Here is a 57,671-nt window from a genome sequence, read left to right on the forward strand (position 1 = left end):
CCGGCGCATGCGAGACCGTGGTCTACAGCGTCGGCACGCTGTACGGCGAATGGATCGACGGCACGCCGTTCGAAGGCAATCGCTATGTCGATCGCTTTGTCGTGAAGGGTGGGCAGATCGTCAAGATGGACGTCTGGAACGACAGCGCCGAACGGATTCTGGTGCAGCGGGGGATTGAGGCTTAGGGAGCGCGTCGCTCCTTCCCCGTCATCCTGAGGAGCGGCTCTTGGCCGCGTCTCGAAGGATGCGCGGCCACCGGCCGGGCCGTCGATCCTTCGAGACGGCCGCGTTGCGGCCTCCTCAGGATGACGGGGATAGAGTTGCAGCAATTGCTAACGCCGCACAGCCTTCGGCAGCTTCACTACCTTGTCGCCGCTTGCCTCATCGGCATAGGGCGCCAGGATATCCAGCAGATCCCGGCCGCGCTGCGGGCTCGGCGCGACCAGCGCGCGGGTCGCTACCGAATCCAGGTGGCTGTGCATCAGGCCCATCACCTTGTCGACGTCGCCCTTCACCAGGGCTGCGATGATCGCGCGGTGCTCGTTGATCGCGCATTCCGATGAATGCGGCCGGCTGTACAGCGACAGCGTCAGGCAGCAGCGGTAGGCGACCTCGCTGACGTAGCGCACCAGGATCGGGCTGTTCGTCATGTGGGCGAGCAGGATGTGGAATTCGGTGGCGAGCCGGATCGACACCGCGTCGGTGCCGTCGCGGGCACGATCCTCGGCGTCGACATGGGCGGTCAGCTCGGCGACCTGTGCCTTGGTCAGCTTGCCGGCGAGCTGCCGCACCACCAGCCGCTCGAGCTCGATGCGGATGTCGAACGCATCGCGCGCCTCCTGCCAGCTCGGCGTCGCCACCACGGCGATACGGTTGCGGCGCAGCTCGACCAGGCCTTCGGCGGCCAATTGCCCGAGCGCATGCCGCGCGATGGTGCGGCTGACGCCGAATCGCTCGCCGAGTGAATCCTCCGGCAGCTTGGCGCCGGGCTCCAGCGCCTGCTCGATGATCGCGCGCCGCAGCGCGCGGCAGATCACGCTGACCTTGTCGGACGATTCAGCCGTCTTGCTGGTGTCGGCGCGTCCCGCCATTGCAGCGAATCCCTCTCCAAAGGTGCTTCGAACGCCTCTCTATCATACCGCAAAAGCAATCGAGCGCCCGAATTGCATGCAGTTTGCGCCGTGAATTGCCCAGATAAAACCCGGCTCCGCGCCGGCCGGTTTCGCGATCCCCTTGATTTTGAACGGGGCAGCGGCTGGCATCCAGCTTGCATGCACTTTGCTCGTGATGCGCATGCAGCCAAACTCCGAATTTGCCGGCGAGCCTGTGGCCGCCGGATCCGCGCCGACCGCGATCGAGCTGTCGGAGGCCTCCGTCACGTTCGGCCGCGGTGCCCGCGCCGTGCCGGCGCTGTCGACCACCACGCTGCGGATCGCCGACGGCGAGTTCGTGGCGCTGGTCGGGCCGTCCGGCTGCGGCAAGTCGACCATCCTGCGGCTGGTCTCCGGCCTGGCCCGGCCCACCACCGGTGTCGTCATCGTCGGCGGCCGCGAGGTCGCGGCGCGCGCGCTGCGGGTCGGCATGGCGTTCCAGAACCCGACCATGCTGCCGTGGATGACGATCGAAAAGAACATCATGCTGCCGCTCAAGATCGTCGAGCCGTTCCGCTCGCAATTCCGCAAGCTGCGCAAGACCGCGTTCCGCGACAAGGCCAACGCGCTGCTCGAGCAGGTCGGGCTGAAGGGCTTTGGCGGCCGCTATCCCTGGCAGCTCTCCGGCGGCATGCTCCAGCGCGCCAATCTGTGCCGCGCGCTGATCCACGAGCCGCGCATGCTGCTGCTCGACGAGCCGTTCGGCGCGCTCGATCAGTTCACCCGCGAGGAGCTGTGGGGAATTCTTCAGCAGCTCTGGATGACCCACAGGCCGACCGTGCTCTTGGTGACCCACGATCTGCGCGAAGCCGGCTTCCTCGCCAGCCGCATCTGCGTGATGAGCGCGCGGCCTGGCCGCATCCTCGACGACGCCAGCGTCGATTTCGCCCGCCCGCGCACCGTGGCGATGACCTTCGAGCCTGAGTTCGTGGCGCTGAACCAGAAGCTCCGCGCCTTCATCGTCGATGCGCGCACCGCGGCGCGCGAGGGAGCCTGACCATGTCCGTGTCGGATATCAGGCAGAAGGCCTGGTCGGTGGCGCTGATCGTACTGTTCTTCGTGGCCTGGGAGCTGTTCTGCCTGATGACGGGGATGTCCGACCTCGTGCTGCCGCGGCCGTCGCAGATCTTCGTCACGCTGTTCGAGAAATTCCCGATCCTGTGGCCGCACATCGTGCAGACGCTGGTCACCACCATGATCGGCTTCGTGCTCGGCGTGGCGCTGGGCGTGGCGCTCGGCGCGGTGATCGGCGTGTCGAAGACCGCCTACGACACCTGCTATCCGCTGCTGGTCGGTTTCTCGTCGATCCCGAAGGTCGCGGTGGTTCCGATCTTCGTCTTGTGGTTCGGCTCCGGCACCGTGCCGGCGGTGCTGACCTCGCTCTCGATCTGCTTCTTCCCGATCGTCGTCAACATCGCGACCGGCCTCGCCACCACCGAGCCCGAGCTCGAGGATGTGCTGAAGGCGCTCGGCGCCAGCAAGTTCGACATTCTCTGGAATGTCGGCCTGCCGCGGACGATGCCGTTCTTCTTCGCCTCGCTGAAGGTCGCGGTGTCCTACGCCTTCGTCGGCGCGGTGCTGTCGGAGACGGTCGCCTCGAACCGCGGCATCGGCAACGTGATGATGACCGCGTCCTCCAATTTCAACGTGCCGCTGGTGTTCGCCGGACTGTTCGTGCTCGCCGGTCTCGGCGTCGCGCTCTACGTGCTGTTCTCGCTGATCGAGGGCCAGGTCACGGGCTGGGCGACGCGCAAGGACAATGTCATCGCCACCTGAAGGTTACGTCCATCGCCGTTCACTGGAATTGAGGAGGTCGTCATGCTGAAGACACTAAGCGCTGCACTGCTGGGATTGGCCCTGGTCGCGGGATCCGCCCGCGCCGAGGACACCACCATCAAGTTCACGCTGGGCTGGAAGACGCAGGGCTCCGATGCCGCGTTCTTCTACGCCAAGGACAACGGCTATTTCAAAGAAGAAGGCCTCAATGTCGTGATCGACCAGGGCGAGGGCTCCGGCGCGACGGTGACGCGCATCATGTCGGGCGCCTATGACGCGGGGTTCGGTGACGTCAATGCGATCATCCAGAACGCGGCGACCAAGCCGCAGGATGCGCCTGTGATGGTCTACATGATGTGGAACCAGCCGCCATTCGCGATCGTCGCCAAGAATTCGAGCGACATCAAGACCATCAAGGATTTCGAAGGCCATACGCTCGGCGGCGCGCAGGGCACACCGACCACGCGGCTGCTGCCGGTGTTCGTGCACAAGAACGGGCTCGACGGCGAGAAGATCAAGATCTCCAACATGGCGCCGAACCTGCAGGAGCCGATGCTGATCAAGGGCGACATCGATGCCGCGCTGGTGTTCAACATCACGAGCTATTTCAATCTGGTGCTGAACCGCCAGGATCCCGACAAGGATTTCAGATGGTTCTCGTTCGGTGACTACGGGCTCGACCTCTATTCCAACGGCGTGATGGTGTCGCGCAAGCTGATCGCTGCGAATCCGAAGGCGGTGGCCGGCCTGGTGCGTGCCATCAACAAGGGCGCGATCGCGGTCGCCAAGGACCAGAACGCCGCGATGAAGGCGGCGCTGAACTACGACAATCTGATCAATGTCGAGGTCGAAAAGCGCCGGCTGCAATATTCCTTCGAGAAGCTGATCGTCTCGCCGGAGATGAAGGACATCGGCATCGGCGACATCAAGGACGACCGCATGGCCCGCGCCATCGGCTTCATCGTCGAAGGCTACCAGCTCCCCCGCACGCCGATCCCGGCCGAAGTGTTTTCGCGGGACTTCCTGCCGCCGCGCACGGAGCGGGAGCTGGTGTATACGGCGAACTAAGTTCGTTCGTGATTGTGAGCGAAGGCGGAGGCTTTTTGCCGTCATTGCGAGCGAAGCGAAGCAATCCATGCCTCCGCTTGCGGCAACATGGATTGCTTCGTCGCTTCGCTCCTCGCAATGACGAAGGAGGAACGTGATGCTAGTCACGGCAACCCGTCTTTTCTCAGGCCCTGACCACGACATCCGCAACGACGTCGTGCTCCGCCACGACGCCGGCATCATCACCGGTATCTCCGAAGCCACAGCCCCGGCGCGAGGCCCGCGCTCCCTGATCCTGCCCGCCTTCATCAACGCCCACGATCACGCCCGCCCGCGGGCGTCGAGCTTCGGCGCTGTCGGCATGCCGCTCGAGAGCTGGCTCTTGCGCACGGTGCTCGGCACGCCGGTCGATCCGTATCTGACCGCGGCCTCCGCGCTTGCCCGCGCGGCGCAGGCCGGCTGTGCGGCGATGATGGTGCACTACGCGCGGCCGAGCGGCACCATGCCGCTGGTCGAGGAGGCCAGGGCGATCGGCCGCGCCGCCGCCGATGTCGGCCTCCGCATCGCCTTTGCCATCGCGGTGCGCGACCAGAACCCGATCGTCTATGGCGACGGCGAGCCGGTGCTGTCAGGCCTTGCCTCCGACGACCGCAGGACCATCGAGCAGTTGTTCGTGCGCGCGCCGATGTCGCCGAAGGCCTATATCGAGCTGACGGACGCGATTGCCGCGGCGATCGGCGGGCCGAAGGTCGACGTGCAGCTTGGGCCGGCCGGCGTGCAATGGTGCTCGAAGCCGCTGCTGGAGGCGGTCGCGGAGAATTCCGCGCAGGCCGGCCGCCGCATCCACATGCATCTGCTCGAGACGGTCTATCAGCGCGCCTGGGCCGACCGGCATTTTCCGGACGGCATCGTCCGCTATCTCCGCGACATCGGCTTCCTGTCGGAGCGGCTGACGCTCGCGCACTGCATCCACGCCCGGCCCGACGAGCTCGAGATGATCGCGGCGTCAGGCGCGCGCATCGTCACCAATTTCTCCTCCAATCTGCATCTGCGCTCGGGGCTGGCGCCGATCGCGGCGGCGCAGGCTTGCGGCTGCGCGATCGCGGTCGGCGTCGACGGCCTGGCGCTCGACGAAGACGACGACGTGCTGCGTGAGATGCGGCTGGTGCAGATGATACACGGCGGCCTCGGCTTCAAACGGACCTGGACCCCGCCGGAGTTCTTCGCGCTCGCGATCCGCAATGGCCGCTGCGCCACCGGCGCACCGGGCACGGGCGAGCTTGCCGCCGGTGCGCCGGCTGATTTCGTCCGCATCGACCTCGACCGCCTGGAGCGCGACCAGATCATCGACGCCGATCCGCTCGATCTGCTGTTCGCACGTGGCAATGCCTCGCTGGTTTCCGAGCTCGTGGTCGATGGCCGCACCGTCGCCCGCGCCGGCCGCTGCCTCGGTGTCGATCTTCCCGCCATCGAGCAGGAATTGCGCGGCATCACCCGCGCCAGCACTGCCACATACGCGCATGTCTTGCGCGCATGGCCGCGGCTGGCGAACTCATTGCAGCATTGGTTCGAAGCGCAGCTCACCTGCGATTAGCTGCACATTCGTTGCGCGCTGAGCAGAAACGCGCGTCGTACTCGCTAATTCCGTCAAGCGGAAGAAAATTCCACTTGCATCACGCTCGCCACGCGGCTTCAAGTTCACCCAACAAGAAGACTGACTCAGCCGCTGTCACCGGCTGGTTGCTTGCGGGGAAGCCATGGGCGCGTTGTCGCATCTGCGGATTGTCGAGATCGGAAGTGCGGCGGCGACGAGCTATTGCGCGCGATTGTTCGCCGATTTCGGTGCCGACGTGCAGAAGGTCGAGCCGCCGGCGGGCGATCCGCTTCGCCGCGCCGCGCCGCTGACGCCGCAAGGACACAGCGCATGGTTTGCGTTTCTCAACTTCAACAAATCGAGCGTCGTTCTCGACGGGAGCGATGCCTCGCGGTTGCGCGAGCTGATCGCTGACTGCGACATCCTGCTCGATGGGCGCGGCATCGATGCGGCTGACTGTCCCGACATCGATCTCGCTGCGATCAGGCAGAGCAATCCGGGCCTGATCCATCTCGACCTGGCCTGGTTCGGCGATCGCGGTCCCTATGCCGATTTCGCCGCGACGGATTCCACGATCCGCGCGCTCACCGGGCTCGTGAAGCTGGTCGGACCGGAGCAGGGACCGCCAATGCATGCGCCGGATTTCCAGACCGGGATCCTGGGCGGGCTGTGGGGCTTTATCGCCGCCGCCGCGTCGTTGCTCGGGCGCATGCAGGACGGGCGCGGGCGCGAAAGCCATCTCAGCCTGTTCGAGGCCTCTATCGCCGTCACCGAATACATCATGTTCGAGGCGTTCAAGCGCGGCGACATCATGCGGCGGATCGGCGTCAACCGGTTCTGGCCGACCTTTCCGGTCGGCATCTATGAGACCAGGCAAGGCTGGCTCGGCGTCACCACGGTGACCCCGGCGCAATGGCGCGCGTTCTGCGAGATGCTCGGGCTGAACGATTTGCGCGACGATCCGGCACTGGTCATGGGGGTCGACCGGTTGCGCCATGTCGCCGAGATCGAGGCCAAGATCCTGCCGAGGCTGAAGCAGCGCACCGCGCAGGAATGGTTCGCCGAGGGCCTCAAGCGCAAGATTCCGATCGTGCCGGTGCCGGAGATCGCGGACCTCATCGCCGACGACGAGAAGCGTGCGCGGGGCGCGATCGTGCCGATCACGGTCGGCGACGAGGCCGGCTTTTCCGCCGGCACGATGCAACGATTGACCGCAACGCCGCCGCTGCGGGGCGGCCGCGTGCCCGATATCGGCGAGCAGCAGGCCGCGCGCGTCGCCGTGCCGTGCGTGCCGGTGCCCGCGGCGTCTGCGGCCAACCGCCTGCCGCTCGATGGCATCCGCGTCGTCGACTTCTCAATGGGCTGGGCCGGGCCGATCTGCACCCGCACGCTGGCCGATCTCGGCGCCGACGTCATCAAGATCGAGGCGACGCAATATCCGGATTGGTGGCGCGGCGTCGATCGCCGGCCGGCCTATGTGCTGGAGCAGATGTACGAGAAGTCGGTGCGCTACTGCATCATGAACCGCAACAAGCGCGGCATCACGCTCGACCTGACCCGGCCGAAGGGGCTTGCGCTGGCCAAGCGCCTGCTCGCCGATGCCGACCTCGTGGTCGACAATTACTCGGTCGAGGTGCTGCCCAAGCTCGGCCTCGGCTACGAGGTACTGAGCAAGCTCAACCCGAAGCTCGTGATGATGTCGATGTCGGCGTTCGGCGCCGGCAGCGTGCACCGCGACTGCCGCGCCTATGGCTCGACGCTGGAGCAGGGCTCCGGCCTGCCCAGCGTGGTCGGCGATCCCGGCGGTCCGCCGGTGATGAGCCACACCGCGTTCGGCGATGCCGTCGGCGGCCTCAACGGCGCCGCCGCGGTGCTGACCGCGCTGATCCACGCCAGGTTGACCGGGCAGGGCCAGTTCATCGATCTCGCGCAGATCGAGTGCATGATGCCGTTCGCCGCGCCCTGGATCGTCGCGCATTCGACCAGTGGCAAGGAGCCTGCGAAATACGGCAACCGCCATCCGGATTTCGTGCCGCATGGCTGCTTTCGCTGCGGCGGCGAGGACAATTGGATCGTGGTCGCGGTGTCCAATGATGCGATGTGGCCCAAGCTTGCGCGGCTGCTCGGCCGCGCGGACTGGGGGGCGGACGACGCGCTTAAGACCGCCGTCGGCCGCCGCGCCATCGAGGCCGAGATCGAGGCGGCGATCACGGCGTGGACCTCGGCCCGCGATGCGGACATGGCGATGACCGAGCTGCAAGCCCAAGGTGTCGCGTCCGGCGTGGCGCGGCTGCCGGTCGATTTGCTGCAAGACCCGCAGCTGCATGCCCGCGGCTTCATCCAGCAGGTCGACCGCGCCTTCATCGGACGGCATCCGCAGCCGTCGATGCCGTTCCGCGAAGGCGATGCGCCGTTTGCGATCCGCTCGGTGCCGCCGACGCTCGGCGAGCACAACCGCGAGATCCTCGGCGGCGAGCTCGGCCTCTCCGAGGCCGAGCTCGAGGAGCTTAGCCGCGAAGGCATCATCGGCACCGAGATGCTGATGGAGGAATAGTTGGTGAAAGCGAAGCAGCGGGCGGCGGGTTGACAGGTGGAATTGGGATGTCTTTCAAGAAACTGTTGATCGCCAATCGCGGCGAGATCGCGATCCGGATTGCCCGCGCCGCCAGCGAAAGCGGCCTTGCCACGGTTGCGATCTATCCCGCCGACGACGCGGCCTCGCTGCATGTCCGCTCAGCCGATGAGGCGCGCGAGATTCCCGGCCATGGCGCGCGGGCGTATCTGGACATCGAGGGGGTCATCGCCGCGGCCAGGGCTGCCGGCTGCGACGCGCTGCATCCGGGCTATGGCTTCCTCAGCGAGAACACGGAGCTCGCGCGGCGCTGCGCCGAGGAGAAGATCGTCTTCGTCGGCCCGTCGCCGGAGGCGCTGGATCTGTTCGGCGACAAGGCCAAGGCAAAGGCGTTGGCGAAGAAGTGCAATGTGCCGATCATTGCCGGCACGTCGGGCGCGACGTCGCTCGACGAGGCCAAGGCGTTCTTCGCTTCCCTCGGCGCCAATGCCGCCGTGATGATCAAGGCGATCGCCGGCGGCGGCGGGCGCGGCATGCGCGTAGTGGAGGACGCGGCGAAGCTCGATGAGGCCTATGCGCGCTGCCAGTCCGAGGCCAAGGCGGCGTTCGGCAGCGATGCCGTCTATGTCGAGCGGCTGATTCGGAAAGCCCGCCATATCGAGGTGCAGATCATCGGCGATCGTCATGGCGCGATCAGCCATCTCTGGGAGCGCGAATGCACCATCCAGCGCCGCAACCAGAAGCTGATCGAGGTGGCGCCGAGCCCGTCGCTGAGCGAGAGCCTGCGCGCGCGCATCATCGAGGCGGCCAAACAGCTCGCGACCGCCGCGCGCTATGACAATCTCGGTACCTTCGAATTCCTGGTCGATGACGAAGCCGGCGAAGCTGAAGGCGCCTTCGCCTTCATCGAGGCCAATCCGCGGCTTCAGGTCGAGCACACCGTCACCGAAGAGGTGCTCGGCATCGACCTGGTGCGGTCGCAGCTTGCGGTCGCCGCCGGCGCCACGCTGGCCTCGCTCGGGCTGGCGCAGTCAGCGGTGCCGCTGCCGCGCGGCTATGCGATGCAGCTCCGCGTCAACATGGAGGTGATGGACGAGAAGGGGCTGACAAAACCGACCGGCGGCACGCTCAGTGTGTTCGACCTGCCGTCCGGCCCCGGCGTCCGCGTCGATACGTTCGGCTATTCCGGCTACCGGACCAGCGCCGCGTTCGACTCGCTGCTGGCCAAGGTCATCGTGCATTCGCCGAGCCCGAAATGGTCTGACGTGGTGCACAAGGCATCGCGCAGCTTGCGCGACTTCCGGATCGGCGGTGTCGCCACCAACATCCCATTGCTCGGCGCCATCCTGGCGCACCAGAGCTTTGCGCGGAACAAGATCAGCACCGCTTTCATCGATAGCCACGTGGCGGCGCTGGTCGGCGCGGCCGGCGATCTCGCCGTACCATTGATCGAAGTAAGTGAAGCGGCTGCGACCAAGACCGTCACGGTCGAGGTTGCGCCCGAAGGCTCGCTTCCGGTACCGGCACCGCTACAGGGCACGATCGTGGCGATCGAGGTTGCGGAGGGCGATCTGGTTCGTCCCGGCCAGCAGATCGCGGTGCTGGAATCGATGAAGATGGAGCATCTCGTCACCGCGCCGCATGGCGGCCGGGTGATGAAGATCGCCGGCGGCCCCGGCGTCACTCTGATGCATGGCGAGCCGATCCTGTTCCTGGAGCCGGCCGAGGTCGATGGCCATCATGCAGCGGAGGAAACCGCGATCGATCTCGATCACATCCGTCCTGACCTCGCCGAGCTGATCGCACGCAAGGCGATCACGCTGGACGAGAACCGCCCGGCCTCGGTGGAGCGGCGGCGCAAGACCAACCAGCGCACCGCGCGCGAGAACATCGCGCAGCTGGTCGATGAGGGCTCGTTCGTCGAATACGGCTCGCTCGCGATCGCGGCGCAGCGCCGCCGCCGCAAGGTCGAGGACCTGATCAAGAATACGCCGGCCGATGGCCTGATCGCGGGTGTCGCGACCGTCAACGCGAAAGACTTCGGCGCCGACGGCGCGCGCTGCATGGTGATCTCCTACGACTACACCGTGCTCGCCGGCACGCAAGGCCACATGAACCACAAGAAGATCGACCGCATGCTCGGGCTTGCCGAGCAGTGGCGGATGCCGCTGGTGTTCTACGCCGAGGGCGGCGGCGGCCGTCCCGGCGATACCGACCGGCTCGGCATGACCGGCCTCGACGGGCCGTCCTTCGTGCAGTTCGCCAAGCTCTCCGGGCTCGTGCCCGTCGTCGGCGTTGTCTCGGGCTATTGCTTCGCCGGCAACGCCGCGATGCTCGGCGTCTGCGACGTCATCATCGCCACCAAAAACGCCTCGATCGGCATGGGTGGCCCCGCGATGATCGAGGGCGGCGGGCTCGGCGTCTATCATCCGGCCGAGGTCGGCCCGGTCTCGTTCCAGTCGCCGAACGGCGTGATCGACATTCTGGTCGAGGACGAGGAAGCGGCCACTACGGTGGCGCAGAAATATTTGTCCTACTTCCAGGGCGCGGTGGCCGATTGGAAAGCACCGGACCAGCGGCTGCTGCGCCGCGCGATCCCCGAAAATCGGCTGCGGGTCTACGACATCCGCAACGTGATCGACCTGATCGCCGACGAGGGCTCGGTGCTGGAGATCCGCCGGGATTTCGGGGTCGGCATGATCACGGCGTTCATCCGCATCGAGGGCAGGCCGTTCGGCCTGATCGCCAACAATCCGAAGCATCTCGGCGGCGCGATCGACGCCCCCGCGGGCGACAAGGCCGCGCGCTTCATGCAGCTATGCGACGCCTTCGACATCCCGATCGTGTCGCTGTGCGACACGCCGGGCTTCATGGTCGGCCCCGAGGCCGAGAAGACCGCGATCGTGCGCCATGTCGCGCGGATGTTCGTCACCGGCGCCAGCATCACGGTGCCGCTGTTCGGTGTGGTGCTGCGCAAGGGCTACGGTCTCGGCGCGCAATCGATGATCGGCGGCGGCTTCCACGCCTCGTTCTTCACGGTGGCCTGGCCGACCGGCGAGTTCGGCGGCATGGGCCTCGAAGGCTATGTCCGGCTCGGCTTCCGCAAGGAGATGGAGGCGATCGCGGATCCGGTCGAGCGCGAGAAATATTTCCAGACCAAGGTCGCCGAGCTCTACGCCAACGGCAAGGCCGTCTCGATCGCCTCGGTGCTGGAGATCGACGAGGTGATCGATCCCGCCGATACGCGGCACTGGATCATGGCGGGCTTGCGCTCGGTGCCGAAGCTCGCGCCGCGCACGACGCGGAAGCGGCCGTGTATCGATGCGTGGTGATGATCTCTTCGCACCGTCATTCCGGGGCTCGCCGCAGGCGAGAGCCCGGAATCCATCGGGCCGCACAACTTGTGGAGGAATGGATTCCGGGCTCGTGCTTCGCACGCCCCGGAATGACGAGCCAAACTCAGTACGTCGCCCCGGCCAAGGCCGTGGGTGTGGCTCGCGCTTCGCGTCAATACGCGCGCTACCCCAACCGCAACTCCGCATATCCCGCCGCCGCCACCGCGTCGCATCGCGCGCGATAGGCCGGCGCGCTGCCGCTGTAGCGGGCGACGATGCGTGTCTGCTTGCCGTCGACGTTGCGGTTGACGCCGGTCATCCAGGAATCGACCTCGTTGGAGAGCAGGCCGACCCCAAGCGCCTTGACGTGATCGGTCCAGGCGAGAGTCCCCTCCGGCGTCGCATCGAGGAAGGTCAGGCCTTTTTCCTGGGCGAAGCGGAGCAGGCCGGTGACCCAGTCGACGCTGTATTCGATGCTGCGCGGAATGTTGCCGAGCGCGGTGTGCGGGCCCATCAGCATCATCATGTTGGGGAAGCCGTCGACCATCAGCCCGAGATAGGTTTCCGGGCCGTGGGTCCATTTCTCTTTCAACCGGGCGCCGTGCGCGCCGCGGATATCGATCCTGTCAAAACTGCCGGTGATGGCATCGAAGCCGGTGGCGTAGATGATGATGTCGAAGGAATAGTCCTTCTCGCTGGTCCGGATGCCCTCGGGCGTGATCCGCTCGATCGGCGTCGCCTTGATGTCGACCAGCTCGACATTGTCGCGGTTGTAGACTTCGTAATAGAAGGTCTCGAGCGGCAGCCGCCGCGTGCCAAAACCGTGATTGGTCGGGATCAGCATCTCCGCGACCTTCGGATCCCTGACGCGCGCGCGGATCTTGCGCGCGACGAAATCGCTGATCGTCGCGTTCGCCGCGCGGTCGGTCAGGATATCCTTGAAATTGCCCTGCCAGATGCCGAAGCCGCGCTCGCCATAGAGTTTTTCGTAGAACGCCTCGCGCTCGGCGTCGCTGACCTCGAACGCGCCGCGCGGATCGGGCGTGTGCACGAAGCAGGCAAAGGTCTCCTTGCAGCGCGCGAAGATCTCGCCATAGCCGGCCTTGATCTTCGCCTGCGTCTCCGCGTCGATCTTGCCGTTGTGCAGCGGCGCCGCCCAGTTGGCGGTGCGCTGGAACACGGTGAGGTGGCCGACTTCGCCGGCGATGGTCTGGATGGTCTGGATGCCGGTCGCGCCGGTGCCGATCACGGCGACCCGCTTGCCGGTGAAATCGACCTTCCCTTTCGGCCAGCGCGCGGTGTGGAACGATTGCCCCTTGAAATCGTCGATGCCCTCGACGCGGGGCAGGGTCGGCGTCGACAGCGGACCGATCGCGGTGATCAGGAAGCGGCAGCTATGCTGCGCACCGCCCTCCAGCGTAACCTGCCAGCTCCGCGCCTCGTCCTGGTAGATCGCGGATACGACGCGACTCTCGAACTGCATGTCGCGGCGCAGGTCGAACTTGTCGGCGACATAGTTGCAGTAGCGCAAGGTCTCGGGCTGGCCGGCAAAATGCTCCGACCATTCCCATTCCTCGAGCAGCTCCTTCGAAAACGAGTAGCCGTAGGAATAGCTTTCGGAATCGAAGCGCGCGCCGGGATACCGGTTCCAGTACCAGGTGCCCCCCACGCCGGTGCCGGCCTCGAACACGCGCGCCGAAAGACCGAGCTCGCGCAGCCGGTACAGCTGATACATGCCGGACAGGCCGGCGCCGATGATGATGACGTCATAGTCCAGCGCAGCCGTCTGGGCGGTTTCGTCCTGGCGCGATGCGGCCACCTGTCGTTGCTCCCCGATCGGTTGATCGCCGCCAAGGCTAGCCGGACTTTCCGCTGCGGACAAACATCGAAGCGCGGGGCAGCTATCGCGATTTGCCGGGTGCGGGCGCGCGGTTCGCGCGCGGCATTCCGTGCCGCGGACGTCCGCCGCATGGCTTTACTCGGCCGCGGAATTGCCTCTATCGTCGGCTCAACACCAAAAGGCTCTATTTCAATTTCATCCGCGGTATACGAAGCTTGCCGGTGAGAATCGTCAATTGAGGCATTACCTCCATCTCCGTCATTGCGAGCGAAGCGAAGCAATCCATTTCACCGCTTGCGGAGGCATGGATTGCTTCGTCGCTTCGCTCCTCGCAATGACGAAAGGGGCCACCAAGGAATGAAGAACGATCCCGTTGACGTCCTGATCATCGGTGCCGGCGCCTCCGGCGCCGCGGTGGCCTGGAGCCTCGCCGATACCAGGATGCATATCCTCTGCCTCGATCAGGGCGGCTGGATGAATCCATCCGAATATCCCAGCACCGGGCGCGACTGGGAGGCGAAATTTTTCGGCGAGTGGTCGTCCAGCCCCAACATCCGCAAGCGGCCCGAAGACTACCCGATCAATGACGACGATTCGCCGATCAAGGTCGTCAACTTCAACGCGGTCGGCGGCTCGACCGTGATGTACACCGCGCACTGGCCGCGGCTGCATCCGTCCGACTTCAAGGTCAGGACGCTGGATGGCATCGCCGACGACTGGCCGATCGATTACGACGCGCTGACGCCGTTCTTCGAGGAGAACGATCGCATGATGGGCACCTCGGGCCTTTCGGGCGATCCGCTGTCGCCGCTGTCGCATCCGCCGATGCCGCCGCAGCCGCTCGGCCTGTCCGGCCCGCTGATCGGCAAGGCCATGAACAAGCTTGGCTGGCACTGGTGGCCGTCCGACACGACGGTGGCGACGACGGACTACGAGGGCAGGGCGCGCTGCATCAATCTCGGCCATTGCACGCCGGCCTGCGCGCAGGGCGCCAAATCCTCGACCGACATCACCTACTGGCCGCACGCGATCCGCGCCGGGGTCGAGGTCAAGACCCATTGCCGGGTGCGCGAGATCCTGACCAATGAGCACGGCATGGCCTCCGGTGTCGTCTATTACGACAAGGACGGCGTCGAGCAATTCCAGCCGGCCGAGGTCGTGATCGTCGCCTGCAACGGCGTCGGCACGCCGCGGCTGCTGCTCAACTCGGTCTCGGGAAAATTCCCCAATGGCCTGGCCAATTCGTCCGGCCTGGTCGGCAAGAACCTGATGTTCCATCCCTATGCGCAGATCTACGGCTATGTCGCCGAGCCGACCGACAGCAACCGCGCGCCGCCGACCTGCCTGTGGAGCAAGGAGTGGTATGACACCGATCTGTCGCGCGGCTTCGTCCGCGGCTACGGCGTCCAGTTCGTCCGCGGTGCCGGCCCGGTGTTCGAGGCGGTGACGAGCGAGCAGAAGGGCATCCTGCCCTGGGGCAGGGATCATCATCGCGCTTTCCGCAAGCTGAACGGCCATCGGCTCGGCTTCTCGGCGATCTGCGAAGATCTCCCCGAGGAGCACAACCGCGTCACGCTCGATCCGGTGCTGAAGGACGGCCACGGCATTCCGGCGCCGAAGATCGACTACACAATCAGCGAAAACAGCCGCAAGATGATGGACCATGCGCTGGCGCGCGGCCGCGAGTTCCTCGAAGCCGCCGGCGCGACCGATCTCTGCGTCAATGCGCCGATCCCCTGGGGCGGCTGGCATCTGCTCGGCACCGCGCGGATGGGCGCCGATCCCGAGCGCTCCGTGGTCAATGAATGGGGCCGCTCGCACGACGTCAAGAACCTGTTCATCGTCGACGGCAGCATCTTCGTCACCTCGGGCGGCGTGAACCCGACCTCGACCATCCAGGCCCTTGCGCTCTACATCGCCGACCAGATGAAGCAGCGCCTCGCCAACCTGTTCGATTGAGACCGTCATGTCCGATGCAAAACAACTGACCGCAGCCCAGCGCGCCGATCTCCGCACCGTCGCCGCGATGATCGTCCCCGAAAGCGACGAGTACAAGGTGCCGGGCGCCGACGATGCCGCGATCCAGGCCGATATGCTTGCCACGCTCGGCCGCGACACCGCGCTGGTCGCGCAGGCGCTGGACCATCTGGCTGATCTTGCCGGCAAGCCGCTCGCCGAGCTCGACGAGGCCAAACGCGACGCGGTGGCGCAGGAGTTTCGTAAGCTTGGCGGCGCGGCCGCGGCGACGCTCGTCCGCGTCGTGCTGCAATGCTACTACCGCGACGACCGGGTGCTGCGCTCGCTCGGGCTCGAGCTGCGCGCGCCGTTTCCAAAAGGCCATGTGCTGCCGGACGGCGACTGGTCGCTGCTCGATCCGGTCCGGGCGCGCGGCGGGGTGCTGCGGCGGGCGGTCTAGTGTTGCGTCCTTGACGGTCCATTCCGTCATTCCGGGGCGCGACGAAGTCGCGAACCTCAGATGCGCAATCGCGCATCGGGGAATCCAGAGGTCGTACATCGAGATTCCGGGTTCTCGCTTCGCGAGCCCCGGAATGGCACTGAGGGCAATCGCACGTCAGAGACGCAGCCCTAGCCAACCGGGCAGGGTTGCGCGGGGGGCGTAACCACTTGCGGCGCAGGGAGCCGGTCACCATCTGAGGTGACCAAAGGATTCTCGCCATGCTGGATTTTACCTCGGATGCCGCCGCCGACGCGCCGTCGGCGGCGCCGGCCGATGCTGCCCAAGATGCTGCTCAAGCCAACGACCGGGCCTTGCTGGATGCCTATTCCAATGCCGTGATCGACGTCACCGACCGCGTCGGCCCGGCCGTGGTCCGGGTCGAAACCGGGCCGAAACTGCGCAATGCGCGCGAGCGCGGCGGGCTCGGCTCGGGCATCGTGATCTCGCCCGACGGCTTCGTGCTGACCAACAGCCATGTCGTTGGATCCTCGAAGGAGATCCGGCTGCGCGACACCGAGGGCTTCGTCACCGATGCCCATGTGCTCGGCGTCGATCCCGACACCGACCTCGCGCTGCTGCGCGCCGATGGCGCGCGCGATCTGCCCTACGCCTCGCTCGGCAATTCCAAGACCTTGCGGCGCGGCCAGCTCGTGGTCGCGATCGGCAATCCGCTCGGCTTCGAATCGACGGTCACCGCCGGCGTGGTGTCGGCGCTCGGCCGCTCGATCCGCTCGGTCAGCGGGCGGACCATCGAGGACGTGATCCAGACCGACGCCGCGCTCAATCCCGGCAATTCCGGCGGCCCGCTGGTGTCGTCGAACGGCGAGGTGATCGGCATCAACACCGCGATCATCAACGGCGCGCAGGGCATCTGCTTTGCGGTCGCCTCCAACACCGCGCAATTCGTGCTGTCGGAGATCATCCGCCACGGCTATGTCCGCCGCGCCTATATCGGCGTCGCCGGCCAGACCGCGCCGGTGCCGCGGCGGCACGCGGTGCTCGCCGGGGTCGAGAACAAGATGGGCGCGCTGCTGATGCAGATCGAGCCGGACAGCCCGGCCGCGCGCGCGAGCCTGCTGCCGGGCGACGTCGTGATCCGGCTCGACGGCATCGAGATCAACGGCGTCGACGACCTGATCCGCGCGCTCGACTACAGCCGGATCGACCGCACCCTTTCGATGGACGTGCTCCGCCTCGGGCCGCCTCCGCGCGATCGAGATCCATCCGATCGGAAGGAAGCCCGCGAAGCAGTGAGGGCTATCTTGTCCGCGTGCGAGCTGCACCCTCTCCCTCATGTCCGCCATAGCCTTCGAAGGCATGTGGGAGAGCGTGGCGAAATCGAGCGGAGCGAGATGAAGCCGGGTGAGGGGTTCTATCCGCGAGCTTATTTGCGGAGAGAACCCCTCATCCGGCGCTGCGCGCCACCTTCTCCCATGCAGCCTGCTCTGATGGCGTCACGCGCGATTCGATTGGCGCGATTTGTCACTGCCCCACCTTCTGAGAAAATCTAGATTCAGCGCGCTCGCAGCGAAACAACCTTGAAACTGTGGGCAGACTGATTGGACGAAGTTCGCTCCGTCGGCTTTTTGTCGTGGCTTCGCATGATAGCCCTTTGCTCGCTCATGCAAGCCATTCCGCAACGGTCCCTCAAAGTCAAAGGACGCCTATGCAAGCATCCCGGTATACCCGTCGCGCCGCGCTGGCGCTGGCACTTGCTACCTCAACCCTGTTCCTGACGCCCGCAGCCGATGCCGAACCGTCGCCGGCCGATGCGCTGGTCGGGATCTGGGAGGCTGACGACGGCACAGTGAAGCTCGATATGTTCAAGGCCGGATCGGAATTCCAGGCGCGCATGCTCTACGGCAACGAGATCGTGGAGGCTGACAACGTCACCTTCAAGAAGGACACGCAGAACCCGGACCCTGCGCTGCGTTCGCGCTCGCTCAAGAACATCGTGTTCATCACGGGCCTACGCTGGAGTGACGGCGAGTGGAGCGGCGGGACGATCTACGATGCCTCTTCCGGTCGTACCTACAACTGCAAGGCTGAGATCAAGGATGGGAAGATGGGCTTGCGGGGCTATCTCGGCATTCCGGCGATGGGGCAGACGCGTACGTTTCATCGGGTTCGCAGCTAACCCGATGAAAACACCAATCACGCAATTGATCCGGGGCGGCGCCTAGCGGCTCCGGCACGGGCTCCGTGAGAGCGTTGGGCGCATGCACAATATGCTGTTCGCGGTCTTGCTCGATCTCGGCCCGATCGGCGGATCGGCTTGTCGTGCCTTGGCGCGAAATCGCTGCGCGCCCAGTCGGCTGAGTCGCGCAACCATTGGCTAATCATATGATTTAATTGACGGTTTCCTGCTGGGCGTCGCTGGCAACAAATGGCGTGATGTGCAAGTCTATTGGCGGGCTTCGACAGTGTGTGGCGACCCGAAAGCCCTAAGTTGGGCTGCACATTGTGAGAGGTTACGATGAACGATAGACGGAAAAGGACAGCGCTTGTGACCGGGGCATCTTCCGGCATGGGCAAGGAAATTGCAAAGCGCCTGATCAAGGATGGCTTCCACGTCTTTGTCGCGGCGCGACACACCGACAAGATGAACGATCTCGTCAAGCTCGGCGCGCGCGCGTTGCGCATGGACATTTCCAACGAGGAAGAAATCAAGGCGACGGTCGACACCATCCTGAATGAGGCTGGTGGCGTTGACGTGCTCGTCAACAATGCCGGCTTTGGGCTCTACGGCCCGGTCGAAGAAATCGGTATCGAAGAAGCGCGCTACCAGTTCGAGGTGAACCTGTTCGGCGCGGCGCGCTTGACGCAGCTTCTGCTCCCGAGCATGCGGGCCAAGCGTTCCGGAACAATCGTCAACATCACTTCCATGGGCGGCAAGATTTATACGCTGCTCGGGGCCTGGTATCACGCGACGAAGCACGCACTTGAAGGATGGTCCGATTGTCTTCGGCTCGAACTTGCTCCCTTCGGCATCAAGGTGGTCATCATCGAGCCCGGCCTGATCGAGACAGGCTTCGGCAACGTGGTCGCCAACGGCTTGCTGAAACGTTCTGGCTCGGGACCGTATGCCAGGCAGACCGAAGCCGTCGCGAAGTCCACCGTTGACGCCTATGGTCAGGGCCGCGGCACGAACCCCAGCGTGATCGCCGACGTCGTATCCAAGGCCGTGAAGGCGCCGAAACCGCGTACGCGCTACGTCGCCGGCAAGTACGCGCTGCCCATGATCAAGATCCGCGAATGGTTCGGCGACCGCATGTTCGATCGCGTGATCATGAGCCAGATGCGCTAGGACGGGGCAATGAGCGCAGCGACAGCAGATCGGTGCAAAGTGCCAAAGGCCTTCTGGCAGAGCGTCGAGCATATCGGCGTGTCGCCAGCCGCGCTGTTGAGGCAAGCGCGCCTTCCAGCTACTTTGCACCTGAGCGAACAAGCACAGGTCACGACGGCGCAATACTTCACGTTGTGGCGGGCGTTGGAGGAATTGAAGCCGGAGCCGGGCCTTGGCCTTACGCTCGTCCAGCAAACGGATACGGCCGTGCACCCGCCATCGAGCCTCGCTGCGTTCTATGCGCGGGACTACCGCGACGGTTTGCTCCGCATCGCGCGATTTAAGCGCCTCTGTTCGCCCGAACAAGTGCGTGTGGCGCAAGGCAAGGAGGAATGTGCGGTCACGGTCGAATGGCCATACGCGACCGAGGCCGAGCCTGCGATCTCAACGGATGTGACCTTTGCTTCACTCGTAGAACTTGGGCGCCGAGGCACCGGGCAGTCGCTTGCTCCCTTGCGTGTCGAACTGGTTCGTGAGCGTCCCAAGAACGATGTTTATCAGAGGTATTTCGAATGCCCGGTTCGCTTTGGTGCTGCGCAGAGCCGGCTTATCCTGAAGCCGTCCGACCTCGATCGTCCGTTTCCCGGGCATAATCAAGAACTCCTCGAAATCCTCACCCCGGCGCTGGCTTCAGCACTCGGCGAGCTGCAAGCGCGCAGCTCGATCAAGGAACAGGTGAAGGTTGTTCTCAAAAGAAGCCTCGCGAGCGGGCGGCCGGAGCTATCGGACGTGGCGCGCGATCTCGGCTTGAGCGAACGCACGCTGCAACGAAGGATCACCGAAGAAGGTGCGAGCTTCCGCGAACTGCTTGCCGAAGCGCGGCAAGAACTCGGACGGCAGCTTCTCCTCGACCCTTCCGCTGAGATCGATGAGGTGGCCTGTCTGCTCGGCTACCAGGATACAAGCTCCTTCTATCGCGCATTCCGGGACCGAGAAGGCGTGACGCCCAGCCGCTGGCGGGAATTGAGGAGCGACAAACTTCACTAATTAGGCATTTAAGACATCGAGCATGGAGGCAGCCGCCGGGTGCGGCTTCTCCATGAACGTCGGAGGCTTCCCACTGCTCAGGAGCAGACAATATGAAGAAAATATCAAGTCGTCGTATTCTCCTTTGCCTTGCCACCGCTCTGATGCTGGCGATTTTGGGCCCGCTGGCGTTCGTCAAAATCGGGCACGGTCGGGGCACGCCCTATCCGGATATCGGCTCGGACAATCCGGAGGGCCTTGCAAAGCTCGAGACGCTCATCACCCTCGATTATCCTCCGGGCAATGTGGCTGTCGCAAACGATGGCCATGTTTATTTCAACTATCATCCGATCGCGCGCGCGAGCCGGTTCTCGCCGAACACGGTATTCGAATGGGCTGACGGCAAGATCACGCCGTTCCCGTCCAAAGAAATGCAGAAGGAGTTTCAAGGCAGTTTCGGCATGACCATCGACAACCAGAAGCGCATCTGGTTGATCGAGCCGGCGAGCTTCGATTTTCAACACACCCGCTTGTGGGCGTTCGACCTCGCGACACGCAAGCGTGTCGACTATTTCGAGTTCCCCGGCAAGGATGCGCAGTTCGCGCAGGATTTGCGCGTTACCGCCGACGGCAAATACATCGTGCTCGCCGACACCGGCATCATGCGGTTCACTGCACCGAAGCTGATCGTCTATTCGGTCGCTGATCACGCGTACCGGACCGCGCTGGGAGCGCATCCGTGCACCTCGCCCGAAGACTGGTTGATGCAAACGCCGTTTGGCGCGTATCGCCTGGGCTTCGGACTTGTGAACGTCGCGGTCGGTCTTGATGGCATCGAAATCAGCCGGGATCAGCAATGGGTCTACCTTGCGGGCATGACGAATTCACATCTTTGCCGGGTGCCCCTTTCAGCCGTGCTCGATCCCACGATCGCTCCGTCGGATGTTGCCAGCAAGGTGGAAGATCTCGGGCGCAAACCCCTCAGCGACGGCATCACCACGGACAAGGCGGGCGATGTCATTCTGACCGATGTCGAGCATGGCGGCCTCATGGCGTTTGATCTCAATACCAGGAAGGCCAGGACGCTCGTGCGCTCGCGTGACGTGATTTGGCCCGATGGGGTCGTTACGGGGCCCGATGACTCGCTCTATTTCACGGACAGCGCACTTTCGGCCTACATGGGTCAGCTCGCGGGACCGCCCGACCAGGCGCAACTGGCCGCACATCGACCGTATTTCATCTACCGCCTCAAACGCTAAGCACTGCACGTCTGCTGCATTATCGTTGGCGTTTGCCGCAAGTTCATTGGCGCGGTTGGTCACTGCCGATTGCGGGAGCCATCACTAAAACAGCGGCGGCAGATCAAGCGCTCTTCACGGAAGGAACATCGTATGTCTGACAAAATCTGGTTCATCACGGGCGCATCGCGCGGTTTTGGTCGCATCTGGACCGAAGCCGCGCTCAAGCGGGGCGACAAGGTCGCAGCCACCGCACGCATTGCGGCGGACCTTACCGACCTTACGGAACGCTTTGGAGAAAACGTGCTGCCGTTGTCGCTTGACGTGACCGACCCCCATGCGGTTCGGAATGCCGTTACGCGAGCCTACGGGCATTTCGGAAGGCTGGATGTCGTTCTCAATAACGCCGGCTATGCCCTGGTCGGCGCGATCGAGGAAGCCGACGAGACCGAGGTTCGGGCCGAGTTCGACACCAATTTCTTCGGCTCGCTCCGCGTGATCCAGGCCGCGCTCCCGATCTTGCGCCGTCAGCGTCGTGGTCACATCATCGGTGTATCCAGCGTGGCCGGAATCGTCGCGGGTCCTATCACGGGTTTCTACAACGCTTCGAAGTTCGCGCTCGAAGCACTCCATGACAGTCTGTCACAAGAGGTCGAGCACTTCGGGATCAAGGTGACGGTGCTTGAACCCGGCGCCTACGCGACAGGGTTTGCCAGCATGGCCTCGCTCAGGATCGCAACCGCGATCGAGGCTTACAGCGCGACGAGGGCGGAAGTCTTCGCGGCAGGCGCGGCAAGCCCGTTCGGCGATCCGGCGGCGACGGCGGATGCGATCCTGAAGATCGTCGACGCCGAGAATCCTCCCCTGCGTTTCTTCGTGGGTACCGAGGGTATGTCGCGCGCCCGGGCCGCCTACGCCGAACGCCTCAAGACGTGGGAAGCATGGGAGACGGTTTCAAACGCCGCGCAAGGTGAAGCACGGCAACACAACATCGCGTCCTGACCGGTCAACGCAAGGAGGGTTCGATATGAACGCCAGCGCTGTTGTAGATTTCTTTCAGTTCTTTCGCTCCTACGTCTCCAATCCGGGCCAGGTTTCGGCGATCGCCCCCTCGGGGCAGTCGTTGGCGCGCCTGATGACGCAAGAAATCGTACCAGGGGCCGGGCCGGTCATCGAACTCGGACCCGGCACGGGGGTGTTCACCAAGGCACTGCTCGCGCGCGGCATTGCCGAGCAGGATCTGCTTCTCGTCGAGTATGGTTCCGATTTCATGCGCCTGTTGCAGCAACGCTTTCCAAGGGCGAGGGTGCTCTGGATGGATGCGCGACAGCTTTCGCAGTATGAGCCGTTCATGGCGCCTGCCGCAGCGACCGTGAGCGGACTTCCGCTCCTGACCATGTCGCCGCGCAAGGTCATCGCCATCCTGAGTGGCGCGTTCCGTCACATGCGCGAAGATGGGACGTTCTATCAATTTACCTACGGGCCGCGCTGCCCTGTGCCACGCCCGATCCTGGACCGGCTCGGGCTGAAAGCCAGCCTCGTCGGGCGCACGGCATTGAACGTTCCTCCTGCCTCCGCCTATCGCATTCGGCGGCGTCCGCAACTTCCAAAGCACACGCTACGGCATGAAAATTGGTAATTGCGGATTGCCCGGGTCGAGACGTTCTTGGACTTCGGCAATGTCCGCTTTCGTGCGGCCATCACAGACATCCAACGCGCGTGATCGTGCGCGGGCTCGCAGCAACTAGCCCGCATGAGCGAAGCGAGATGCGAGATTGATGCCGCGACCTATTGCCGGCCCCGGATGTCGCTTCGCCCATCCGGGCTACGCTCGCTGTTGGCCCGAAGCCACCGCTGCGTCCGTCAGGCAACGATCACCACTTGTCAGGGAATGCGATCTGTTTGGCGTGATCGCTTTTCATCACCAGTATGGCCACCGCCACCCCTCGTAGAGGTCCCACGACGACACCAGGGGCGGCGCATATGGATCGACCCGGTCGTCTTCAGGGCGATAGCGATATCGTGGAACGATATAATAATCCCACGGAGTCGGCGTGATCACGGGCGTCGAGATCACAACCCTCGTTCGTTCGTGAACGATCGGTGCCTTGCGCGCCCGGGCTTCAGCACCGGATGTCCCGAGGGTACACAGCACCAGGGCCGCTCCGAGAGCGCATGCGGCAGTCATCATCTTCATATGCATCGGCCTCCTCGCCTGAGAGTGCAAAAGGACTCAAAGCTAATTCGCTCTTGGCTGGTGAATCTCCGCGTCAGGCCACTCTCGGAGTCGTCGCAAAAGTTCGGAATAATAGAAGATAGCGCTGAGTTGCCCGACGTGTCAAGTTGCTTGCCCGAGTGTCGGCGGCAGCCTGCCTCCTTTGCATGGGGTTGTTTTCGATGTTTTTGGGTGATGGCGGGAAGCGGAACCCGCCGCGCCGCTACTGCAACGCCGCCAGCAACTCGTCCGGCTGCTCGACCATCATCATGTGGCCGGCGCCCGGAAGCACCACGGTGCGGGCGTTCGGCGTCGCGGCGGCCAGCGCCTTGCCCGCCTTCGCGGGTGTCATCATGTCGCGCTCGCCGAGGATGAAGGTCGCGGGCACCTTGACCGCGGCCGCAGCCGTGAGCGCGTTCTGGTAGGCGTTGCAGGCGTTGAGGTCGTTGTAGAGCACGCCGGGCTTCGCCTCCTGCAAGACGCGCTGCGCGCCCTGGTGCATCCACAGCCCCGGCGCGAGGCTGCCGCCGAGCTCGGCCTTGAAGCCGAGGCCCCAGATCGAGACCATGTCGATCGCCGCGACGTCGTTGGCCTCGGCGGCCTTCAGGAGATCAGGGCCGACCGTCATGGTCGCGGCGGTGCCGATCAGCGCGAGGCCGGAGACCTTGTCGGGATGCCGCGCGGAGGTCTCGATCGCGATCAGCGAGCCCATCGAATGGCCGATCAGCCGCGCCTTCGCCGCGCCGGCAGCCGCAATCAGCGCCGCGGTCCAGTCGGCCATCTCGGCAATGGTCGCAAGGGGCTTGCCGGCGGAGCGGCCATGGCCGGGCAGGTCGGGCGCCAGCACGGAGAAGCCGTGATGGGCGAACCAGCGGCTATGCAGCGCCCAGGTCGATGAATCGAAGCCGGCGCCGTGGATCATCACGACCGCCGGAAACGACGGGTCGAACGGCTTGCCGCCGGTGGCGATGAAGGTGTCTGATCCGTTGACGGAAAGCTGCATGGCGCTCAAGTCCTTTGCGAGGCGCGCAGCGCCTGACCGAGATCGTCGATGATATCGTCAGCGGTCTCGATGCCGACCGACAGCCGCACCAGCTCCTCGCCGATCCCGGCGGCCTTGAGCTGATCGGCGTCCATCTGCTGATGCGTGGTGCTGGCGGGATGGATCACCAGCGTCTTGGCGTCGCCGACATTGGCGAGATGGCTGATCAGCTTCAGGGACTCGATGAACTTCTTGCCGGCAGCGCGGCCGCCCTTGATGCCGAAAGAGATGATCGAGCCGGCGCCGCGCGGCAGCAGCTTCTTCGCCAGCACGTAGTCCGGATGCGTTTCCAGCGACGGATGCAGCACCCAGTCGACCGCCTTGTTCGCGGCGAGGGCGTCGAGCACCGCACGGGTGTTGCTGATGTGGCGGTCCATCCGGACGCCGAGCGTCTCGATGCCCTGCAACAGCTGAAACGCGTTGGTCGGCGACAGGCAGGCGCCGAAATCGCGCAGGCCCTCGGTGCGGGCGCGCATGATGAAGGCGGCCTTGCCGAACTGCTCGTCGAAGACGATGCCGTGATAGCCGGCATAGGGCTCGGTGAGCTGCGGGAATTTGCCGGAGCCGCGCCAGTCGAACCGGCCGCCGTCGACGATGACGCCGCCGATCGCGATGCCGTGGCCGCCCATCCACTTGGTCGCCGAGTTCATCGTGATGTCGGCGCCGAGCTCGATCGGTTGGCTCAGATACGGCGTCGCGAAGGTGTTATCGATCAACAGCGGGATCTTCGCATCATGCGCGATCTGCGCGACCGCGGGGATGTCGAGCACCTCGAGGCCGGGATTGCCGATGGTCTCGCCGATCACGAGCCGCGTGTTCGGCCTGATCGCGGCGCGGAACTCGTCCAGCGCCCGCGGCTTCACGAAGGTCGTGGTGATGCCGAACCGCGGCAGCGTGTGCGCCAGCAAATTGATGGTGCCGCCATAGAGCGAGGCGGAGGCGACGATATGGTGGCCGGCATTGAGCAGGGTTGCGATCGCCAGATGCATCGCGGCCATGCCGCTGGCGGTGCAGATCGCGCCGACGCCGCATTCCAGCGCGGCGATGCGCTCCTCCAGAACCGCGGTGGTCGGATTCGAGATGCGCGTATAGATGTGGCCGGCACGTTCGAGGTTGAACAGTGCCGCGGCGTGGTCGGCGTCCTGGAACACGTAGGACGTGGTCTGGTAGATCGGCACCGCGCGGGCGCCGGTTGCGGGATCGGGGCGCTGGCCGGCGTGCAGGCTCAGGGTTTCGAAGGCAGGCGGCTTGGGTGCGGGCATGCAGGACTCGTCAGGTCAGTCGATGGGTGGGCAGTGCGCGAATTAGACGTGAACTGCGGTGCGAACGCGGCCGACATTGCCGAACACGCGCAAATAGCGCTCGACCTCCGAGGGGATGCCGGTTGCCTTCTCCGGATTGTCGGAGAGTTTCACGGCCGGGCGTCCGTCGACCGACGTCACCTTGCAGACGATCGAGATCGGATCGAGCTCGGCGGAACCGTCGGGCGCGCAACCGACGAAGTCGTTGGTGAGGTTGGTGCCCCAGCCGAAGCTGACGCGCACGCGGCCCTTGAAGTGGTGGAAGGTGTCCTCGATCGAGCCGACGTCCATCGCGTCCGAGAACACCAGGAGCTTCTCCTTGGGATCGCGGCCCTTCTGCTTCCACCATTTGATGATCTCTTCGCCGGCGGTGATCGGCGGCGCGCTGTCGGGACGAAAGCCGGTCCAGTCGGCGACCCAGTCGGGCGCGTCGCGCAGGAACGGCTTGGTGCCGAAGGCGTCGGGCAGCGCGATCAAGAGGTTGCCGCCATAGGTGTGGCGCCATTGGTCGAGGATGCGATAGGGCGCCCAGCGCAGCGCCTCGTCGTCATTGGCGAGCGCCGCCGCCACCATCGGCAGCTCATGCGCGTTGGTGCCGATCGCCTCGAGATCGTTGTCCATCGCCAGCAGCACGTTCGACGTTCCGGTGAAGGACGGACCGAGGCCTTCCTTCACCGCCTCGACGCACCAGCGCTGCCACAGGAAGCCGTGGCGGCGGCGGGTGCCGAAATCGGACAGCCGCAGGCCGTCGAGCTTCTGCAGCCGCTCGACCTTGGTCCACAGCTTGGCCTTGGCGCGGGCGTACAGCACGTCGAGCGCGAAGCGGCCATAGGTCTTGGTCGCGGCGCGCGAGCGCAGCTCGTTGAGGATCGCGAGCGCCGGGATCTCCCACATCGTGGTGTGGGTCCACGGGCCGTGGAAGTGCAGCTCATACTGGCCGTCGACCTTGTGCAGCTCGTATTCGGGCAGGCGGAAGGTCGAAAGCCAGTTGATGAAATCGGGCGAGAACATCTGGGTCTTGCCATAGAACGTGTTGCCGGCGAGCCAGATCAGTTCCTTCTTGCTGAAGCGGATGGTGCGGGCGTGGTCGAGCTGGGCGCGCAATTCGCCCTCGTCGATGACCTCGGCGAGGCGGATATGGGTCGAGCGGTTGATCACCGAAAAGGTCGTGCGGGTGTCCGGATAGCATTCCCGGATCATCTGCTGCATCAACAGCTTGTAGAAATCGGTATCGAGCAGGCTGCGCACGATCGGGTCGAGCCGCCAGCCATGGTTGTAGGTCCGGGTCGCGATATCTGTCACGGTCATAAGGGAACCTTAGCCTGCCCCGCGCCGCCCGCCCAGTGGGTATCGGGCGGAACATGGCAGCTCAGCGCGCTATGGTCTGCCGTATACGGCCGACGGTGGCGGCGACATCGGTCCAGGCCGGCTTGTCCGGGGCGAATTGCCGCCGCAGGAAGGCGGCGAGCTCGGCGACCTGGTTGTCGCTCATGCTGTCCTTGAAGGCCGGCATGTAGCCGAGATCGGTCACGGCCGGCTTGGCGATGCCGTGCAGGATCACCTGGATCAGATTGTCGGGCGCATCGCTGTGCAGATTGCTGTTCAGCGCCAGCGACGGCCGGCTGCCGAACAGCGGCGGGCCGCCGACCTCATGGCAGACCGCGCAGGCGCCTTGATAGATCCGCGCACCTGCCGAGGCGGCGGTGGTGACGGCGGTGCCGGCCTCGAGCTTCGCGGCGAGCGCATCGTGGGCCAGCTGATCAGCGGTTGGGTTGAACGAGGCGAGGTAGACCGCCATCGCACGGATATCCTGGTCGGGCAGCGCGGCCAGCTCCTGCACGACCGGCGCCATCGGTCCTGCGGCGACGCCGTGCAGGCGGGACTCGCCGGTGCGCAGATAGGCGTACAGCTCGTCCTCGCTCCAGGGGATCGGCGCCTTCGACAGCGACGTCAGCGCCGGCGCCTCCCAGCCCTCGGCAAAGCCGCCGGCGAGATAGGCCGCCTGTCGCTCGGCGCCGAGCGCATTGCGCGGCGAATGGCAGGCGCTGCAATGGCCGAGTCCTTCGATCAGATAGGCGCCGCGATTCCATATCTCGGGCTTCGATGGATCGGGCTGGAACGTGCGCGGCTGATGGAAAAACGCATTCCATCCGGCGAGCAGCGGCCGCAGGTTGAACGGAAAGGCAAGGGCATTCGCCGGCGTTTCGGCGCGCGCCGGCGGCTGCGCCATCAGATAGGCATAGAGCGCTTGCAAATCGGCGTCGGTGGTCCTGGCGAAATGCGTGTACGGAAACGCCGGATAGAGATGGCGGCCGTCGCGATGAATGCCCTCGCGCATCGCGCGCTCGAAGGCGGGATAGGACCAGGCGCCGATGCCGGTGTCGATATCGGGCGTGATGTTGGTGGTATGGATGGTGCCGAACGGCGTCTCGAGCGGCCGGCCGCCGGCGTTCAGGATGCCGTGCTCCGAGGTGTGGCAGACGGCGCAGGCACCGAGCGCCGCAAGCTCCTTGCCGCGCGCGATCGTTGCCGTGGAATAGACCGAGGCATCGGGACGGGCGATCGGCGCGATCGCGCGCCATGGCAAGACGGGCCGCGCCGATCCCGATCGCTGCTGCACACAGTGCGGCAATGCCGGCAAGCATTCCGCCGCGTTGCGCGAACGGATTTTTCCATCTGTTGAGGTCGGCCGCCTTCGCCGGCGGCGCAAGCGGGGCGGGCGCTGCCGGTTGCTCGCCGCGTAAGCCCTTCAAAATGCGCTCCGGCGTGAACGGCAATTCGCGGAAGCGCACGCCGGTCGCATCGTAGATCGCGTTCGCGATCGCAGCCGCGCTCGGCACCGAGGCGGATTCGCCGACGCCGAGCGGCGGCTGGTCCTGCCGCGGCAGCATCAGCACATCGATCTCAGGCAGCTCGGGGAATTTGATGATGGGGTAGGCGCCCCATTCCCGCGCGGCCACCGCGCCGCGCTCGAAGGAAACCTCCTCCATCAGCGCGCGGCTGGTCGACTGGATGACGTTGCCTTCGATCTGGTGCCGCACGCCCTCCGGATTGATCATCAATCCGGAGTCCTGGCCGGCGACGACGCGCGTCACGCTGACATCACCGGTCGCCTTGTTGACCGCGACGTCGGCGATCCACGCCGACCATGCCGCACCGTAGCCGGGAAACTTGCTGTGCACGTAGAGCGCATAGGCGAAGCCGCGGCCGCGCACGATGTCGCCGTCCGCCTCGGGCTCTTGCCGCACCGGGCGCGGCGTCCAGCCGGCGCGCTCGGCGACCGCGTTGACGAGGTCGATCGCGCGCTTGTCTTTCAAATAACGCAGGCGGTATTCGATCGGATCGACTTCCGCTTCGGCCGCGAGCTCGTCGATATAGGACTCGTGCGCAAACGTGTTCGGCAGCGCCGAGACGCCGCGAAACCAGGAGGCGCGCACGATCGGCGGCATGTCGTTGGCGACCACGCGCATGTTCGCGTAGTCGTAGGGCGGGATCGCGGTGCGGTCGCCCATCTCGAATACGGCAGGCGTCGGCGCGATCCGCCCTGTGAGCAGCAGCGCCAGCGTCGGCGCGCCGTTCGAGGGATAGCGCGTATTGAAATCGTAGCCGGCGACGCTGCCGTCGGCGTTGAGCCCGCCATTGACGTCCATCAGCTGCGCGGTGCCCTTCGGCTCCCAGGCATGCTCCTGCTCGCGCGTGAGCTGGACCCGCACGGGCTTGCCGACCGCGCGCGACAGCAGCAGCGCATCGGCGGAGACGTCGTCGGCGCAGTTGCGGCCGTAGCAGCCGGCGGCCTCCATCCGGATCACGTCGATCTCGGATTCCGGCCGCTGGATCAAGAGCGCCAGATCGCCGCGCAGGATGTGCGGGTTTTGGGTGCCGGACCACACCCGGATCGCGCCGTCGCCGTAGTCGGCAACCGCGCAGGATGGGCCGATCGAGCCGTGCATCTGGTAGGGCCAAACGTAGGTCCGTTGCATCGGCTTGGCGGCAGCCTTGATCGCGGCATCGACATCGCCCTGGTCGATCAGCTGGCGCGGCGTCGCGGGATTGGCGCGTAGCGCCTGCTCGATGTCGGAGAGATCGGTCAGCGCAGGCCCCGGCTTCCAGCTCACCTTGAGCTGCGCCGCAGCCTTGATCGCGTTCTCCTCGCGCTCGGCGACGACGCCAATGAAATCGCCGATCCGCACCACCGCGACAACGCCGGGGATATCCCGCACCGAAGCTTCATCGACCGCGATCAGGCTGGTGCCGACGAACGGGCCGGCATCGACGCCGGCATAGGGCGGTCGCACGACACGGCCATGCAGCATGCCGGGCACGCGCACATCGTGGACGTAGACGAGCTCGCCGGTCGCCTTCGCCGGCAGGTCGATGCGCGGCACCGACTTGCCGACGACGGAATGGCTTTTGACCGGCTTGACCGGCACGTCGTCGGCGAGCTCGAGCCTGATGGTCTCGTCGGCGATCAATTCGCCATAACTGATGCTGCGGTTGTCATGACCGCGGATCAGGCCGTCCTCGATCGTGAGTTCGTCAGCCGGTAGTTCGAGCCGCTCGGCCGCGCGCGCGAGCAAAAAATGCCGGGCTTGCGCGGCGGCCTTGCGCAAGGGCACAGCCGTGATCTGGATGGTTTCGCTTGCGATCGTCGCGCCCTGGTTCGGCACCACGGCGGTGTCGCCGAGGATCACGACCACGCGGGCAAAGGAGACGTCGAGCTCTTCGGCGACGATCTGCCCGAGCGCGGTGCGGATGCCGGTGCCGAGATCGACGTGGCCGTTATAGGCATTGACCGAACCGTCCGCCGTGACCGTGATGAAGGTCTCGAACGCGCGTTCCGCGCCGAGCATAGTGGGACGGACGACGGAGAGTGAGCCGCGCTTGCGTTGCTCGGCAGGGCGTGCGTCCGCCATCAATCGCGCGCCTCGAGCGCGTGGCCGGCGGCGCGCATCGCCGCGCGGACGATCTCGATATGCGCGCCGCAACGGCAGAGATTGTAGCGCAGCGCTTCCAGCACCTCGTGCTCGGACGGGCTTGGGTTGCGCGTGAGCAGCGCCTTGGTCGTGATGATCATGCCGTTGAGGCAATAGCCGCACTGCGCGGCCTGTTCGCGGATGAAGGCATCCTGCACCGGATCGGGATGCTCGCGCGTGCCGAGCCCTTCCAGCGTGACGATGCTGCGCCCCGTGCAGCCTTCGATCGGAATCACGCAGGCGCGCGCCGCGACGCCGTCGATCAGCACCGCGCAGGCGCCGCACTCACCGAGCCCGCAGCCATATTTCGGTCCATTCAATGCGAGGTCGTTGCGCAGCACGTAAAGCAATGCGGTGTCGGGAGCGGCGTCGATATCATGATTCCTGCCGTTCACGGTCAGGCGCATCGCCCCGGTTCTCCCCTCGATGTTTGCGCTGCAATGTCAGCGTCCGATCGCGAATGAGGATAACGTTTGTATACAAACGTGCAAGCGGCGGCATGCCGCGCTGCAGCGCGTGCACGCTTTATGAACAGGGTGCGCAAGCGAATGGCAGGGTTTGATTGCAAAGGTCGCTTGACAGGCTTGAGGCTCGCGCGCAGGATCATTCGTATACGAACGATATAGGCAGGGAGGCGGAAGCGCAGTATGATCGACCGCCACCACAAGTCCAGGCTGGGTCACGATGGCTGACACAATGACCGTCGCCGCCGGCGACAAGATCCGCTGCGATGCCTGTCCGGTGATGTGCTACATCAAGCCGGGCGCGGCCGGGGCCTGCGATCGCTACGCCAATCACGACGGCACGCTGGTGCGTGTCGATCCGCATGTGGTGCTGGAGCGCACGGTCTCGCATGGCGGCAAGCTGGTGCCGTTCCAGGTGAGCGGCGACTGGGACGGCAAGATCGTCCGTCAGCCAGACCTGTTCGTCACCGCGATCGGCGCTGGAACCACCTATCCGGACTACAAGCCGGCGCCGTTCATCGTGTCGTCGGAGGTCGACGGCGTCGACATGGTCACGGTGGTGACCGAGGGCATTTTCTCCTATTGCGGCGTCAAGTTGAAGATCGACACCGACCGCTATCTCGGGCCGGAGACCGCGACCGTGCGCGCGGACGGCGAGGCGGTCGGCCATGTCACGACCAGCGAATATGGCTCGCAGATGCTCTCGCTCGGCGGCGTGCATCATTTGACCGGCGGTTCCAAGAAGGAGGGCCGCGTCACCTGCGACACGCTGATGGACCTTTCCAACTGCAAGGCGGTGGAGCTTGTCATCGACGGCGGCGCCACCGTCGTGGTGCAGGCCGGCAAGCCGCCGATCGTCAACGGTGTGGCGGAAGAGCGCATGCGGGTCGGCTGCGGCTCGGCGACCATCGGCATGTTCGCCAAGCAGTGGCACGGCAAGGTCGATGAAGTCGTGGTGGTCGACGACCACATCACCGGCGTGCTCAGCGAGCACCAGGCCGGCAAGCTGCTCGACATCGCCGACACCGGCATCAAGATGAAGGGCCGGCGCTCGACGCCCGGCCGCTATTTCCAGGTCGCCGATCCCGGCACGGGCTGGGGCGGCACCAATATTTCCGATCCGCTGTCGATCCTCGGCCCGTTCAATGCCAAGGAGGCGCGGCCCGGGCTCACCATGCTGATGGTGTCGACCACAGGCGAGCACGCGTCCTACTACGTGCTCGACCAGGCGTTGCAGCCAATCCAGACCGAGATGCCTGCCGACCTTCGCTTCTCGGTCGAGCGCATCCAGGAGAATTGCGAGCCGGCGCTGTGCACCGTGCTGTTCATGGGCGGCGCGGGCGGATCGCTGCGCGCCGGCGTTACCGACAATCCGGTCCGGCTGACCCGCTCGGTGAAGGACGCGCTCACGAGGGTCACCAGCGGCGGCGCGCCGGTCTATGTCTGGCCGGGCGGCGGCATCACCTACATGGTCGATGTCACGCAGATGCCGGCCGGCGCCTTCGGTTATGTGCCGACCCCGGCATTGGTGGCGCCGATCGAGTTCACGATGCGCATGTCCGATTACGCGGCGCTCGGCGGTCATATGGACTATGTCCGGCCGCTGTCGTCGTTGCGGGACAGCGCCGAAGTCAGGCCGTATCTTCCGGGACGGCGCGCATGAGGCGGCTTCCGCAAATCGCGCTTCTTCCTGACGGCAAGCGGCTGCATTTGCAGGACGGTCCCATTGATCTGGTCGTCGAGGCCAACGGCAGGGACGCGGCTATTCGTGCCGCCTATCAGGCCGCGGCGGAGCGCTTCACCGGCTTGCTCGATGAACTCTGCGCGGAACTGACCGAGCTGCGCAGCGCGGTCCGTCCCGATCACTGTGGACTGATAGGCGTGGTGGCGCGGCGCATGCATGCGGCGGTCGTGCCGTTTGCTGCCGACTGCTTCATCACGCCGATAGCGGCGGTGGCGGGATCGGTCGCCGAGGAAATCCTCGGCGCGATGCTTCGGGCGGCAACGCTCGATCGCGCGTATGTCAACAATGGCGGCGACATTGCGCTGCATCTCGCCGGTGGCGAGCATTTCACCGTTGGCCTGATGGACCGCCCGGACCGCGATGGCGTGATGCACACCATGACCGTCGATGCCGACATGCCGGTCCGCGGCATTGCGACCAGCGGCCGCCACGGCCGCAGCTTCTCGCTCGGCATTGCCGATGCCGTCACCGTGCTGGCGCGGACGGCATCGCAGGCCGATGCGGCCGCGACGGTGATCGCCAATGCGGTCGATCTGCCCGATCATCCCGCGATCCTGCGCTGTCCGGCCAACGAATTGCAGCCGGACAGCGATCTCGGCGCGCGGCTGGTCACGCGTGATGTCGGAGCCTTGGCGGAACACGAGATCGAGCAGGCGCTGGAGGCGGGGGCAGCGCGGGCGCGCGACCTCCTGATGGCGGGATTGATCGAGGGCGCGGCATTGCGTCTACTGGGCGAAACGCGAATTGTCGGTGCAACTGGGATTGAGGCGCCGGCGTCGCACGCGTTTCAGGGGCGAACGATAAACAACAGGCTGCAGGCATGACCGGGAGCGAGGCACAATGAGCGCCGTCATTCGCAAGATCGTCACCGTGGTCGAGGAGACCCATCTGGAGATGGGCAAGACCATCGCGCCGCCGACAAGGCGTGCCGCCGCCATTGCGGTGATCGAGAACCCCTTTGCCGGCCGCTATGTCGAGGATCTGTCGCCGCTGATCGCGATCGGCGAGGAACTCGGCGAATTGCTCTCCAAGCGCGCGGTCGCTGCGCTCGGCATCGACGGCGCCAAGGCGCACAGCTACGGCAAGGCCGCCGCCGTCGGCGAGAATGGCGAGCTCGAGCACGCGGCCGCGATCCTGCATCCCAAGATGGGCGCGCCGGTGCGCAAGGTGCTGTCGAAGGGTGCGGCGCTGATTCCGTCGTCGAAGAAGCGCTCGGGTCCCGGTACCACGCTGGATATTCCGCTCGGGCACAAGGATGCCGCCTTCGTGCGCAGCCATTTCGACGGCATGGAGGTGCAGATCAACGACGCACCGCGGGCCAACGAGATCATGGTCGCGGTCGCGGTGACCGACAGCGGGCGGCCGCTGCCGCGGGTCGGCGGGCTGACGGTTTCTGAAGTCAAAGGCGAAGACGGATTGCGATAGTCTCTTTGAAGAACAACTGGAGGATGGGATGCGTGGTTATTTCGTAGGGGCGGGATTGGCGATCGCGGTCGCGGCCATGGCAACAAGCGTCATGACGACGCAGGCCATGGCGCAGAGCGAAATCAAGATCGGCGAGATCAACTCCTATTCCTTGCTGCCGGCGTTCACCGAGCCCTATCGCAAGGGCTGGCAGCTCGCGGTGGAAGAGATCAATGCCGCCGGCGGCATCAACGGCAAGAAGCTCGTCGTCATTTCCAAGGATGACGGCGGCAAGCCGGCCGACGCTCAGACCGCGGCCAACGAGCTGGTGTCGAGCGAGAACGTCGCGATGCTCACCGGCACCTTCCTCTCCAATATCGGCCTCGCGGTCTCCGACTTCGCCAACCAGAAGAAGGTGTTCTTCCTGGCGGCTGAGCCGCTGACCGATGCCATCACCTGGTCGAAGGGCAACCGGTATACATTCCGCCTGCGGCCGTCGAATTACATGCAAGCCGCAATGCTGGTGGAAGAAGCCGCAAAACTGCCCGCAAAACGCTGGGCGACGATCGCGCCGAACTATGAATACGGCCAGTCGGCGGTCGCGGTGTTCAAGAAGCTGATGTCGGAGAAGCGGCCCGACATCCAGTGGGTCGACGAGCAGTGGCCGCCGCAGGGCAAGATCGACGCCGGCCCGGTGGTGCAGGCGGCTGCCGCGGCAAACCCGGAGGCGATCCTCAACGTCACCTTCGGCGCCGACCTGGTCAAGCTCGTGCGCGAAGGCAACACCCGCGGCCTGTTCAAGGGCCGCACCGTGGTGAGCTTCCTGACCGGCGAGCCGGAATATCTCGATCCCTTGAAGGACGAGACGCCTGAGGGGTGGATCGTCACCGGCTATCCCTGGTACTCGATCAAGACGCCCGAGCACGACGCGTTCCTGAAAGCCTATCAGGCCAAGTACAATGACTATCCGCGGCTTGGCTCGATCGTCGGCTACCAGACCATCAAGGCGGCGGCGGCGATCCTGGCGAAGGCCGGCTCGAGCGATCCGGAGAAGCTGATCGCGGCAGCCGAAGGCATCTCGATGCCGTCGCCGTTCGGCGAGATCACCTTCCGCAAGATCGACCACCAGTCGACGCTGGGAGCCTTCACCGGCAAGACCGCGCTGAAGGACGGCAAGGGCATCATGGTCGATACCGCCTATCGCAAGGGCTCGGACTATCTGCCTGGCGATGCCGAGATCGAGAAGCTGCGGCCGAAGGATTGATTCTTCTTCTCCCTCTCCCCGTTCTTACGGAGAGAGGGTTGGGGTGAGGGGCTGTCTCCGCGAGCGTGCGCGTGGAGAGTCCCCCTCACCCGAAACTCAAGCTGGCGCTTGAGTTTCGACCTCTCCCCGCAAGCGGGGCGAGGTGAAGAAAGTGACGCTTGTGTTCTCCAACGCGGACCGCCCATGGCCTTCTATGTCGTCCAGTTCCTGACCGGTCTTGCCAGCGCGGCGTCGCTGTTCCTGGTCGCTTCGGGTCTGTCGATCATCTTCGGCGTGACGCGGATCGTGAATTTCGCGCATGGCGCGTTCTACATGCTCGGCGCCTATGTCGCCTTCACGCTGACCGAGCGCTTATCGGGCGCGTTCGGCTTCTGGGGCGGCATCGTCGTTGCGGCGCTGGCGGTTGCTGCAATCGGCGTGCTGGTCGAGATGGTGCTGCTGCGCCGGATCTATCATTCGCCCGAGCTGTTCCAATTGCTCGCCACCTTCGGCCTGACGCTGATGGTCGAGGACCTGGTGGTGCTGATCTGGGGGCCTGACGATCTGGTCGGCCGCCGCGCGCCCGGCTTCAAGGGCGCGATCGATTTCTTCGGCCAGAATATTCCGAGCTACGATCTGTTCCTGATCGTGCTCGGGCCGGTCGTGCTCGGCGTGCTCTGGCTCTTGTTCCAGCGCACCCGCTGGGGCGTGCTGGTGCGCGCGGCGACGCAGGATCGCGACATGGTCGCGGCGCTCGGCGTCAATCAGAAATGGCTGTTCACCAGCGTGTTCGCGCTTGGCGTCTTCCTGGCCGCGCTCGGCGGCGCGCTGCAAATCCCGCGCGATGCGGTCAACCACGCGATGGATCTGCGCGTCATCGTCGAGGTCTTCGTCGTGGTCGTGATCGGCGGCCTCGGCAGCATCATCGGCGCCTTCGTCGCGGCGGTGCTGGTCTCCGAACTCAACGCCTTCGGCATCCTGATCTTCCCGAAGATCTCGATCATCCTGGTGTTCCTGGTGATGGCGGTGGTGCTGATCGTCCGTCCCTGGGGCCTGTTCGGCAAGCCGGAGGCGCCGGCGCGGCGCACGCCGGGCCTCACCGTCAATCCGTGGCGGCCGCTGACTACGAACGAACGGCTTGCCGCGATCGCCGTGCTGGTGGTCGCCGCCGCGCTGCCGTTCGTCGCCGGCAATTACCTGCTCACCGTCGGCTCGGAGATCGCGATCTTCGTGATCTTCGCCGTCAGCCTGCACTTCCTGATGTCGGTCGGCGGGCTCGCCTCGTTCGGCCACGCCGCCTATTTCGGCCTCGGCGCCTATGGCGTGGCGCTGCTCGCCAAGATGGCGGGCCTGCCGATGATCGCCTGCCTGCTGCTCGGTCCGCTGCTCGGACTATTGGGCGCCGCGGTGTTCGGCTTCTTCGCAGTGCAGCTCTCCGGCGTCTATTTCGCGATGCTGACTTTGGCTTTTGCCCAGATCGTCTGGTCGGTCGCATTCCAGTGGGTGTCGGTCACCGGCGGCGACAACGGCATTCTCGGCATCTGGCCGGAAAAATGGGCGGCGAGCCCGTCGCATTTCTACTGGCTGTCGCTCGGCATCGCCGCGCTTGCGGTGATGATCCTGCGCATCATCGTGTTCTCGCCGTTCGGTTTCGCACTGCGCGCCACGCGCGACTCGCCGCTGCGCAGCGAGGCGGTCGGCATCGACGGCAAGCGCATCCAGTGGACTGCCTTCGTGATCGCGGGCACGGTCGCCGGCCTTGCCGGCGCGCTGTTCGCCTATCTCAAGGGCAGCGTGTTCCCCGACAATATGGGCATCTCGCTGTCGGTCGACGCGCTGGTCATGGTGCTGCTCGGCGGCGTCGAGACGGTGTCGGGCGCGGTGGTCGGCGCCATCGTCTACAAGGCGCTCAACATCTGGCTGGTCAGCCAGACCGATCTCTCCAAGCTCGTGCTTGGCGGCTTCGTGGTGCTGATCGTGGTCGCATTCCCCAAGGGCATCGTCGGCACGCTGGAAGCCTTCATGCATCGCCGCCGCAAATCCTCGTCATCGGCGTCGTCGCCATTGCTGACATCCCGCATCGAGAGCGCCGAATGAGCATGGTCCCCACATTGCTGTCGGTCGAAGGGCTGACCAAATCCTATGGCGGCGTGCATGCCGTGCGCGGCGTCTCGTTCGAGCTGCGCGCCGGCGAGATCCTGGCGCTGATCGGGCCGAACGGCGCGGGCAAGAGCACCTGCTTCGACATGCTCAACGGCCAGAACATTCCAGACTCTGGCCGCATCCGCGTGCTGGGGGCGGAGACCACCGGCAAGAAGCCGCGCGTGATCTGGCGCATGGGGGTGGGGCGCACCTTCCAGATCGCGGCGACCTTCCCAACCATGACGATGCGCGAGAACGTGCAGGTCGCGCTGGTCTCGCATGGCGGGCAGCTGTTCAATCTGTGGGCCTCGACCGCGCGGCACGCCCGAGACGAAGCCGGGCGGCTGCTCGACCTGGTCGGCATGGGCGCCTATGCGGAGCGTCCCTGCGGCGAGCTCGCCTATGGCGACGTCAAGCGGCTGGAGCTTGCGATCGCGCTCGCCAACCAGCCAAAGCTGCTCTTGATGGACGAGCCGACCGCCGGCATGGCGCCGCGCGAGCGCGTCGAGCTGATGCGGCTGACGGCGCGGATCGCGCGCGAGCAGTCGATCGGCGTTCTCTTCACCGAGCACGACATGGACGTGGTGTTCGAGCATGCCGACCGCATCCTGGTGCTGAACCGCGGCACCTTGATTGCCGAAGGTTCGCCCGAGGAGGTCCGCGGTAACGCCCAGGTGCGGGCGATCTATCTCGGCGAAGGCCTGCTCTATGATGCCCGGCACCGCGAGGGAGCATCGGCATGAAGCTCACCGTAAAGGACCTCAACAGCTTCTATGGCCCGGCGCATATCCTGTTCGACATCGCGCTCGAGGTCGGCGAGGGCGAGGTGGTCGCGCTGCTCGGCCGCAACGGCGCCGGCAAGTCGACCACGTTCCGCTCCATCGTCGGCCTGGTCGAGAACCGCTCGGGCCGCGTGATGTTCGAGGGCCGGGACGTCTCCGATCTGCCGACGCATGCGATCGTGCGCGGCGGGCTCGGCTATGTGCCGGAGGAGCGGCGCATCTTCACGGATCTGACGGTCGAGGAGAATCTCGAGGTCGGCCGCCAGCCGAAGCGGGCGGGCGCGCCGCAATGGGATCGTGACAAACTGTTCAAGCTGTTCCCCAATCTCGGCGAGATGCGCGGCCGCCCCGGCGGGCGCATGAGCGGCGGCGAGCAGCAGATGCTGACGATCGCGCGCACGCTGATGGGAAATCCCTCGCTCGTTCTGCTCGACGAGCCGTCGGAGGGACTGTCGCCCAAGATCGTCGAACAGATGGTCGATGCGATCCTGGCGATGAAGAAAGAGGGCGTCAGCATCGTCGTGTCGGAGCAGAATCTGCATTTCGCCCGGCTGATCTCGGATCGCGCCTACATCATCGAGCGCGGCCGGATCTGCTTCGGCGGCACCATGGCGGAACTCGATGCGCGTCCGGATATCCGCGATGCGCATCTGTCGCTGTAACGGGCGGGGTGGACAATGGCGAGGAGCGCTGCACAGAAGCGAAGCGTCAAGGCGGCGAAGCCCGGCTACGTGCTGGACGAGCAGATCGGCTTCATCCTGCGCCAGGTGTCGCAGCGCCACGCCGTGATCTTCGCCCGCGAGATCGGCATCAATTTGACGCCGACGCAATGGGCGGCGCTGTCGAAGCTGTCCGAGGTCGGGCCATGTTCGCAGAACCAATTGGGGCGGCTGACCTCGATGGACGTTGCGACCATCAAGGGCGTGATCGATCGCCTGACCGCACGCGGCCTGACCGAGACCTCGCCCGATCCCGACGACGGCCGAAGGCTGCTGGTAAGCCTCACCCGCGCCGGCCAGCAGATGGCCGACAAGGCCGCGCCGAACGCGCTGGTGATCTCCCGGGAAACCCTGGCGCCGCTCGACGCCAAGGAGCGTGAGACGCTGATCGCGCTGCTCGGCAGGTTGCGGTGATTCAAATCTGTTCTCACCGAAAATCTCTCACCGTCACCCTGAGGAGGCCGCAAAGCGGCCGTCTCGAAGGGTCGACGGCCACCAGCCGGGCCGTGCATCCTTCGAGACGCGCGGAGCCTATCATCGGGCCGCGCTTCGCGCGGACCCGTTGCCGCTCCTCAGGATGACGGGGCGGCTGCCGCAGCCTACTTCCCCACGATCTCCGGCACCTTGCCCGCGGGCGGCGTATTGCGGCTGCGCTGGGTGCGGACGATGCCGTCGATGATGGTCATGCCGATGCCGGGAAGGTCGCCGAGCTGAACGCTCTCCAGGATGTTCTTGCCCGGCGAATGCTGTGCCTTGTCCATCAGCACGAAATCGGCCGAGCGGCCGAGCTCGATCAGGCCGCAATCGAGCTCGCGCATCCGCGCGGTGTTGCCGGTCGCGAGGCAGAACGCCAGCTCGGCCGGCAGCTCGCCGAGCGAGGACAGCAGCGAAACCATGCGCAGGATGCCGAGCGGCTGCACGCCGGAGCCGGCCGGCGCGTCGGTGCCGAGGATGACGCGGTGCAGGTCGCCCATCTCGCGAGCGGTGCGCAGCGTGAACAGCGCCGAGCGCTCATTGCCGTTGTGCACCAGCTCGAGCCCGCGCTTGCAGCCCTCGCAGATGCAGCGGATCTGGTCGTCGGGCAGGGCAGTGTGGCCGCCATTGATGTGGCCGACCACGTCAGTGTCGGCCTCCAGCACCACGTCCTTGTCGATCAGGCCGGAGCCCGGGATCGACGGACCGCCGGTGTGGATCGTGCTCTGAATGCCGTATTTGCGCGCCCAGCCGACCATCTTGCGCGCCGTCGGCCCGTCCTTGACGCCGCCGAGCCCGACCTCGCCGAGCAGCTTGACGCCGGCGGCGGCCATTTCCTTGAAATCGTCCTCGACCATCTCGCATTCGATCACGGGCGCGCCGGCATGCACCTTCACGCCGCCCGGCCGCAGCGTCCAGAATGCGCGTTGCGCGAAGATCGCCATCGCCTTCAGCCCGACCACGTCGCGCGGCCGGCCGGGCATGTGCACCTCGCCGGCGGAGATCATGGTGGTGACGCCGCCGTGCAGATAGCTGTCGATCCAGTTGATCTGGTTCTGCCGCGGCGTCCAGTCGCCGGCGACGGGATGGACGTGGCTGTCGATCAGCCCGGGCGCGACCGTCGTTCCCATGGCGTCGACGATCGTGGTGGCGCCTTCGGTATCGACGTCCTTGAGGCGGCCGATCGCAGTGATCTTGCCGTTCTCGGCGACGATGGTATCGGCGTCCAGGATCGGCCTCTCCAGCGCTCCCGACAGCAAGAGCCCGATATTGCGGATCACCAGCTTGCTGGGGCCGGTGGCCTGGGGCGCGTCGTGAGCCATGGGTTTTCCTTCTGTTTCTGCCGAATTGCCCGGGAATTTGAGCCCGGCTTGACTTTCCGATCAAGCCGGATTATTCGTTTGTATACGAATGATCGTATACAAACGATCAGGCCGGTCAACGGGTTCAAGTCCCCCCTCCGCCGCGGCACAAATCAGGGGTTGGTGCGATGAGCAATTTCAACCAGGAAAGCGTCCTCAGCGTCCACCACTGGACCGACACGCTGTTCTCCTTCAGGACGACGCGCAATCCGTCGTTCCGTTTCCGCAACGGCGAGTTCACCATGATCGGGCTCAAGGTCGGCGAGAAGCCGCTGCTGCGCGCCTACAGCGTCGCCAGCGCGAATTACGAGGACACGCTGGAGTTCTTCTCGATCAAGGTTCCGGACGGCCCGCTCACCTCGCGCCTCCAGCACCTGAAAGAGGGCGACGAGATCATCGTCAGCCGCAAGGCGACCGGCACGCTGGTCATCGACAATCTCGAGGACGGCCGCAACCTCTATCTGATCGGCACCGGCACGGGCCTCGCGCCGTTCCTCAGCGTGATCAAGGATCCCGAGACCTATGACCGGTTCGAGAAGGTCGTGCTGCTGCACGGCTGCCGCCGCGTCAAGGAGCTCGCCTATGGCGAGATGATCACCGAGACGCTGCCGCAGGACGAACTGATCGGCGAGCTGGTGCGCGACCAGCTGATCTACTACCCGACCGTGACGCGCGATCCGTTCCGCAACCGCGGCCGCATCACCGACCTGATCACCTCGGGCAAGCTGTTCGCCGACATCGGCCTGCCGGCGCTCGATGCCGCGCATGACCGCGTCATGATCTGCGGCTCGCCGGCGCTGGTCGCCGACACCCGCACTCTGCTCAACGGCCGCGGCTTCGTCGAGGGCAACCACGGCGAGCCCGCGCAGTTCGTGGTGGAGAAGGCGTTCGCCGAACGGTGATGTCGGCACGGTCTCGCCCCGCGTCATTGCGAGGAGCGACAGCGACGAAGCAATCCATCTCCCCATTCGAGTGGAGAGGTGGATTGCTTCGCTCCGCTCGCAATGACGGGGGATAGAGCGACGCGCAATCATGCTCATCGTAGGGGACCACCGTCACGGCCGCACCGCCGGCGTCTCGACCGGCATGCCGCGCGCCCGCGACATCAGATAGAGCTCGAGCTCGACGAGCTCCGGGGAGCCATAATCATAGGCCTGCGCGCGGATGCCGGTGATGCAGGCGCGCAGCCGCCGCTGCAGCGATCCGAGCGACTGCCATTCCAGCCGGTACAGCGGATAACCCGTGGGCTGGCCTTGCGTGATCGCGCTGCCCGCGAGCTTCTTGTCCCAATTGTCATCGTGGCAGTTCGCGCAGGCCAGATTGAGCTGGCCCTGCCGCTGCATGAACAGCGCGTGGCCCTTGTCGACGAACGGCGCGAGCTCCGGATCGTCGCCGGCCGCGATCGGCACGCCGCGTGACTGCTGCGCGACGAAGGCGGTCAGCGCCAGCAGCTCACGGCTTTCATAGGCAAACGGTGACGCCTGCTGATGATTGGTGCGGCAGAGGTTGATCCGACCTTCGAGGTCGACCGGTTTGCCCAGCGCCTTCTCGAAGGCGGGATAATGCGCGGCGATGCCCTTCATGCTGACGCGTGCATCATTGTGGCAGTCGGCGCAGGCCTTGTTCGCGGTGCCGGCCTTGCGCGTCCACAGCGCCTCGCCGTCGAGCACGAAGAGCATGCCGGGATTGGCGGTGTCCTCGTCCTGCATCGCCTTGGTGTCGGCGCTCATGAAGCTGGTGCCGGAGCGGCGTTCGGATAGCGGAATCTCGGTGGCGAACGCTGCGCCCGCCATCGTCGTCAGCAGCGCGATTGAGACCGCAAGCCTCATTCGACCGTGATCGAAGCCTGCGCGGTCTCCGAAAACCCCTTGTCGCCGATCCATTCGAACTCGAACTTGCCGCTCTCGGTCGCCGTGGTGAAGAAGGTGATGAACGGATTGGCCGCGATCGCCGGATAAAGATCGGCGCGGAACACTTCGGTGCCGTTGAAGCGGCACGTGAAGCTCGTGATGATGTCGCGCGGCACCACGTCGCCGGACGCGGTGTGGCGATAGCCGGTCTCCATGATATGCGACATCAGCGTCTTGATCTCGATGATTTCGCCGCGCCTGGCCTTCTTCGGCACGTTGATGAGGGCCGAGGGCATCAGATCGCCTCCTCGGTGCAGGCGGCGAGCGTCACCACGACGTCTGCGGTCGCCGACCAGAAGGTGTCGTCGGACAGCCGTGCGATCGCGGTGACCTTCTGGCTGTCGGCGAGGCGGATGCGGGTCGATATCTGCGCACGCCCGGCGCGCGGCCCGAGATGGAAATTGCCGACGTTCGGCTGCGGGTTCTTCTCGTTGAAGATGTGGATGCTCTTCACATACTCATCCGCCGTCATCGGGCTCGTCACGCTGACCGTCATCGGCACGGTGTTGCCGTTCTCGACCAGCGGCGGGATGTCGAGCTTGACCTTGCCGGTCCGGACATTGGCTTCGCCGACGACGTTGCGGATCGCGGCTTGCAGCATCGCCGGCGTGGCGTCCACGGGGCGCACGATCACCATCGCCGCGGCGGCGCCGGTGAGGGCAAAAAACGTTCGCCGGGTGTGATCCGAATGCGCCATCGCCTAGTCTCGCAGTGTCACCAAGTAAGCCACGATATCCTCGATCTGCTCCGCCGACAGGATCGGCTTGCCGCGCCATGCATTGCCGACGTGCGTGAACCCGTCGACGCGATAATAGGACGGCATGATCGTTGCCGCATTGAGGTGCGACGCGTCGACCAGGCGGAGCCGTAACTGCCCTTCCGACCAGCGGCTGCCGCTGCCCGCGAGGTTCGGCGCGAGGTCACCCTGGAACGCCTGCTCGGGAAATGGGCCGCTGTGGCAGAGGATGCAAGTGGAGGAGCGCTCGACGACCAGCGCACGGCCGCGGATCGCGTCGCCTTTGGTTCCCGTCAGCGGTAGCGGAATCGCATCGCCCACGACGGTGTAGGGGCGCAGGTCCTCGGCGCCGGCGGGCGCGCAGGCTGCGAACCCAGCCGCGAGCAATGCGATGAGGGAACGCCTAGCCAAAGGCGTCTCCCGTGATTGTCTTGAACCAGTCGAGCGCCTGATCGGCTTCGCGCTGGCGCATCTCGCGCGACGCGTCGACCGGGCTCGTCGTCACCTCGGCCTCCGCGTACTGATCCTCCTTCGGCTGATAGATGCCCTTCAGCGAGAACGCGTAGCCGGGAGCGACCGTGTTGTAGCAGGCGCCATCGAGCCGCGGCGTCTCCGGCGGCTTGCCCGCGAGCGCACTCACGATCGCGGCGGCGCAAGCCCGGCCTTGCGCCGCCGCGGCGGAAGCGGATTTCGGAATGCCGCCGGCGATCGCGGCATCGCCGATGACGTGGATATTGGGCACGAGCTTTGAGGCAAACGTCACCGGATCGATCGGGCACCAGCCGGTGTGGTCGGCGGCACCCGCGATTTCGGCGATGCGGCCGGCTCGCTGCGGCGGGATCACGTTGGCAACCGCCGCGGTGTAATTGCCGAAGTCGGTGACGATCTCGTTGGTTGCCGGATCGACCGACGTCACCCGGCCGCCCTGCGACAGCGCGATCCGCTCGATCATGCCGGGATAGAGTTCGCTCCACGCTTTCTCGAACAGTTTTTGCTGCGAATAATTGTCCTTGGCGTCGAGCACCAGGATCTTGGACTTCGGCTTGTTCGTCTTCAGGTAATGCGCGATCAGGCTGGCGCGCTCGTAAGGCGCGGGCGGACAGCGCAGCGGCGCGGCCGGCACCGCGATCACGACGAGGCCGCCATCGTCCATGGCCTCGAGCTGCCTGCGCAGCAGCAGGGTCTGCGCGCCGGCCTTCCAGGCATGCGGCATCTTGTCGGCTGCGGCCTCGTCATAGCCTGGCAGGGCGTCGAAGTGCATGTCGATGCCGGGGGCGAGCACAAGCCGGTCATAGGACTGCGTCGTGCCGTCGGAGAGCGTGATGCTGCGCGCCTGCGCATCGACCTTGGTGGCCGCCTGCGCGGCGACGGTGATGCCGTCGGCCGCAACCTTGTCGTAGCTGAATTGCTGTGCGGAGAGCTCACGCAGGCCGGCGATCACCTCGTTGCTGAACGGGCAGGCGGTGAAGGTCCTGTTCGGCTCGATCAGCGTGACCTGAAGCTTTGCATCGAGCCGCCGCAGCGCCCGTGCGCAGGCCGCGCCGCCGAAGCCGCCGCCGATCACTGCAATGCGCGGCGCGGCCTGGGCCAGCGCCGGACATGCCAATGCGGCCGCTGCGACGGCAGCGGCGCCACGGATCACATCCCTGCGCGTCCGATGACGCGAGACGGCCATGCACGACAATCCGGAAAATAAGGAAGCGGCGGCCGCTCGGGCCGCCGCCTCCGGTTGATCAGGCGAAGGAGATGTTCTGGTTGCGCAGCGGGAAAGAACGGATGCGCTTCCCCGTCGCCGCGAAATAGGCGTTGAGCACCGCCGGCGCCGCAACGCCGATGGTCGGCTCGCCGACCCCGCCCCAGAACCCGCCGCTCGGCACCATCACCGATTCCACCTTGGGCATTTCGTTGATGCGCATCGAGTTGTAGGTGTCGAAATTGGTCTGCTCGATGCGGCCGTCCTTCACGGTGCAGCCGCCATAGAACAGCGCGCTGAGGCCGTAGACGAACGAGCCCGCAATCTGCCGCTCCACCTGCGCCGGGTTGACGACATAGCCGGGATCGGTGGAGGCGACGATGCGATGCACCTTGATCTTGCTGCCCTCGGTCACCGAGATCTCGGCGGCGCCGGCAACATAGCTGCCATAGCCCATCACCTGCGCGATGCCGCGATAAACGCCCTGCGGGGGCCGGCGTGCCCCAGCCGATCTTCTCGGCGACGGCGTTGAGCACCGCGAGATGCTTGGGATGCTTGCCCATCAGCTTGCGGCGGAATTCGAGCGGGTCCTGGCCCACCGCCAGGGCCAGCTCGTCCATGAAGCATTCCATGTAGATCGCGTTGTGATTGACGTTGACGCCGCGCCAGAAGCCGGGCGGGACGTGCGGATTGCGCATCGCATGCTCGACCAGCAGGTTCGGCACCGAATAGCCGACCGCGGCCTCGCCGGATTGCGCGACGCCCTGGAACGCGGCGGGGTCCATGCCGTTCTGCAGCGCTTCCGGGCGTAGCGAGAACAGGATGGATTGACCCGACAGCCGGTAGTGCAGCGCGACCAGATTGTTGTCGGCATCGAACGCGCCGGTCAGCTTGCATTGCGTGATCGGATGATATTTGCCGTGCTGCATGTCCTCTTCGCGCGACCACAACAGCTTGATCGGCGTGCCCGGCATCTGCTTGGCGATCGCCACCGCCTGCCGCACATAGTCGGTCATGCCGCGCCGGCCGAAGCCGCCGCCGAGCATCAGCTTGTGCACGTCGACCTTCTCCGCCGGCAGGCCGGAAGCCTCGAGCGCCGCGGCGAATGCCGCCTCGCCATTCTGCGTGCCGCACCACACCTCGCATTTGTCCGGCGTGTAGAGCACGGTGGCGTTCATCGGCTCCATCGTGGCGTGGTTCTGGTAGGGGTAGCTATAGACAGCTTCGACCTTCTTCGCCGCGCTGGCGATCGCCGCCTTGGCGTCGCCATTCTGGTTGCCGACATAGGCCGGCTGCGCGTTGTCGAGCCCTTCGGCCAGCCACTTCGCGATCGTCTCGCTGGAGACTTTTGCGTTGTCGCCTTCGTCCCAGACGATCGGCAGCGCATCGAGGGCGGTCTTGGCGTGCCACCAGGTGTCGGCGACGACGGCAACCGCGCTGTCGCCGACCGGCACCACCTTCTTGACGCCCTTCATGCCCGCGATCTTGGCTTCGTCAAAACTCTTCACCTTGCCGCCGAACACCGGGCAATCCTTGATCGCGGCGTTCAGCATGCCCGGCAGCTTGACGTCGATGCCGTAGATCATCTTGCCGGTGGTCTTGTCGACGGTATCGAGCCGCTTCAGGCCCTTGCCGGCGATGGTCCAGTCCTTCGGGTCCTTCAGCTTGACGTCGGCCGGCGGCTCGAGCTTGGCGGCGGCTTCCGCGACCTTGCCGTAGGTCGTGGTCTTGCCCGATGGCGTATGGGTGATGACGCCGTTGGAGACCTTGCACTCCGCGGCCGGCACCTTCCACTCATTGGCCGCGGCCTGGATCAGCATCACGCGCGCGGTGGCGCCGCCCTTGCGGACATAGTCCTGCGAGGTGCGAATGCCGCGGCTGCCGCCGGTGGAGAAATCGCCCCAGGCGCGCTTGCGGGCGACGCTCTGGCCCGGCGTCGGATATTCGGTGGTGACCTTCGACCAGTCGCATTCCAGTTCTTCGGCGACGAGTTGGGCGAGGCCGGTGAGCGTGCCCTGGCCCATCTCGGAGCGGGCGATGCGGATCACCACGGTGTCGTCGGGCCGAATCACCACCCAGGCATTGATTTCAGGCGCGCCGTCGGCGGCGCGCACCACGGTGGGGCCGCCGAACGGCAGATCGAGGCCGAGCGCGAGGCCGGCGCCGGCGGTTGCCGTTCCGATCACGAAAGCGCGGCGGTTGAGTTTGGGCATGACGTGCTGATTCATCCCTGCCTCCTCACGCGTTCGCGGCAGCATGGATCGCCTCGCGCACCTGTTGGAAGGTGCCGCAGCGGCAGATATTGGTGATGGCGTCGTTGATGTCGTCGTCGGATGGCTTCGGATTGTCCTTCAGCAACGCCGCCACCGCCATGATCATGCCGCTCTGGCAATAGCCGCATTGCGGCACGTCGTTGGCGATCCAGGCGAGCTGCACCTTGTGCATCACGCCGTTCGCCGCGAGACCTTCGATGGTGGTGATTTCCTTGCCGGTGGCTTCGCTTACCGTCACGCCGCAGGAGCGCATCGCGACGCCGTCGACATGCACGGTGCAGGCGCCGCATTGTGCAATGCCGCAGCCGTATTTGGTTCCCGTCAGTCCGACATTCTCCCTGATCGCCCAGAGCAGCGGGGTGTCGTCCTCGACGTCTACTGTGATTGTCTTGCCGTTGATTTTGAGGTTTGCCATCGCGATCCCCTGAATGGTCCAATCCTCCGATCGGACTCCGGTGCGATGTTGGCCTTGAAACTGGAACGTTTCAAATCAAGAAAACGCGTTTGCAGCGCGGAAGAAAACTGGTCGCGCGGTGTTTGGTCGCGCCCTCGCGCGCGACATGCCTGTCATGTCTTTTGCGGTGAGGCGACGGCCAGGCGCAGGAAGCTCATGACGCTGCCGAGCGCGGCAAACCCGGCACCCAGCGCCAGCGCCACGGTGGCGCCTTCGCGGTCGGCCAATGCGAAGCAGAGCGCGGCGAGGGCAGCACCGGTGGTCTGGCCGGTCAGCCGGGCAGTCGCGACGATGCCGCTGGCGCTGCCGCTGCGATGCGACGGCGCGCTCGACATGATCGCCTTCATGTTGGGAGTCTGGAAGAACCCGAATCCGATGCCGCAGACCATGGTGCGCCAGACGATGTTGGCGACGCTCGGCTCCGCCGGCAGCGTCGCCAGCAGCACCATGCCGAGCCCGAGCAGCAGCATGCCGATGCCGCCGAGGATGCCGGCCGGATAGCGATCCGACAGCCGGCCGCCGATCGGCGCCATGAAGGCGACCACCAGCGGCCAGGGCGTCATGAAGAATCCGGTCTCGACCTGCGAGCGGTGCAGGATGTCCTCGAAGTAGAACGGCAGCGACACGAAGGCGAGGCCCTGCACGGCGAATGAGCAGACCGCGGTCGCGGCCGACAGCGCGAAGATCGGCCGGCGGAACAGGTCGATCGGCAGCATCGGCGCCGGATGATCGGCATGCCGCCGGGTCAGGATCCAACCGAACACAATGGCGCCGACCAGCTCGGCGATGACCAGCGCGGGCGCGGTCTTGTGGGCGGCGCTGCCGATGCCGATGATGAACAGGCCGAGGCAGGCGCAGGCCAGCGCGGCGCCGGTGAAGTCGAAGGCGTGGGTGGCGCGCGGCGTCTTCGGCAACGTCTTCATGCCGATCAGCAATGCGATGATGCCGAACGGAATGTTGACGGCGAACAGCCAGGGCCATGGGCCGAGCGCGAGGAGGCCGGAGGCGATGGTCGGCCCCAGCGTGAAGGCGGTCGCGACCACGAGTGCATTGTGGCCGAAGCCGCGGCCGTGCATCCGGCTCGGATAGACGAACCGCACCAGCGCCGTGTTGACGCTCATCAGGCCGCTGGCGCCGAGCCCCTGTAATGTCCGCGCGACCAAAAGGCTCGGCAGCGACCACGCCAGCGCGCAGCCGAGTGACGCCAATGTGAACAGCAGCAGGCCGCCGAGATAGATCCGCTGATGGCCGACGATCTCGCCGAGCGCGCCGAGCGGCAGCAGCGTCGCGACCAGGGCGATCTGGTAGACATTGACGACCCAGACCACCTCTGCAGGGCTGACATGCAGATCGCTGGCGATCGCCGGCAGCGCGATGTTGGCGATCGCGGTGTCGAGCGAGGCCATCGCCAGCGCCGTGAAGATCGCGGCCACCGCCCATCGGCGGGTCTCCCAAGGCAACCCATCTGGCAATCCATCGGTGATCGGCGCCGCTGCCGCGGTGGTCGGGGTCTTCTCGAGCATGTGTGAAAATGTCTCCAGACGGCCATGTACTACGCCGGCCTCGCGTTCCCCAGCCGCGCCATTGCATGATGCGTATGCGAAGCGGTCTTGCCGGGCGCGCCGGCACGCTCCTGTCGAGGGGAGGGTGCGGCGAAGTTTCTTCGTTTTTTCCGAATTAGTTCTTGACGCGCACCCCAACTCAGATGTTCAATAGGCTCGTCTCGCCCGACACGAGGGGCGCTTCGCGGTCGTCACGAACGTGGGTCGAGATGCGGTGGACGCCGATTGCGCAACTGACGAGTGCGCATGAGGCGGACGGCGAAGTCGTGCAGGCCTGACGCCCTAGCGGTAGGTGTCTTTTCCGATTGCGCAATGCGCGTCGCGAAGACGGTGACAACAAAGCCAAGTCTCGCCGGGGAGAGCACGTATAAGCCGTAACCCATCGCGCAGGGAAAGCCGGAGTTTCCGGTGACACCTGTGGTCCTACCCCCGTGCTTTCTACCTATTGCACGGGGCCCATGGGTGCGATCGGCACCCGGCTTTCCCTGCGCCCTCACCAACGGAGAGGGTGGAAACGAAGAGCAAGACTCGGACAATTCATGTCGCGAGAACGCGAAACCGCGTCCTCACCCAAGCTGTCATCGCCCGGCTTGCCGCCTCCGCTAAAGCTTCGGCGCGCCACGGACTGCTTGCCTCGTCGAAGCCTTGGCGTAGACGGGACCGGGCGATCCAGTACGCCGCAGCCTCTCGGCTCAAGCACCGCCGTCTCTGGAATACTGGATCACCCGCTTTCGCGGGTGATGACACCGAGAGCGTGGCAATTGAATCGAGACCGATCCTCATCGTGGTCGCGGCGAGGACCGGGACGACGATGAAATTGGGGTGCGTGAGCGGGATCAATCGAACGCGTGTTCCCGCAGTGTGTCACACAACCGCACGCAGACGACTTTCGGATAGCTTGCGTCATAATCGGGATCGACTACCCTTTGTATGCAAGCAGGCGCGACGTCAGATCGGGCCGCAACAGGGGAAGCGCGCATTGCACGGACCGACCGACCGGCGCAGCGAAGCCATGCGAAGCGCCGGTGAAGCCACCCGCCGCCGCGCGCTCACCGGTCTCTGGGTCGCAGCCTTGCTGGCGGTCCTCAGCTTCCTGGTCATCTATCCCGTCTTGATGCTGCTGCTCGGTGCGCTCACCGACACCAATCCGGTGGTCGACGGCATCCGCCTCAGCCTGAGCCATCTGTCGATCGCCAATTTCCTCGCGGTGCTGGCCAATCCGAATGTCGGCGAAGCGTTGCTCAACACGCTGATCGCCTGCGGCGGCGGCACACTGATCGCGGTCGCGATCGGGTTGTTGTTCTCCTGGATCCTGGTTCGCACCAACACGCCGTTCAAGGGCTTCATCGCCGCGGCCAGCATCCTGCCGTTGTTTGCGCCGCCGCTGGTGGCGGGCGTGGCCTGGGCGATCCTCGGCTCGCCGAAGACCGGGCTGATCAACACGATGTTCAAGTGGATGGGATCGGACCTGCGCGTCGATCTGTATTCGATGTGGGGCATGGTGTTCGTGTTCGGCATCTACTACGCGCCCTATGTCTACATGTTCACCTCCTCGGCGCTGCGCAACATGGACCCGAGCCTGGAGGAGGCCGCGGAAATCTCCGGCGCCAGCGCGTTCGCGACGCTGTTCACGGTGACGTTTCCGCTGATCATGCCGGCGATCGTCTCGGGCATGCTGCTGTCGTTCATCGTGATGCTCGGCATCTACGGTATTCCGGCGGTGCTCGGCGCGCCGACCAACCTGAACGTGCTGACGACCTACATCTTCAAGCTCACCAACTGGTCGCCGCCGCTCTACAACACCGCGGCCGCGGTCGCGATCATCCTGATGGTGGTCACGGGGCTGCTGGTCTATCTGCAGCAGAAGCTGCTGAGCGGGCGCAGCTACACCACCGTCGCCGGCAAGGCATTCCGGCCGCGCAGCCTCGATCTCGGGCCGTGGCGCTGGCTCACCTTCGGGCTCGGCATCGTCTATCTCCTGGTCGTCGTGGTGCTGCCGTCGCTGGCGCTGATCGTTGCGGCGTTCCGCAAGTTCATGTTCATCCGCGACGCCGCCAGCCTGTTCGACATGCGGCAATACTCGCTGACGCATTTCGAGAGCATCTTCGACAATCCGCTGACGATGAAGTCGATCTACAACGCGCTGGAGGTCGGGATCATCACCGCAATTGTCGGCGGCGCGCTCGCCTTCGCGATCGGCTACACCATCCATCGCACCCGTGTCGCCGGGCGCGGCGCCATCGACCTGATCTCGACATTGCCGGTCGCGATCCCCGGGCTGGTGGTCGGCGTCGCCTATCTCTGGGCCTGGATCGGCGTGCCCGGCGGACTCTACGGCACGATCTGGATTCTTGCGCTGGCCTTCATCGCGCGCTTCATGCCCGACACCGTGAAGTCGCTGTCGACCTCGTTCCTGCAGATCCATCGCGAGCTCGAGGAAGCCGCCTGGGTCTGTGGCCGGGGCATGCTCGGCACCATCACCTCGATCGTGCTGCCGCTGGCGCGGCCGGGCGTGCTGGCGTCGATGACGCTGCTGTTCGTGCTGGCGATCCGCGAGCTCGGCTCGTCGCTGTTCCTCTACACCAGCAACACCATGGTGATGTCGGTGCTGCTGCTCGACTATTACGAGGGCGGCAATATCGGCAAGACCGCGGCCTTCAGCCTGGTGCAAACCGTGTTGCTCGGTGTCCTGATCGGCGGCGCCAACTGGCTGTCGCGCGGGGCTGCGCAGGGCAACGTCGCACGGACCGGATAACAAGAAACGACGGGAGGATTGGCGATGGATAGACGGACCTTCACCACACTGGCCTTGGCGAGCGCCGCAGCGCTTGCGCTGGTGCCGGCCGCTCGGGCGCAGGAGTTCGGCTCGGCGGAATTGATCGCGGCTGCCAAGGCCGAAGGCAAGCTCGTGTTCTACACCGCAAACTTCGCGGAGATCGAGCAACAGGTCATCAAGGCCTTCAACAAGCGCTATCCTGAGATCAAGGTCGAAATGGTCCGCGCGCCCGGCGGTCAGCTCATCACCCGCGTGAAGACCGAGGCGGCGGCCGGCAAGCTGATCGCCGACGTGGTGGATCATTCCGACCGCGCGCTGATGCAGCCGCTGCAGGACCTGTTCCAGGACTACGCGCCGCCGAACGCGGCCGATTACGATCCGCATGCACTGATCTCGCCAAAATACTGGCCGCGCGCCACGATCGCCTGGTCGATCGCCTACAACACCGAGCTGGTGAAGGATCCGCCGAAATCCTGGATGGACCTGACCAAGCCGCAATATGACAAGCTGATCGGCCAGGTGTTCGCGCAGTCCGGCGGCACCACCTGGACGCGGATCATGTTCGAACGCCAGGTGCTCGGTGAGGAGTACTGGGCCAAGCAGGCCGCGACCCATCCCGTGCTCTATCCCTCCGGCGCGCCGACCGCCGATGCGCTGGTGCGCGGCGAGATCGCGATCGCGCCGCTGCTCTACAACGTGATCTATCAAAAGAAGAAAGACGGTGCGCCGATCGAGATATTCTTCCCGCCCGAGGGCGCGCCGGTCAATCCGTATGCGAGCGGCATTCCGAAGACGGCCGCGCATCCCAACGCGGCAAAGCTGTTCCTGAACTGGTGCCTGTCGAGAGAGGGCCAGACCTTCATGATCAAGGAACTCGGCAATCTCACATCGCTGAAGCAGCCGCCGGCATTTCCCGAAGGGTTCGATCCCAAGGTGGTCAAGCTCTGGTATCCGAACTTCGACGACTACGTGAAACTGCACGCGGCATGGGTTGCGGACTGGGACAAGACGTACGGGTATCGGCAATAGGCGACGAGGCAAGCGATGACGGCGACGCTCGAAGTCACCGATCTCAGGAAGCAGTTTGCGATCGGCCGCCCTGCGGTCGACGGGGTCAGCTTTGGCGTGCCGGCCGGCGAGATCGTGGTGCTGCTCGGGCCATCGGGCTGCGGCAAGACCACGACGCTGCGCTGCGTTGCCGGGCTCGAGCATCCGACCGGCGGCGAAATCAGCATTTCCGGGCGGGTGGTATCATCACCGGACCGCGGCATCCTGGTGCCGCCGCGTGCGCGCAACCTCGGCATGGTGTTCCAGTCCTATGCGGTGTGGCCGCACATGACGGTGCGTCAGAACGTGAGCTATCCATTGAAGCACCGCACCGTCGGGCGCACCGATGCCGCCCGCATGGTCGAGGAAGCGCTGGAGTTGGTCGGGCTGTCCGACTATGCCGACCGGCCGGTGGTGGCGCTGTCAGGCGGACAGATGCAGCGCGTCGCACTGGCGCGCAGCATGGTGTACCGGCCGCAGCTCTTGCTGCTCGACGAGCCGCTGTCGAACCTCGATGCCAAGTTGCGACTGCGGCTGCGTGACGATCTCCGCGTCATTCTCAAGCAGACCGGGATGACCGCGCTCTACGTCACCCATGACCAGGCTGAGGCGGTCGTGCTCGGCGACCGCATCGGCGTGATGCGCGACGGCAAGCTGTTGCAGATGGACACGCCTGACGTGATCTACAACCGTCCGGCCGATCTGTTCGTCGCCAATTTCACCGGCGCCACCAACGAGCTCGCAGGCCGGCTCGTCGCCTGCAACGGCGCGTATGGCATGGTCGATTTCGGCGACGGCCGGCGAGGCGAGGTCGCCCTGTTCCAGCCGCTGGCGCCGGATGAGAGGGTGCGCGTGGCACTGCGGCCCGAGAACATCGCGATCGGCCGGCCTGATGGCGCCAATACATTCTCGGCAAAGGTGCTCGACCGCCGCTACCAGGGCACGCAGACCGCCTACGGCCTCGAACTATTCGGCAAGCGGCTGGAAGCAATCGAGCTAGGCACTGCCGCGCGCCATCAGGTCGGCGTCGAGGCGCAGGTCGCATTGCCGCGAGAATGCCTGTGGGCCTACCGCGACGGCGGGCCGGCATCGCAGGACTAGCTGTGCTGCCGATGCGCCGGTTAACCTTCCCCGACCAGCGCGCGGATGCTGCGCGCGAGGCCCAGGATGCGCGGGCCGCATTCGCGCTCGATCTGCTCGGCGCTGAAGCGGTAGGAGGGGACGCCGCAATTGACCGACAGGCACTCGCCGCTCGGCGTGCGATAGAGCGGGGCGGCAACGCCGAAGATCTCGCGCCGCCATTCGCCGAGCGAGATGGCAAAGCCGCGCTCCCGGCACAATTCGACGTCGGGCAGTGTGCGCTTCTGCACATAGTCGAACTCGTCGGGGCGCTCGGCCTTGACGCGCGCGACATAACGGCCGAGCTCGTCCTCGGTGAACAGCGACAGCAGCGCACGCCCGACCGCGGTCGGCGCCAGCGTGCTGACGAAGCCGACGTCGGGCACGTGCGGCGCGGTGTCCGTGGTGCGCAGCGTCTCGACATAGATGAAGTCGATCCCGAACGGCATCGCGATCGACACCGTGCCGCCGGCATAGGCCGCGAAGTCGCGCATCAGTGGACGCGCGAGCTGGCGCACCTTCAGCGCCGACAGCACCGGATAGGCGGCGGCGAGCGCGCCGAGCCCGAGCACGAAGCGGCCCTTGGCGTCGCGCCTGAGATAGCCGAGCTGCTCCAGCGTGTAGGTCAGCCGCGACACCGTCGGCCGCGACAGCCCGGTATGCAGCGCGAGTTCGGCATTGGACAGCGAGCCGGGATGGCGGCGGAACGCCGCCAGCACGTCGAGGCCATGCGCCAGAGTGGTCGCAAAGGACGGATCCGGCTGAGTATCGGCAGGGGAAGATGCTGTCATACGGAATATTGGTCTCGGACGACCAGTTTTGTCAATATATCGGAATGAATTTGCAAATCGTGTCGATATCGGTTTATCTGCCGGAAATAAGGATAAAGAACCGCTGGAGCGAGGCGCCCGCCGATGACGATGACCGAGCAAGCCGATGCAAAGCCCGCCGCGATCGACAAGGAGCGGCTGCGCCTGAAGTATCAGCACGAGCGCAACAAGCGGCTGCGTCCCGACGGCAACGACCAGTACCTCCAGATCAAGGGCCAGCTCGCGCATTATCTCGACGATCCCTACACGCCGGTCACAGAGCGCGCGCCGAAGACCGACCACGTCACCTTTGCCTTCATCGGCGGCGGCTTTGCCGGGCTCGCCACCGCGGCGCGGCTGACGGAGGCCGGCGTCAAGGATGTCCGCATCATCGAGAAGGGCGGCGATTTCGGCGGGACCTGGTACTGGAACCGATATCCCGGCGCGCAGTGCGACACCGCGTCGATGGTCTACATGCCGCTGCTGGAAGAGACCGGCCATATGCCGTCGGAGAAATACGCGCATGCGCCCGAGATCCTGGCGCACTGCCAGCGGATCGGCCGGCAGTTCGATCTCTACGACAACGCGTTGTTCCACACCGAGGTGACGAGCCTCGATTGGGATGCGGCGCAATCGCGCTGGATCATCCGCACCACCAGGGGCGATGCCTTCACCGCGCAATATGTCGGCATCGGCACCGGCCCGCTGCATGTGCCGAAGCTGCCCGGCATTCCCGGCATCGAGCGCTTCAAGGGCCACTCGTTCCACACCAGCCGCTGGGATTACGACTACACCGGCGGCGATCCCCGGGGCGCGTTGATGGAGAAGCTCGCCGACAAGCGCGTCGGCATCATCGGCACCGGCGCAACCTCGGTGCAGTGCATTCCGCACCTCGCCCGCGCCTGCAAGGAGCTCTACGTGTTCCAGCGCACGCCGTCGTCGGTCGACGTGCGCGGCAACGGCCCGATCGATCCGGACTGGTTTGCCGGTATCGCGACGCCGGGCTGGCAACAGCGCTGGCTGGAGAATTTCACGGCCAACCAGGCCGGTGGATCGGCCGAGGAAGATCTGGTGCAGGACGGCTGGACCGACCTGTCGAAGCGGATCCGCGCCAAGGTCATGCTGCTGCCGCGCGAGCAGCGCACCGTGGAAAACATGCGCGCCGTGTTCGAGGATTCCGACTTCGAGAAGATGGAGGAGATCCGCAACCGGGTCGACGGCATCGTCCGCGATCCCGAGACCGCCAGGAATCTCAAGGCGTGGTACGGCCAGCTCTGCAAGCGGCCGTGCTTCCACGACGCCTATCTTCAGGCGTTCAACACGCCGGGCACCCATCTGGTCGATACCGACGGCAAGGGCGTCGAGGAGATCACCGAGAACGGCATCGTCGTCGCCGGCAAGGAATACGCGCTCGACTGCATCATCTATGCGTCCGGCTTCGAGGTCGGCACCGAGTACAAGCGTCGCGCAGGCTTCGATCTGACCGGTCGCGACGGTCTCAAGCTGTCGGAGCACTGGGCGCAGGGCATGCGCAGCAAGCACGGCATTCACGTCCACGGCTTCCCCAACGTGTTCTTCGTGCAGCCGACGCAGGGCGCCAACCTGATCTCCAACGTGCCGCACAACCTGACCGAAGCGGCGCGGACCATCGCGCTGATGGTTGCCCACGCGCAGGACAACGGCTTCAAGGAAATCGAGGTCAGCAGGGAGGCCGAGGATCGTTGGGTCGAGCTGCTGCTGACCGCGGTCGGCCGGATGATCGGCGGGCCCGATTGCACGCCCGGCTATTACAACAATGAGGGACGCGAGCCGGGGCCCGCGGCCAAGCTCAATGTCGGCTATCCCGCCGGGCCGTTGGCCTACTTCAAATATATCGATGGCTGGCGCAGCAACGGCCGGTTCGAAGGCGTGCAATTCCGCTGAGCGATGCACGATCGAAACTGATCTTCAGAGTTGATGAGGGAGTGCTCGAGTATGACCCAGACAAATGCAGCTGAAACGTCGCACGAGCTTCCCAAAGCGGCATCCGCGTCGGTCATCGCGCAGCACGAGGCGACGCTGAAGGCGCTGCCGTTTGCCGACACCAGGGATTTCGACGACGCCGC

General features: G+C 65.4%; 45 protein-coding genes and 3 pseudogenes (2 of these 48 only partly in view). 30 read left to right on the top strand and 18 right to left on the bottom strand.

All coding sequences use genetic code 11. From position 1 onward, the window contains the following. Positions 1-185: the 3' portion of a nuclear transport factor 2-like protein gene (locus ACVMB0_RS19135; protein ID WP_456756123.1), read on the top strand. 235 nt of this gene lie to the left of the window's left edge; 185 of the gene's 420 nt are visible here — the last part of the coding sequence; the start codon falls outside the window, past its left edge; the stop codon is at positions 183-185. Positions 186-332: 147 nt separating this feature from the next. Here the strand turns inward: ACVMB0_RS19135 and ACVMB0_RS19140 are convergent, their stop codons facing one another. Both ACVMB0_RS19140 and ACVMB0_RS19145 read right to left on the bottom strand, forming a co-directional pair. Further along, complete coding sequence (locus ACVMB0_RS19140; RefSeq protein ID WP_456756122.1) at positions 333-1,091, bottom strand: GntR family transcriptional regulator; 759 nt, start codon at positions 1,089-1,091, stop codon at positions 333-335. A 42-nt stretch (positions 1,092-1,133) separates the two neighbouring features. Next, positions 1,134-1,295 carry a hypothetical protein gene (locus ACVMB0_RS19145; protein ID WP_456756121.1) on the bottom strand — a complete coding sequence of 54 codons (162 nt, stop codon included), beginning with the start codon at positions 1,293-1,295 and terminating at the stop codon, positions 1,134-1,136. On the opposite strand from ACVMB0_RS19145, the gene ACVMB0_RS19150 reads away from it, so the two are divergent. The 6 genes from ACVMB0_RS19150 to ACVMB0_RS19175 all read left to right on the top strand — a co-directional run bounded on the left by ACVMB0_RS19150 (position 1,294) and on the right by ACVMB0_RS19175 (position 11,472). Beyond that, positions 1,294-2,148: an ABC transporter ATP-binding protein gene (locus tag ACVMB0_RS19150; protein ID WP_456756120.1), complete on the top strand. Its 855-nt coding sequence runs from the start codon at positions 1,294-1,296 to the stop codon at positions 2,146-2,148. The genes ACVMB0_RS19145 and ACVMB0_RS19150 overlap by 2 nt on opposite strands. Before the next feature lie 2 nt (positions 2,149-2,150). Continuing rightward, entirely contained in the window at positions 2,151-2,927 is a 777-nt protein-coding gene (locus ACVMB0_RS19155; protein ID WP_106327939.1) for an ABC transporter permease, read from the top strand. Positions 2,928-2,969: 42 nt separating this feature from the next. After that, positions 2,970-3,995 (top strand): ABC transporter substrate-binding protein, encoded by a 1,026-nt coding sequence (locus tag ACVMB0_RS19160; protein ID WP_461347289.1) that lies wholly within the window; start codon positions 2,970-2,972, stop codon positions 3,993-3,995. Between the two features lie 136 nt (positions 3,996-4,131). Continuing rightward, on the top strand, positions 4,132-5,568 hold the full coding sequence (locus ACVMB0_RS19165; protein WP_461347290.1) for an amidohydrolase family protein: 1,437 nt from the start codon (positions 4,132-4,134) through the stop codon (positions 5,566-5,568). A 163-nt stretch (positions 5,569-5,731) separates the two neighbouring features. Then, positions 5,732-8,122, top strand: coding sequence for a CaiB/BaiF CoA transferase family protein (locus ACVMB0_RS19170; RefSeq protein WP_461347291.1), 2,391 nt, complete (start codon positions 5,732-5,734; stop codon positions 8,120-8,122). A 47-nt stretch (positions 8,123-8,169) separates the two neighbouring features. Beyond that, entirely contained in the window at positions 8,170-11,472 is a 3,303-nt protein-coding gene (locus tag ACVMB0_RS19175; RefSeq protein ID WP_461347292.1) for a carboxyl transferase domain-containing protein, read from the top strand. A gap of 187 nt (positions 11,473-11,659) precedes the next feature. Here ACVMB0_RS19175 and ACVMB0_RS19180 read toward each other — a convergent pair whose 3' ends face one another. Further along, on the bottom strand, positions 11,660-13,294 hold the full coding sequence (locus tag ACVMB0_RS19180; protein ID WP_461347293.1) for a flavin-containing monooxygenase: 1,635 nt from the start codon (positions 13,292-13,294) through the stop codon (positions 11,660-11,662). Between the two features lie 378 nt (positions 13,295-13,672). Here ACVMB0_RS19180 and ACVMB0_RS19185 point away from each other — a divergent pair, with 378 nt between their 5' ends. From ACVMB0_RS19185 to ACVMB0_RS19225, 9 genes and pseudogenes are all read left to right on the top strand, one after another. Next, the gene (locus ACVMB0_RS19185) at positions 13,673-15,274 is read left to right on the top strand and encodes a GMC family oxidoreductase (protein ID WP_461347294.1); all 1,602 of its coding nucleotides are present in this window, start codon (positions 13,673-13,675) and stop codon (positions 15,272-15,274) included. Between the two features lie 7 nt (positions 15,275-15,281). After that, a complete protein-coding gene (locus ACVMB0_RS19190; RefSeq protein ID WP_461347295.1) occupies positions 15,282-15,731 on the top strand; it encodes a gluconate 2-dehydrogenase subunit 3 family protein in 450 nt (149 codons plus the stop codon). A gap of 260 nt (positions 15,732-15,991) precedes the next feature. Further along, positions 15,992-17,027, top strand: a pseudogene (locus ACVMB0_RS19195) (S1C family serine protease). Between the two features lie 412 nt (positions 17,028-17,439). Beyond that, positions 17,440-17,910, top strand: a complete 471-nt coding sequence (locus tag ACVMB0_RS19200) for a DUF2147 domain-containing protein (RefSeq protein WP_456756110.1) — start codon at positions 17,440-17,442, stop codon at positions 17,908-17,910. A gap of 339 nt (positions 17,911-18,249) precedes the next feature. Further along, a complete protein-coding gene (locus tag ACVMB0_RS19205) occupies positions 18,250-19,080 on the top strand; it encodes an oxidoreductase (protein WP_461347296.1) in 831 nt (276 codons plus the stop codon). A gap of 9 nt (positions 19,081-19,089) precedes the next feature. Continuing rightward, a complete protein-coding gene (locus ACVMB0_RS19210) occupies positions 19,090-20,106 on the top strand; it encodes an AraC family transcriptional regulator (RefSeq protein ID WP_456756108.1) in 1,017 nt (338 codons plus the stop codon). A gap of 92 nt (positions 20,107-20,198) precedes the next feature. Then, positions 20,199-21,344: an L-dopachrome tautomerase-related protein gene (locus tag ACVMB0_RS19215; protein WP_456756107.1), complete on the top strand. Its 1,146-nt coding sequence runs from the start codon at positions 20,199-20,201 to the stop codon at positions 21,342-21,344. 132 nt (positions 21,345-21,476) lie between these two features. Next, positions 21,477-22,325: an SDR family NAD(P)-dependent oxidoreductase gene (locus ACVMB0_RS19220; protein WP_461347297.1), complete on the top strand. Its 849-nt coding sequence runs from the start codon at positions 21,477-21,479 to the stop codon at positions 22,323-22,325. A gap of 25 nt (positions 22,326-22,350) precedes the next feature. After that, positions 22,351-22,962, top strand: a complete 612-nt coding sequence (locus tag ACVMB0_RS19225; protein WP_461347298.1) for a class I SAM-dependent methyltransferase — start codon at positions 22,351-22,353, stop codon at positions 22,960-22,962. Positions 22,963-23,761: 799 nt separating this feature from the next. Here ACVMB0_RS19225 and ACVMB0_RS19230 read toward each other — a convergent pair. The 5 genes and pseudogenes from ACVMB0_RS19230 to ACVMB0_RS19250 form a co-directional block, all read right to left on the bottom strand. Continuing rightward, on the bottom strand, positions 23,762-24,541 hold the full coding sequence (locus ACVMB0_RS19230) for an alpha/beta fold hydrolase (protein ID WP_461347299.1): 780 nt from the start codon (positions 24,539-24,541) through the stop codon (positions 23,762-23,764). Between the two features lie 5 nt (positions 24,542-24,546). Then, positions 24,547-25,842 carry an O-acetylhomoserine aminocarboxypropyltransferase gene (locus tag ACVMB0_RS19235; protein WP_456798524.1) on the bottom strand — a complete coding sequence of 432 codons (1,296 nt, stop codon included), beginning with the start codon at positions 25,840-25,842 and terminating at the stop codon, positions 24,547-24,549. Positions 25,843-25,884: 42 nt separating this feature from the next. Then, complete coding sequence (pncB, locus tag ACVMB0_RS19240; protein ID WP_456756102.1) at positions 25,885-27,189, bottom strand: nicotinate phosphoribosyltransferase; 1,305 nt, start codon at positions 27,187-27,189, stop codon at positions 25,885-25,887. A gap of 61 nt (positions 27,190-27,250) precedes the next feature. Further along, a pseudogene (locus ACVMB0_RS19245) lies at positions 27,251-30,794 on the bottom strand (molybdopterin cofactor-binding domain-containing protein). Next, complete coding sequence (locus tag ACVMB0_RS19250; protein ID WP_456756100.1) at positions 30,794-31,261, bottom strand: (2Fe-2S)-binding protein; 468 nt, start codon at positions 31,259-31,261, stop codon at positions 30,794-30,796. Before ACVMB0_RS19250 ends, ACVMB0_RS19245 begins: the two are co-directional and overlap by 1 nt. 277 nt (positions 31,262-31,538) lie before the next feature. On the opposite strand from ACVMB0_RS19250, the gene ACVMB0_RS19255 reads away from it, so the two are divergent. From ACVMB0_RS19255 to ACVMB0_RS19290, 8 genes are all read left to right on the top strand, one after another. Beyond that, entirely contained in the window at positions 31,539-32,981 is a 1,443-nt protein-coding gene (locus ACVMB0_RS19255; RefSeq protein WP_461347300.1) for a 6-hydroxynicotinate reductase, read from the top strand. Then, positions 32,978-33,886, top strand: a complete 909-nt coding sequence (locus tag ACVMB0_RS19260) for a UPF0280 family protein (RefSeq protein WP_461347301.1) — start codon at positions 32,978-32,980, stop codon at positions 33,884-33,886. The genes ACVMB0_RS19255 and ACVMB0_RS19260 overlap by 4 nt, the downstream gene beginning before the upstream one ends. A 16-nt stretch (positions 33,887-33,902) precedes the next feature. Further along, positions 33,903-34,487 carry an amino acid synthesis family protein gene (locus tag ACVMB0_RS19265; protein WP_223968163.1) on the top strand — a complete coding sequence of 195 codons (585 nt, stop codon included), beginning with the start codon at positions 33,903-33,905 and terminating at the stop codon, positions 34,485-34,487. Positions 34,488-34,515: 28 nt separating this feature from the next. Continuing rightward, a complete protein-coding gene (locus ACVMB0_RS19270) occupies positions 34,516-35,730 on the top strand; it encodes an ABC transporter substrate-binding protein (protein WP_456756097.1) in 1,215 nt (404 codons plus the stop codon). A gap of 183 nt (positions 35,731-35,913) precedes the next feature. Continuing rightward, the gene (locus ACVMB0_RS19275; RefSeq protein ID WP_461347302.1) at positions 35,914-37,806 is read left to right on the top strand and encodes an ABC transporter permease; all 1,893 of its coding nucleotides are present in this window, start codon (positions 35,914-35,916) and stop codon (positions 37,804-37,806) included. Next, entirely contained in the window at positions 37,803-38,594 is a 792-nt protein-coding gene (locus ACVMB0_RS19280) for an ABC transporter ATP-binding protein (RefSeq protein WP_456756096.1), read from the top strand. Before ACVMB0_RS19275 ends, ACVMB0_RS19280 begins: the two co-directional genes overlap by 4 nt. After that, positions 38,591-39,295 (top strand): ABC transporter ATP-binding protein, encoded by a 705-nt coding sequence (locus tag ACVMB0_RS19285; protein ID WP_456731495.1) that lies wholly within the window; start codon positions 38,591-38,593, stop codon positions 39,293-39,295. The genes ACVMB0_RS19280 and ACVMB0_RS19285 overlap by 4 nt, the downstream gene beginning before the upstream one ends. 15 nt (positions 39,296-39,310) lie before the next feature. Continuing rightward, positions 39,311-39,766, top strand: coding sequence for a MarR family winged helix-turn-helix transcriptional regulator (locus ACVMB0_RS19290; RefSeq protein WP_456756094.1), 456 nt, complete (start codon positions 39,311-39,313; stop codon positions 39,764-39,766). Positions 39,767-39,951: 185 nt separating this feature from the next. Here the strand turns inward: ACVMB0_RS19290 and ACVMB0_RS19295 are convergent, their stop codons facing one another. Continuing rightward, a complete protein-coding gene (locus ACVMB0_RS19295) occupies positions 39,952-41,148 on the bottom strand; it encodes an amidohydrolase family protein (protein ID WP_461347303.1) in 1,197 nt (398 codons plus the stop codon). 167 nt (positions 41,149-41,315) lie between these two features. Here ACVMB0_RS19295 and ACVMB0_RS19300 point away from each other — a divergent pair, with 167 nt between their 5' ends. Continuing rightward, the gene (locus ACVMB0_RS19300; RefSeq protein WP_461347304.1) at positions 41,316-42,089 is read left to right on the top strand and encodes a ferredoxin--NADP reductase; all 774 of its coding nucleotides are present in this window, start codon (positions 41,316-41,318) and stop codon (positions 42,087-42,089) included. A 153-nt stretch (positions 42,090-42,242) separates the two neighbouring features. Here the strand turns inward: ACVMB0_RS19300 and soxA are convergent, their stop codons facing one another. From soxA to ACVMB0_RS19340, 8 genes and pseudogenes are all read right to left on the bottom strand, one after another. Next, the gene (gene soxA, locus ACVMB0_RS19305) at positions 42,243-43,016 is read right to left on the bottom strand and encodes a sulfur oxidation c-type cytochrome SoxA (RefSeq protein WP_461347305.1); all 774 of its coding nucleotides are present in this window, start codon (positions 43,014-43,016) and stop codon (positions 42,243-42,245) included. Then, positions 43,013-43,333, bottom strand: a complete 321-nt coding sequence (gene soxZ / locus ACVMB0_RS19310; protein WP_456756090.1) for a thiosulfate oxidation carrier complex protein SoxZ — start codon at positions 43,331-43,333, stop codon at positions 43,013-43,015. The genes soxA and soxZ overlap by 4 nt, the downstream gene beginning before the upstream one ends. After that, complete coding sequence (locus ACVMB0_RS19315; RefSeq protein WP_461347306.1) at positions 43,333-43,794, bottom strand: SoxY-related AACIE arm protein; 462 nt, start codon at positions 43,792-43,794, stop codon at positions 43,333-43,335. The genes soxZ and ACVMB0_RS19315 overlap by 1 nt, the downstream gene beginning before the upstream one ends. A gap of 3 nt (positions 43,795-43,797) precedes the next feature. Beyond that, the gene (gene soxX, locus ACVMB0_RS19320) at positions 43,798-44,244 is read right to left on the bottom strand and encodes a sulfur oxidation c-type cytochrome SoxX (protein WP_461347307.1); all 447 of its coding nucleotides are present in this window, start codon (positions 44,242-44,244) and stop codon (positions 43,798-43,800) included. Next, positions 44,237-45,508: an FCSD flavin-binding domain-containing protein gene (locus ACVMB0_RS19325; RefSeq protein WP_461347308.1), complete on the bottom strand. Its 1,272-nt coding sequence runs from the start codon at positions 45,506-45,508 to the stop codon at positions 44,237-44,239. The genes soxX and ACVMB0_RS19325 overlap by 8 nt, the downstream gene beginning before the upstream one ends. A 58-nt stretch (positions 45,509-45,566) precedes the next feature. After that, positions 45,567-47,754: pseudogene (locus ACVMB0_RS19330) on the bottom strand (xanthine dehydrogenase family protein molybdopterin-binding subunit). Positions 47,755-47,764: 10 nt separating this feature from the next. Then, positions 47,765-48,214 (bottom strand): (2Fe-2S)-binding protein, encoded by a 450-nt coding sequence (locus tag ACVMB0_RS19335; protein WP_461347309.1) that lies wholly within the window; start codon positions 48,212-48,214, stop codon positions 47,765-47,767. A gap of 152 nt (positions 48,215-48,366) precedes the next feature. Continuing rightward, positions 48,367-49,776 (bottom strand): MFS transporter, encoded by a 1,410-nt coding sequence (locus ACVMB0_RS19340; RefSeq protein WP_461347310.1) that lies wholly within the window; start codon positions 49,774-49,776, stop codon positions 48,367-48,369. Between the two features lie 1,018 nt (positions 49,777-50,794). Between ACVMB0_RS19340 and ACVMB0_RS19345 the strand changes: the two genes are divergently transcribed. The 3 genes from ACVMB0_RS19345 to ACVMB0_RS19355 are packed head-to-tail and all read left to right on the top strand — an operon-like array spanning position 50,795 to position 54,739. Then, positions 50,795-52,570 (top strand): ABC transporter permease, encoded by a 1,776-nt coding sequence (locus ACVMB0_RS19345; protein ID WP_461347311.1) that lies wholly within the window; start codon positions 50,795-50,797, stop codon positions 52,568-52,570. 24 nt (positions 52,571-52,594) lie between these two features. Further along, positions 52,595-53,620, top strand: coding sequence for an ABC transporter substrate-binding protein (locus ACVMB0_RS19350; protein WP_461347312.1), 1,026 nt, complete (start codon positions 52,595-52,597; stop codon positions 53,618-53,620). A gap of 15 nt (positions 53,621-53,635) precedes the next feature. Next, positions 53,636-54,739, top strand: a complete 1,104-nt coding sequence (locus tag ACVMB0_RS19355; RefSeq protein WP_461347313.1) for an ABC transporter ATP-binding protein — start codon at positions 53,636-53,638, stop codon at positions 54,737-54,739. A 20-nt stretch (positions 54,740-54,759) separates the two neighbouring features. On the opposite strand, the gene ACVMB0_RS19360 is transcribed toward ACVMB0_RS19355, so the two are convergent. Continuing rightward, the gene (locus ACVMB0_RS19360) at positions 54,760-55,548 is read right to left on the bottom strand and encodes an IclR family transcriptional regulator (protein WP_461347314.1); all 789 of its coding nucleotides are present in this window, start codon (positions 55,546-55,548) and stop codon (positions 54,760-54,762) included. Between the two features lie 123 nt (positions 55,549-55,671). On the opposite strand from ACVMB0_RS19360, the gene ACVMB0_RS19365 reads away from it, so the two are divergent. Together ACVMB0_RS19365 and ACVMB0_RS19370 are read left to right on the top strand one after the other, a co-directional pair. Continuing rightward, positions 55,672-57,489 carry a flavin-containing monooxygenase gene (locus tag ACVMB0_RS19365; RefSeq protein WP_456756080.1) on the top strand — a complete coding sequence of 606 codons (1,818 nt, stop codon included), beginning with the start codon at positions 55,672-55,674 and terminating at the stop codon, positions 57,487-57,489. Between the two features lie 51 nt (positions 57,490-57,540). Then, positions 57,541-57,671 carry the beginning of an alkyl/aryl-sulfatase gene (locus ACVMB0_RS19370; protein WP_456756079.1) on the top strand. Its footprint extends 1,813 nt past the window's final position, so only the first 131 of its 1,944 coding nucleotides appear in the window; it begins with the start codon at positions 57,541-57,543; its stop codon lies beyond the right edge, outside the window.

The organism is Bradyrhizobium sp. USDA 4451, assembly GCF_054822585.1.

Excerpts from the sequence above, each read along its gene's own strand:
- ACVMB0_RS19140 (WP_456756122.1), bottom strand. The coding sequence starts at position 1,091 with ATGGCGGGACGCGCCGACACCAGCAAGACGGCTGAATCGTCCGACAAG.
- ACVMB0_RS19150 (WP_456756120.1), top strand. The coding sequence starts at position 1,294 with ATGCAGCCAAACTCCGAATTTGCCGGCGAGCCTGTGGCCGCCGGATCC.
- ACVMB0_RS19145 (WP_456756121.1), bottom strand. The coding sequence starts at position 1,295 with ATGCGCATCACGAGCAAAGTGCATGCAAGCTGGATGCCAGCCGCTGCC.
- ACVMB0_RS19155 (WP_106327939.1), top strand. The coding sequence starts at position 2,151 with ATGTCCGTGTCGGATATCAGGCAGAAGGCCTGGTCGGTGGCGCTGATC.
- ACVMB0_RS19160 (WP_461347289.1), top strand. The coding sequence starts at position 2,970 with ATGCTGAAGACACTAAGCGCTGCACTGCTGGGATTGGCCCTGGTCGCG.
- ACVMB0_RS19165 (WP_461347290.1), top strand. The coding sequence starts at position 4,132 with ATGCTAGTCACGGCAACCCGTCTTTTCTCAGGCCCTGACCACGACATC.
- ACVMB0_RS19170 (WP_461347291.1), top strand. The coding sequence starts at position 5,732 with ATGGGCGCGTTGTCGCATCTGCGGATTGTCGAGATCGGAAGTGCGGCG.
- ACVMB0_RS19175 (WP_461347292.1), top strand. The coding sequence starts at position 8,170 with ATGTCTTTCAAGAAACTGTTGATCGCCAATCGCGGCGAGATCGCGATC.
- ACVMB0_RS19185 (WP_461347294.1), top strand. The coding sequence starts at position 13,673 with ATGAAGAACGATCCCGTTGACGTCCTGATCATCGGTGCCGGCGCCTCC.
- ACVMB0_RS19190 (WP_461347295.1), top strand. The coding sequence starts at position 15,282 with ATGTCCGATGCAAAACAACTGACCGCAGCCCAGCGCGCCGATCTCCGC.
- ACVMB0_RS19200 (WP_456756110.1), top strand. The coding sequence starts at position 17,440 with ATGCAAGCATCCCGGTATACCCGTCGCGCCGCGCTGGCGCTGGCACTT.
- ACVMB0_RS19205 (WP_461347296.1), top strand. The coding sequence starts at position 18,250 with ATGAACGATAGACGGAAAAGGACAGCGCTTGTGACCGGGGCATCTTCC.
- ACVMB0_RS19210 (WP_456756108.1), top strand. The coding sequence starts at position 19,090 with ATGAGCGCAGCGACAGCAGATCGGTGCAAAGTGCCAAAGGCCTTCTGG.
- ACVMB0_RS19215 (WP_456756107.1), top strand. The coding sequence starts at position 20,199 with ATGAAGAAAATATCAAGTCGTCGTATTCTCCTTTGCCTTGCCACCGCT.
- ACVMB0_RS19220 (WP_461347297.1), top strand. The coding sequence starts at position 21,477 with ATGTCTGACAAAATCTGGTTCATCACGGGCGCATCGCGCGGTTTTGGT.
- ACVMB0_RS19225 (WP_461347298.1), top strand. The coding sequence starts at position 22,351 with ATGAACGCCAGCGCTGTTGTAGATTTCTTTCAGTTCTTTCGCTCCTAC.
- ACVMB0_RS19230 (WP_461347299.1), bottom strand. The coding sequence starts at position 24,541 with ATGCAGCTTTCCGTCAACGGATCAGACACCTTCATCGCCACCGGCGGC.
- ACVMB0_RS19235 (WP_456798524.1), bottom strand. The coding sequence starts at position 25,842 with ATGCCCGCACCCAAGCCGCCTGCCTTCGAAACCCTGAGCCTGCACGCC.
- pncB (WP_456756102.1), bottom strand. The coding sequence starts at position 27,189 with ATGACCGTGACAGATATCGCGACCCGGACCTACAACCATGGCTGGCGG.
- ACVMB0_RS19250 (WP_456756100.1), bottom strand. The coding sequence starts at position 31,261 with ATGCGCCTGACCGTGAACGGCAGGAATCATGATATCGACGCCGCTCCC.
- ACVMB0_RS19255 (WP_461347300.1), top strand. The coding sequence starts at position 31,539 with ATGGCTGACACAATGACCGTCGCCGCCGGCGACAAGATCCGCTGCGAT.
- ACVMB0_RS19260 (WP_461347301.1), top strand. The coding sequence starts at position 32,978 with ATGAGGCGGCTTCCGCAAATCGCGCTTCTTCCTGACGGCAAGCGGCTG.
- ACVMB0_RS19265 (WP_223968163.1), top strand. The coding sequence starts at position 33,903 with ATGAGCGCCGTCATTCGCAAGATCGTCACCGTGGTCGAGGAGACCCAT.
- ACVMB0_RS19270 (WP_456756097.1), top strand. The coding sequence starts at position 34,516 with ATGCGTGGTTATTTCGTAGGGGCGGGATTGGCGATCGCGGTCGCGGCC.
- ACVMB0_RS19275 (WP_461347302.1), top strand. The coding sequence starts at position 35,914 with ATGGCCTTCTATGTCGTCCAGTTCCTGACCGGTCTTGCCAGCGCGGCG.
- ACVMB0_RS19280 (WP_456756096.1), top strand. The coding sequence starts at position 37,803 with ATGAGCATGGTCCCCACATTGCTGTCGGTCGAAGGGCTGACCAAATCC.
- ACVMB0_RS19285 (WP_456731495.1), top strand. The coding sequence starts at position 38,591 with ATGAAGCTCACCGTAAAGGACCTCAACAGCTTCTATGGCCCGGCGCAT.
- ACVMB0_RS19290 (WP_456756094.1), top strand. The coding sequence starts at position 39,311 with ATGGCGAGGAGCGCTGCACAGAAGCGAAGCGTCAAGGCGGCGAAGCCC.
- ACVMB0_RS19295 (WP_461347303.1), bottom strand. The coding sequence starts at position 41,148 with ATGGCTCACGACGCGCCCCAGGCCACCGGCCCCAGCAAGCTGGTGATC.
- ACVMB0_RS19300 (WP_461347304.1), top strand. The coding sequence starts at position 41,316 with ATGAGCAATTTCAACCAGGAAAGCGTCCTCAGCGTCCACCACTGGACC.
- soxA (WP_461347305.1), bottom strand. The coding sequence starts at position 43,016 with ATGAGGCTTGCGGTCTCAATCGCGCTGCTGACGACGATGGCGGGCGCA.
- soxZ (WP_456756090.1), bottom strand. The coding sequence starts at position 43,333 with ATGCCCTCGGCCCTCATCAACGTGCCGAAGAAGGCCAGGCGCGGCGAA.
- ACVMB0_RS19315 (WP_461347306.1), bottom strand. The coding sequence starts at position 43,794 with ATGGCGCATTCGGATCACACCCGGCGAACGTTTTTTGCCCTCACCGGC.
- ACVMB0_RS19325 (WP_461347308.1), bottom strand. The coding sequence starts at position 45,508 with ATGGCCGTCTCGCGTCATCGGACGCGCAGGGATGTGATCCGTGGCGCC.
- ACVMB0_RS19335 (WP_461347309.1), bottom strand. The coding sequence starts at position 48,214 with ATGGCAAACCTCAAAATCAACGGCAAGACAATCACAGTAGACGTCGAG.
- ACVMB0_RS19340 (WP_461347310.1), bottom strand. The coding sequence starts at position 49,776 with ATGCTCGAGAAGACCCCGACCACCGCGGCAGCGGCGCCGATCACCGAT.
- ACVMB0_RS19350 (WP_461347312.1), top strand. The coding sequence starts at position 52,595 with ATGGATAGACGGACCTTCACCACACTGGCCTTGGCGAGCGCCGCAGCG.
- ACVMB0_RS19355 (WP_461347313.1), top strand. The coding sequence starts at position 53,636 with ATGACGGCGACGCTCGAAGTCACCGATCTCAGGAAGCAGTTTGCGATC.
- ACVMB0_RS19360 (WP_461347314.1), bottom strand. The coding sequence starts at position 55,548 with ATGACAGCATCTTCCCCTGCCGATACTCAGCCGGATCCGTCCTTTGCG.
- ACVMB0_RS19365 (WP_456756080.1), top strand. The coding sequence starts at position 55,672 with ATGACGATGACCGAGCAAGCCGATGCAAAGCCCGCCGCGATCGACAAG.